Source organism: Sulfitobacter sp. TCYB15 (assembly GCF_040435955.1).
Taxonomy (GTDB): Bacteria; Pseudomonadota; Alphaproteobacteria; order Rhodobacterales; family Rhodobacteraceae; genus Sulfitobacter; species Sulfitobacter pontiacus.
This window is the reverse complement of record NZ_CP159193.1, coordinates 1,645,774-1,702,685: the sequence shown is the minus strand read 5'-3', so window position 1 is coordinate 1,702,685 and position 56,912 is coordinate 1,645,774. Positions and strand designations below refer to the sequence as shown.

The following is a 56,912-nucleotide window of genomic DNA, read 5'->3' as shown; positions in this document are numbered from 1 at the left end:
CACCCGCGCCTGCCCCTCGACCAACACCTTCACGGTGCCGTCGGGCAGCTTCAGCAGTTGCAACACATTCGCCAAGACGCCGGTGTTGAAAATACCATCGGAATCGGGGTCATCCACGCCGGGGTCAATCTGGCTCGACAGCAGGATCTGCTTGTCATCGGCCATGACTTCTTCGAGGGCGCGAACAGATTTATCGCGGCCCACGAAAAGCGGTACAATCATGTGGGGGAACACCACAATATCGCGCAAAGGCAATACCGGGTAGGACGCGTTCAGAGGCTCTAACATGCTCTTTTCCTTATACTGCAAGATGACACTGGCCCCTATCTTAGGCGACCGTTCGTTCATCTCCTGTTCTGAGTAGGATATCTGGGGACCCTACCCGCCTGTTTCAATCCCCATGATGCTGTGATCCGTTCGTATGCGGGCCATCTGGCGTAAGGGTCGCCCTAGAATGAACCGCCACCGGCGGACAGACAAGCGCGGATCGTATGATTATCCGCGAAAACCGCCAAGAACCATGGTTAACCGGCCCGAATGACAAAAAACGGGCCGGAAATGTGCTTTTTCGCGTTTAACGAGCTTACTCTGCAGCGACCTCTTCGAGGAAGGGATAATCGGTATAGCCCTCTTCGCCACCGGCATAGAAGGTTTTCGTATCCCCCTCGTTCAGCGGTGCGTTAAGTTCGAGCCGTTTTGCCAGATCAGGGTTGGCAATATAGGGCCGGCCAAAGGCCACCAGATCAGCCTTGCCGCTGGCCACGGCATCGATCGCCATGTCGCGGTCATAAAGGTTATTTGCCATGTAGACGCCGTTGAACAGCGACCGCAGCTTGCCAAGGTCTTCGCCGCTGTCCAAATCGCGCGACTGGCCGGTCGACCCTTCGACCATGTGCAGATAGGCCAGATTGTACTTGTTCAGCGCATCCACGACGTAGGTGAACGTCTCTTGCGGGTCATCATCCGCGATGCCGTTCGCAGGCGAGAAAGGCGACAGGCGCAGGCCGACGTGATCGCCATCCCATGCGTTTACAACACCGTCCAGCACTTCGAACAGCAGCCGCGCGCGGTTCTCGACCGACCCGCCATAGGCGTCGTCGCGTTTGTTGCTTGAGGTCTTGAGGAATTGGTCCAGCAGATAGCCGTTCGCCCCGTGGACCTCGACCCCGTCAAAGCCTGCCTTGCGCGCCATTTTGGTTGCGTGGACATAATCGGCGACAATGCGCGGCATCTCGTCCAACTCCAAGGCGCGCGGTTCAGATGTCGGGGTCATACCGTCTTTGGTAAAGGTCTTCACCTCTGCCGCGATGGCCGAGGGGGCGACGGGCTTTTGTCCGTCAGGCTGGATGTCCACATGGCTGATCCGGCCCACGTGCCACAGCTGGATCACGATCTTGCCGCCCTTGGCGTGCACCGCGTCCGTCACCTTTTTCCAGGCAGCAACCTGCCCTTCGGTGTAGATGCCGGGGGTCTTGATGTAGCCTTTGCCTTCGCCGCTAATCTGGGACGCTTCGGTGATGATGATCCCGGCGCCGGCGCGCTGCGCGTAGTATTCGACGTGCATGTCGCCGACTTCGCCACTGTCGTCATTGGCGCGGCTGCGGGTCAGCGGGGCCATCACAATGCGGTTCGCGGCCTCGATGCCACCGACCTTCAGGGGGGTGAATAATGCCTCGGTCATGGAAAACTCCTTTGCGGTGTTGTTTCTTGTCTACAGCACCTAACCTTCCGCCCCGTCATCGCAAGGACGGGGCGGAAGGTTTATTCCATTCACCGCAGGGTTTTTCTAAAGCGGGTCGATGTCGCCTTGGGCACGCTGGCTATGAAAATCAGCCTGCCAGGCGTCAAATGTCCCCGCCGCAATCGCGTCGCGCATACCCGCCATGATTTCCTGGAAATAATGCAGGTTATGCCATGTCAGCAGCATCCCCGAGATCATTTCCTGACTACGGAACACATGGTGCAGATAGGCGCGGCTGTAGTTCGAGCACGCAGGGCATGTGCAGGCTTCGTCCAGCGGACGCGGGTCATCGGCGTGGCGTGCGTTCTTGATGTTCACAACGCCGTGACGCGTGAACACCTGCCCCGTCCGGCCAGAGCGTGAGGGCAAAACGCAGTCCATCATATCGATCCCGCGGGCCACGGCCCCGACGATATCATCCGGCTTGCCCACCCCCATCAGATAGCGCGGCCGATCCACGGGCAGCATATCGGTGGCGAAGTCGAGACAGCCGAACATCGCCTCTTGCCCCTCGCCCACGGCAAGGCCGCCCACAGCGTAGCCGTCAAAGCCCACGTCGATCAGCGCTTTGGCGCTTTCCTCGCGGAAGTCACGTTCCAGCCCGCCCTGCTGGATACCAAAGAGCGCATGGCCCGGACGGTCGCCAAAGGCTTCGCGGCTGCGCTTGGCCCACCGCATCGACATCCGCATCGAGTCCGCGATCCGCGCGCGATCCGCAGGCAGCGCGGGACATTCGTCAAAGCACATGACGATATCGGAGCCGAGCAGCTTTTGAATCTCCATCGACCGTTCGGGGGTCAGTTCGTGTTTCGACCCGTCCACATGGCTTTTGAAGGTCACGCCCTTTTCCGTCAGCTTGCGCAGCCCCGACAGGCTCATCACCTGAAACCCGCCGGAATCGGTGAGGATCGGCTTGTCCCAGTTCATGAACTTGTGCAGCCCGCCCAAACGGTCGATCCGTTCGGCAGTGGGGCGCAGCATCAGGTGATAGGTATTGCCCAGCAGGATGTCCGCACCGGTCGCGGCGACGCTTTCGGGCATCATCGCCTTGACCGTGGCAGCCGTGCCCACAGGCATGAAGGCCGGCGTGCGAATATCGCCCCGCGGGGTAGAGATGACACCGGTACGCGCCGCACCATCGCGGGCCTGAAGATCGAACGAGAATTTTTTCATGACTGCGGCTATAAGATGTCCCCCGCATAGGCGCAATCGCGCAGTTTAGCCGCCCGTTCCACAAGGCTGTCATGGAAGCACCGTAAATCTGCGCTATGTCCAGCCGGAACCGCCGGGGCGCTGCCCCGGACCCCGGGATTTATGCCATTTGGAAGCCCGTGTCGTGGCTTGAGTAGACGCAGGCGACCTGCTAGGCGGCGGGATGATTTAGCTGTGCCGGAGTGCGTGACATGCAAGAATTGACGTTTGGCTGGGAAGAATGGGTCGCCCTTCCCGAATTGGGGCTTCCCGCGATCAAGGCAAAGATCGACACCGGCGCGCGCACATCGGCGCTGCATGCCCATGACATCGAAGTCTTTGGCCCCGCGTCCAAGCCCAAGGTCCGGTTCAACGTGCATCCTGTGGCTGGCAACGAAGACATCACCATCACCTGCTCCGCGCCCATCATTGACCGGCGCGAGGTCACCTCGTCGAATGGCGAGGCAGAGCTGCGCTATGTCATCTCGACCAAGATGGATGTCGCAGGCCAAAGCTGGCCGATTGACGTGACCCTGACCAACCGTGCGGGCATGACCAGCCGCATGTTGCTGGGCCGCCAGGCGCTGACAGATCACATCACCATCTCGCCCACCGAGAAACGGTTGCAACCGGATCTGAGCTATGACGTCTACCATACCGCCGCTGTGCGCCACCGCGCGCCCAAACGCGCGTTGCGGGTCGCCGTGCTGAGCCGTGAAGCCAGCAACTATTCCACCTCGCGTCTGGTCGAAGTCGGCGAGGCCCGTGGCCATACTGTCGAAGTGATCGACACCACCCGCTGCTATATGGCGATCAACGCCATGGCTCCCGAAGTGCATTACGATGGCAAACGTCTGCCGCGCTATGACGCGGTGATCCCGCGGATCGGTGCCTCGGTCACGCCCTATGGCTGTGCGGTGATCCGGCAGTTCGAAACCATCGGGACCTACTGCGTCAACGGCTCTGCCGGTATCCTGTCGAGCCGCGACAAGCTGCATGCGCATCAGGTCTTGGCGTCGAAGAAAATCGGCATGCCGACCACCGCTTTTGCCGCCTCGCCCAAGGACACGTCGAACCTCATGGCGCTGGTGGGCACCGCGCCGCTGATTGTAAAACTGCTGGAATCCACCCAAGGCAAAGGTGTGGTGCTGGCCGAGACCAAGAAGGCGGCGGAATCCGTGATTGATGCCTTCCGCGGGCTCAAGGCAAACTTTCTTGTGCAGGATTTCGTTAAGGAAGCCGCGGGCGAGGATCTGCGCTGTCTTGTGGTCGATGGCAAGGTCGTGGCCGCGATGAAGCGCACCGGCGCGGAGGGTGATTTCCGCTCCAACCTGCACCGTGGCGGCACCGCTCAGGTCGTGCGCATCACCAAGGTTGAACGCGACACCGCCCTGCGTGCGGCACGGGCCTTTGGCCTGGGCACTGCCGGTGTGGATCTGCTGCGGTCGGACAGCGGGCCAAAGGTGCTTGAGGTCAACAGCTCTCCCGGGTTCGAAGGAATCGAGAAAGCCACCGGCAAGGATATCGTCGGCATGGTCTATGATATGATCGAAGCGCGGGTAAAGCCGCAGCCGGTGCGCAAGCGCAAAGCGTAGCTTCCGCATTGGTTCGCGGGTCCGCCCTCTGGACGGTGCCCGCTGCAATCCCTATATAAACGATAAGAAAAAGGAGCGAGGCCCTGATGACTGACAGCACACAACCTCTTGAAGGCACCCCTCTGATTGCGCCCTCGTCAACGGATCATCCGCTGTACGAGCAGATCACCGAAGCCTGCCGCACTGTCTATGACCCTGAGATTCCAGTGAATATCTATGAGCTGGGGTTGATCTACACGATCGACATCAACGCGGAAAACGAGGTCAACATCAAGATGTCCCTCACCGCGCCCGGCTGCCCCGTCGCAGGCGAGATGCCCGGCTGGGTCGCCGATGCGGTTGAACCCCTGCCCGGCGTGAAAACCGTCGACGTGGAACTGGTCTGGGAGCCACCATGGGGCATGGATATGATGTCTGACGAAGCCCGTCTTGAACTGGGCTTCATGTAAGCCGATAGGCTGAAACCGGGGCGCGTTTCACGTCCCGGTTGATTTTACATGAGTTTCACGCAATGGTCGCATCATTGTAACATAGGGTAGCCACACCGCTGCCAGATGATTTTATTTGGAGCGATCATGCGACTAACTACTGCCCTTACAGCTTTGGCTTTGGCCCCCACCGCGCTGCTGGCCGACGCCCACAGCACCCCCGTCCCTGTCGAATACGGTGCCCGTCCTGCCTATCTGGTGGACAAGCTTCCCGATGGCGACCTCAAGGACAAGCTGGCGTCCTGCATGGGCCAGACCGCGTCCAAATCCGATTTCTCCATCGGGCACCGCGGTGCGCCGCTGATGTTCCCTGAGCATACCGTACAGTCCAACGTTGCCGCCGCCCGTCAGGGTGCAGGCATTCTGGAATGCGACGTGACCTTTACCGCCGATCACGAACTGGTCTGCCGTCACGCGCAGAACGATCTGCACACCACCACCAATATCCTCGTCTCCGATCTGGCCGAGAAATGCACCACCGGCTTCACCGCCGCTGCGGGCGAAGAAGGTGCCAGTGCGGAATGCCGCACCTCGGACATCACCTTGGCAGAGTTCCGCACCCTGACGCCCAAGATGGACAGCGCCGACGCCACTGCCACCACCGCCGAAGACTATCAGGGCGGCGTGGCCAGCTTCCGCACCGAGCTGTACAGTGACGGTGCCGATCTGATGACCCACGCGGAATCGATCGAGCTGTTCAAATCCCTCGGCGCGAAATTCACCCCCGAGCTCAAGTCCCCTTCGGTCGAGATGCCCCATGACGGCTTCAGCCAGGAAGACTATGCGCAGAAGATGATCGACGAATACAAAGCCGCGGGCATCCCTGCCTCTGACGTTTGGGCGCAGTCGTTCAACCTGGATGACGTGCTGTACTGGATCAAGGCAGAGCCCGAGTTCGGCAAACAGGCCGTCTATCTCGTGGAATGGAGCGAAGGTTTCGACGAACAGGACGCCAGCACCTGGACACAGGATTTCGCCCAGCTGAAAGAGCAAGGCGTGCAGTATCTGGCCCCGTCGCTGAACATGCTGCTGACCAACAAAGACGGCGCTCTGGCCGCCTCTGACTATGCCAAGAAAGCCAGCGAAGCCGGTTTGAACCTGATCGCCTGGACGCTCGAACGCTCCGGTCCGCTGTCCACGGGCGGTGGCTGGTATTTCCAATCCGTTGGCGACATCATCACCGACGACAGCGACTATCTGGTCGCGCTGGACGTGCTGGCACAGGACGCTGGCGTCAAGGGGGTCTTCTCTGACTGGCCCGCGACCGTCACCTACTATGCCAACTGCATGGGTCTGTAACCTACGAGGTTTGATCCGGCGCAATCGCGCGTGATGACATGGGCCGTCCCTTCGGGGGCGGCCTTTTGCTATTGTGCATCCCCCCGCTTGAGAAACCCTGCCAAAGCCCTTATCTTGTCGGTAACAGGAGTATTCAGCATGTTCGCAATCCCAGGCAAGCAAGCCGTCACCATCACCCCCAAAGCCGCCACTCAGATCACCAAGCTGATGACGTCCGCCGGCCACGCCGGTCTGCGCATCGGCATCAAGAAGGGTGGCTGCGCCGGCATGGAATATACGATGGAGTATGTGAACGAGGCCGACGCCAATGACGAGGTCGTCGAACAGGACGGCGCGCGCGTGATGATCGCGCCGATGGCGCAGATGTTCCTTTTCGGCACCGAGATCGACTATGAAACCTCGCTGCTGGAATCCGGCTTCAAGTTCCGCAATCCCAATGTGACCGAAGCCTGCGGCTGCGGCGAATCCATCAAATTCGGCTAACGGTATCGCGCCGCGCTGGCGGGGCGTGACCCCAGCTTGCCGTTGCCCTGTCGGGGTGGCGCTGGTATCCCTTTGAAAAACCACATGAAGGATTTGCATATGCGCCGCAAGCTTGCCGCTGGAAACTGGAAGATGAACGGCACGCTGGCCGGTCTCGACATGCTGGCCGATGTGGCCGCCGCGATGGACAGCACCGTTGCAGAGGCGGTGATCTGCCCGCCTGCCCCCTACCTCCTACCCGCCGTGACCAAGGCCCAAGGCACCCCCGTCGGCATCGGCGCGCAGGATTGCCACGCAGAGCCGAAAGGTGCCTTCACTGGCGATATCTCTGCCTCGATGATCAAGGAGGTCGGCGCGACCTATGTGATCCTCGGCCATTCCGAGCGCCGCGATGCCTATGGCGAAACGGATGCTGATGTCTCGGCCAAGGCGCAGGCCGCTTGGGGCGCGGGGCTGACGGCCATCATCTGCATCGGCGAAAGCGAGGCGGATCGCAGCTCCGGTACCACCCTGGATGTCATCGCCGAACAGCTTACAGGCTCCCTGCCCGACGTCTGCACCGGCGAGAATACCGTCGTCGCGTATGAACCCATCTGGGCGATTGGCACCGGCAAAATCCCGACGCTTGACCAGATCGTCGAGGTGCATGACTTCATCCGCGCAACACTGGCCGAACGCTTTGGCACGGATGTCAGCGACGCGCTGCGGCTGCTGTATGGCGGCTCGGTCAAACCGGACAACGCAGCAGAGATCTTCAAGGTCGATAACGTGGACGGTGCCCTGATCGGCGGGGCGAGCCTTACACCCGCTGATTTCATCCCGATCCTTCAGGCGCTCTCTGCCGCGTGATCTTCATTTTGCCAAATAAACTCATGGCATGACATACATAAAAGGCGGCGCATCCGATGGGGTGCGCCGCCTTTTTCGTTTCTCTCGTAATGTCTCGCCCTAGCGGGTGATGATCTCCGGCCCCATCATCAGGGTCGGCAGCCAGGTCGAGATGACCGGGATATAGGTCACCATCAGCAGGAAGATGAACAGCACCACGGTGAAGGGCAGCGCGGCCTTGACCACATTCATCATCGGCATATTCGCCACGCCCGAGGTCACAAAGAGGTTCAGACCCACCGGCGGGGTGATCATCCCGATTTCCATGTTCACCACCATGATGATCCCCAGATGGATCGGGTCGATGCCCAGTTCAATCGCGATCGGGAAGACCAGCGGGGCGACGATGATCAACAGGCCCGACGGCTCCATGAACTGCCCGCCAATCAGCAAGATCACGTTGACGATGACCAGGAACATGATCGGCCCGAAACCGGCGCTCAGCATCGCGGCAGAGATCTGCTGCGGGATCTGCTCGTCAGTCAGCACGTGCTTGAGGATCAACGCGTTGGCGATGATGAACATCAGGGTGACGGTCAGCTTGCCGGCCTCGAACAGCGTATCGCGGGTATCGCGGTGGAAGAAGACAGTGACCAAGGCCATCGGCTTGCGCATCAGCGACAGGTTGCGCCCCTCGCCTTCGACGTGCAGCGGGCCCATATCGCGATAGACAAAGGCCGCAATGAAGAAGGCATAGACAGCAGCCACCGCGGCGGCTTCGGTCGGGGTAAAGATACCGCCATAGATACCGCCAAGGATGATCACGATCAGCATCAGCCCCCAGCCCGCTTCACGCCCCGAGGCAAAGACCTCGCCCCAGCCGCGCCATTCGCCCTGTGGCAGCTTCTTGACCCGTGCCATAATGTAGATGGTCAGCATCAGCATGGTGCCCGCCATCAGACCGGGGATAACGCCCGCAAGGAACATCCGGCCCACAGAGACATCCGTGGCAGAGGCATAGACAACCATCACGATGGACGGCGGGATCAGGATGCCCAGGGTGCCCGCGTTGGCGATGACACCGGCGGCGAATTCCTTGGTGTAGCCGGTTTCCCGCATCCCCGCGATCACGATGGACCCGATGGCAACCACTGTCGCAGGCGATGATCCCGACAGGGCGGCGAACAGCATACAGGCAAAGACACCCGCAATCGCCAGACCACCCGGAAAATGCCCGACCAGCGCGATAGAGAAACGGATGATCCGCTTGGCCACACCGCCCGTCGACATGAAGGACGACGCCAGAACAAAGAACGGGATCGCCAGCAGCGTATAGTGCCCCGCCATCGCCTGAAAGAAGGTCTGCGCGATGGACGCAAGCGAGCTGTCGGACAGCACCAGCAGAAAGACGATCGACGAGAAGCCAAGGCTGACGGCAATCGGAACGCCCAGCAACATCAGCCCGACGATCATGGTAAATAGGATAAGGACTTCCATGCGCTCAGGACTCCGCGTTCATGTGTTTGACGGCTTCGATATCATCTTCGGCCTCGTGACTGACGATCAGCGCTGTGGCCTGTCCGGTAAAGACACGCACACCGGCTTGGATGAAACGGAACAACAGCAGCGCCATGCCGAAGGGCAGCATGAAATACGGGATGAACCGTGGCAGTTTGCCGTAGGTTTCGCCCTCGTTCATGATCGGCTCGATAAAGCGCAGCCAATCCGGCATGGGGATATCGACGGTTTCATACCACGCCTGATCGCGGCTATCGGCAAAACCTGTGGGGAACCAGCGGCCCGTTGTGGCGTCCAGCCCCGCGAAGGGGGCCCAGTAATCCCACGCGCCTTTCATCAGCAAGGCCCCGTAGACCACGCAGATCGCTGCCGCAACCAGCGCGAGCACCCGGCGTTTGGGCAGCGAAAAAAGGTTCACGACCGCGTCCACCCCCAGATGCGCCGTGACCTTGACCGCATAGCTCATGCCAAACAGCACCAGCCAGGCGAAAAGGAAGGTCACCGCTTCGAGCCCCCAGATGATGCCGGTGTTGAAACCATAGCGCAGGACGACGTTGATAAAGGTGATAAGCGTCATCAGACCAAGGATGATGGCAATCGCCGTTTCCTCAAGCTCGTTGACAATGCGCCCGAGCGCAGAATGAGATTGAACACCATGTGACATGGGAATGCTCCGCTGTGAGAGGAGAGTGGATCAGGCCCGCACGCCGCGGGGCATGTCGGGGCCTGACGCAAGTGATATGCCCCGTCCGTCGCCAGACGGGGCAGAACAGGGTTTAGTGCTTGGCGTTGATTGCTTGGGCTTCGTCGATGTTTTCCTGACCGACGTCTGCGGTGAACTCTTCCCAGACGGGCTTCATCGCGGTGACCCAGGCTTCGCGCTGCGCGTCGTCCAGTTCACGGACCACACCACCGGCATCGATGATGGCCTGTTTGGCTTCGGCGTTCACTTTGGACGATTCCGCGTTGCGGGTGTCGGTCACTTCTTGAACGATGGTCGCCAGCTGGTCACGCACATCGGCATCCAGGCTGTCCCACCAGTCGGTGGAGGTCACAAGCATGTAGTCCAGAACACCGTGGTTGGTTTCGGTTGTCCCGTCCTGCACCTCAAAGAACTTCTGGCCATAGATGTTGGACCAGGTGTTTTCCTGACCGTCGACAACGCCGGTTTGCAGCGCGCCATAAACTTCCGAGAAGGCCATTGGCTGGGGCGATGCGCCCATTGCCGCCATCTGGGCCTTCAGCACGTCAGAGTTCTGGACGCGGAATTTCAGACCATTGGCATCCGACGGCACGTTCAGCGGCTTGTTCGCCGACATCTGCTTCATGCCATTGTGCCAGAACGCCAGACCCAGCAGGCCACGGCGCGTCATGGATTCTTTCATCGCAACACCGGTTTCGGAGTTCTGGAACTCGTCTACAGCGTTGATGTCCTTGAACATGAAGGGCAGATCGAAAATGCGGAATTGCTTGGTAAACTGCTCGAACTTCGACAGCGACGGCGCGGCCATCTGAACGTCGCCTTGCAGCAGCGCCTCAAGAACCTGGTCATCGTTGTACAGCGTGGAGTTCGGGAACACTTCCATGCAGGCTTTGCCGTTCATCTCGTCATTGACGCGCTGTTCCAGCAAGGACGCGGCGATGCCTTTGGGGTGACGGTCAGTGTTGGTCACGTGGCTCAGCTTGATGACGACTTCGCCATCGTCACACGCCGCGGCAACAGCACCGGCACTTACGGAAAGGGTCATAGCCACCAGAGTGGTTGTCAGGAATTTCATGTGATGTCTCCTCCCAGAGAACTGTTTTTCAAGTCTCGGCATCCGGTCGTTCCAAATGCGGTGGCGTTACTAGAGCGTTATTTCGCCGACCTCACAAGGAAGAGAGGTTGAAAGATGCGGATCGCGTTAAACATATTACTTATCAAAGCGTTGGTGAATTTAGTTAAGGTTACGAACCAACGCGATGCACGCTACCTGTGCGGATAACCGCACAGCACGCAGCGCAGTTGTGCGAAAATCCGCACAGACTAGCTGCGAAAGTCCTCGGGCCGAATCCCGTAGCGGGCCAGCTTGTCATAAAAGGTCTTGCGCGGCAGTTTCAGCGCCTGCGCCGCCGCACTCGCCTGCCCCTCGGCACGGCGCAAGGCCGCGCGCAGCAGGGATTGTTCCACCTGCGCCATCTGGTCCGCCAACCCAAGATTCGCATCCGGCGTCACCTCGTCCGAGACCCCCATGACAAAGCGCATCGCCTCTGACATCAGCGCGCGCGCGTTGCCGGGCCAGTCCCGCGCCATCAGCCCCGCGATCATTTGCGGCGTCACTTCGGGCGGCTGCACGCCCGACTGCTCTGCCGCCTGATCGACGTAGCGGCGGAACATCGTAGCGATATCCTCTGGGCGTTCAGCCAGCGACGGGATGCGCACGGTCATGACCTCGAGCCGGTAATAGAGATCCGCGTGGAACTGCCCCTCGGCCACCAAAGACTGCAGCTCCCGCGCACTGCCCGCAATGAGACGCACATCGGGCACCTGCTCAAGCGCTTCGATCAGGCTCAGCTGGGTCTGCGCGGGAAGCTGCGCGACCTCGTCCAGAAACAGGCACCCGCCCGAGGCGGCGTGCAGCGCATCGCTCACATCATCGGGACTAAGCCCCGCGGCAGCACGTTTGACGAAGGGCCCTTTGGAGCGGCGCGAGGATAGGTGGATCACCTCTGCCACCTTCGAAATACCAGAGCCCGACGGGCCGGTGACCAGCACCTCGGCATTGGCCTGCGCCACGCGCCGCACCTTGTCGCGCAGCCGTTCCGACAGATCCGACGACCCGAAAATCATCCGCGCCGCCGGATCGCCAGTTTCCACGATATGCAGCAGACGACGGTTTTCCAGCACCAGCGCGCGGGTTTTCAGTGCGCGTTCGATCACAGTGACCAGCGCGGCGGGGGCGCAGGGTTTTTCAAGAAAATCAAAGGCCCCGGCCTCCATCGCGCGCACGGCCATGGGGATGTCGCCTTCGCCTGTCAGCAGGATCACCGGCAGATCGGGGTCCTGCTCATGGGCATAGGCCAGCAGGTGAAACCCGTCGCGCCCGGGCATGCGCATGTCCGACAGGATGATGCCATCGAACCGCTCGGTGATCCTATCCTTGGCAGCCACGAACGACCCCGCGGCGACAACATCAATATCGGCAAGCTCCAGCGTCTGCGCCAGCGCCTCGCGGACAGAGGCATCGTCATCGACCAAAAGAACGGTTCTGCTCATGCCTGCCCCTCCTCGTCCGTATCGGCGCGTTCCAGCGTGACAGAGAACATCGCACCGCCCGCGTCAAGGTTGGTGCCACGGATCCCCCCGCCAAAGCTTTGCACAATCCCATAGCTGATCGACAGCCCCAGCCCCATGCCCCCCATCGCACCCTCGGCACCGCCGCCCACGGTTTTGCCCACGGATTTGGTCGTGTAGAACGGGTCGAACACCTTGTCCGGCATCTCGATCCCCGGTCCGGTGTCGCGGAACTGCACCCGCACGGGGTCGGCGGGATCGATTGTGATGCTCAGCCGTTTGGTGTCGCTGCTGCTCATGGCATCGACGGCGTTGGTGATGAGGTTGACAAAGACCTGCCCCAAGCGCACCTCGCCGCCGCGCACCCAGACGGGGGCATTGGCGGGCTGGTAGTCAAGGGTCACGCCCGCGTCGCGCAGATAGCTTTGGGTCAGCTCCACGGCGCTGGCGACCACGCGGGTCACATCAACGCGGGTCTGCGGCACGCTTTCCTGCCGCGCAAAGGCCCGCAGGTTCTGGATGATCCGCGCCATCCGGTCGGCCATCTGCGAGATGCGGGTCAGGTTTTCAGCCGTCCTGTCGGGGCGGTCACGTTCAAGGAACTGCACCGCGTTTTCCGCAAAGGACCGGATCGCCATCAGCGGCTGGTTCAGCTCGTGGCTGATGCCCGCCGACATCTGGCCAAGCGCCGACAACTTGCCCGCCTGCACCAGATCCGCCTGCGCGCGGCGCAGTGCGGCCTGCGCCTCCTCGCGCTCGGTCGCTTCGCGGCGCAATTCGGTGTTGCTGGCGTTCAGTGCGGCGGTGCGTTTGGCGACCTGCCGCTCAAGCGCCGCGTTCGCCTCTGAAAGGGCGCGGCGGCGCTCGGTCGCGAGAAACAGCAGCGCGCCAAAGGCAAGGCAAAGCGCTGCCACCGCCGCCGCCTGTGCCCGTGCCAAACGTTGCGCGCCCTCGATATCCAGCAGCACCTCGCCCGTCATCCCCACCACCGGCAAGGCGCGGGTCAGATGCAAGGCGGCGTCCGGCAGATACGGCCCCCAGCCCATATGCCAGATCTCGTGGCCGCGCACGTCAGACACCGCGAAATCCAACGCCGCACCATCCGGCGGCACCAGCCCCTGCGCCGCACGGGGACGCGCCCAGAACAGCAGCTCTGACCGGTTGGCGATCTGGACGACCCCGTCGGTGTCGGTAAAGAACGCCGCCGGATTGCTGCCGCGCCAGTCATAATCGATGCCGTTCAGATCAGTCGACACGACAACGGCACCGCGCACCTGCCCGTCGGGCGCGAAGACAGGGGCGGCGTGGAAATAGGCGCGGTCGGTCAAGGGCGCGGCGGGGCCATGCCCCCAGCCAAGCGCACCGCGCAAGGCCCGCTGGACAAAGCGTTGATCCGCGCGTGGCACCCGCACCGCTTCCGCGCCAAGTGCCGCGACGATCACATCGCCGGATCGGTCAAGCACCTGTACATCCAGCGCCGTGGTCTTATCCGCGACCTCTTGCAAAAACGCCTGCGCCTCGACCGCCGGACGCCGGTCCAGCACCTGCGCCACCTGCGGGTGATCCGCCAGAAACACCGCCAGATCACGGTACCGCTGCAACTGCCCGACCAGACGGTCGCTGACCAGCGACAGATCCGCCTGCCCCCGCGCGCGCAGTTGGTCCAGTCCTTGCAGATAGGCATAGCGCCAGACCCCGCCGGAGAGGACCGACACGGTGATCAGAAACAGCACAAAGGTCGCGACGCGGCGGCGCATTCCGGAGGTCATGGCGTTATTTGGCACAGACCCGCTTGCAAAGACCAGAGCCGCAGCTATTGCTAGGCCCCATGAAAACACTGAACCTTTCCCCGCTTGATCCCGACTTCGTCCAAAACCCCTATGCCGCCTACACGCGCGCGCGTGCGCAGGGCCCCGTGCTGTTCTGGCAAGACTACGGGATGATGGCCGCTTTTGATGCGGCGACGGTGCAGGCCTTGCTACGTGACCGCCGTTTGGGCCGCGAGACCCCTGCCGACCAGCGCAAGCCCACGCCCGATCACATGCGCGACTTCTATGCGGTGGAAGACCAGTCGATGCTCGAGCTAGAGCCGCCAACCCACACCCGTCTGCGCGGGTTGGTGCTGCGTGCCTTTACCTCGCGCCGGATTGCCGGCCTCGCCCCCGAGATCGAAGAGATTGCCCAAGCCCTGCTGGCCGACCTGCCCAAGGGCGAAGCCTTTGACCTGATCCCCGCTTTTTGCACCCAACTGCCCGTGCGCATCATCGCGCGGCTGCTTGGCGTGCCAGAGGATATGTGGCCCGACCTGCTGCGCTGGTCCAATGATATGGTCGCCGTCTACCAGATCGGCCGTACCCGCGCGACCGAAGAGGCCGCCGATACCGCCGCCGCAGATTTCACCGCCTTCCTGCGCCGCTATGTCAATGAGCGTCGCCAAGACCCGCGTGACGACCTGATCACCCAGTTGATCGCTGCCGAAGAAGACGGCGAAAAACTGAGCACGGATGCGCTGATCGGCACGTGTATCCTGCTGCTGAACGCAGGGCACGAGGCGACGGTACACGCGCTTGGCAACGGGATCGCCTGCTTGCTCGAAAATAACACGCCCGCCAGCGCCCTCGCCCCCGATGCGATCAACGCCACGGTTGAAGAGATCCTGCGCTACGACCCGCCCCTGCATGTCTTTGAACGTTTCGCCTACGAGGATATCGAACTGGGCGATGTCATGCTGGAAAAGGGCCGCAAAATTGCACTGGTGCTAGGGGCCGCGGGCCGCGATCCCGCGCTTTACGACCAGCCCGATGTGTTCGACCCGACCCGTCCGGCCAAGGCCCACGCGGCCTTTGGCGGTGGTTTGCATTTCTGCGTCGGCGCGCCGCTGGCTCGGCTGGAAATGCAGATCGCGTTGCGTGCGCTTTTTGACCATGCGCCGAACCTGCAACTGGCCGAAGCACCGCGCTTTGCCAATACCTACCATTTCCACAAGCTGGAACGGTTGATGGTGACGATCTAAGTCGCGCCTCCCCGCGCCACGGCGTTACAGCGGCAGCATCGTGGTCGATTTGATCTCTTCCATCGACAGCAACGCTGTGACGTTGTGCACGCGGACCTCTGAAATCAGCGCCTGATAAAAGGCGTCATAGGCGCGGGCGTTCTTGACGCGGACCTTCAGGATATAGTCGATGTCCCCCGCCAGCCGGTGCGCTTCTTGCACTTCGGGACGGTTCTTCAACGCCTTGAGGAACGCCGCCTGCCAGTCGGCCTCGTGGGACGACGTACGGATCAAGACGAAGAAACACGCCTCGAAGCCAAGCGCCTCTGCATCCAGCACAACCGTATGCTGCCCGATCACCCCTGCCTCGCGCAGTTTACGAATCCGGTTCCACACAGGGGTCTTGGAACTGCCGACCTCGCGCGCGATATCGTCCAAGGACTGGCTGGCATCGCGTTGTAACTGCGCTAGAATTTTCCGGTCCACGTCATCGATCCGAACGTCCATTCTGCTTTTCCTTCACTCTGTGGTCTGTTGTTCTGTTTGCGCGGCTGAATGGAACGTACGTCCTTATATCCCCAGACACCTAGCGCCTTATTGGAATTATTTCCTATATAGAGCTCAAGCTAAGCGCAAGGACCGAACCACATGGATCATTTCCCAATCTACCTGTCCACCAAGGGCCAGCGCATCGTCTTGTCAGGCGGTGGCGAAGCGGCTTTGGCCAAGCTGCGCCTGCTGCTCAAGACCGAAGCCAAGATCAGCGTCTTCGCCCCGACCCCCGCGCCCGAGATCACGGCATGGGCCGATGCGGGCCGCCTGACGCTGCACACCCGCGCCCTGCGCCACGGCGATGTGCTGTGTGCGAAACTCTTCTACGCTGCCGATGAAGACGAGACCGAAGACGCCCGCACCGCCGCGATTGCGCGTGCCGAAGGGGCCTTGGTCAATATCGTCGACAATCTGCACGACAGCGCCTTTATCACCCCCGCCATCGTGGACCGTGACCCCGTGACCATCGCCATCGGCACCGAAGGCGCCGCCCCCGTGCTGGCCCGTGCGATCAAGGCCGATCTGGAAGAGCGCCTGCCCACAACGCTGGGAACACTGGCGCGGATCGGCAAGGGGTTCCGCAAGATGGCCGACGCCCTGCCCTTTGGCCGCCCGCGCCGCGACTTCTGGCGCGACTATTACTTTGCCGCCGGCCCCCGCGCCGTAGCGGATGGCAAGGCCGCCGTCGAAAACGCGCTGAACACGCTGCTGTCCGACCACCAGTCCCGCGCCGCGCGTGCCGGTCACATCGCTTTTGTCGGTGGCGGCCCCGGTGACCCCGAACTGCTGACCCTCAAGGCGCGCCGCGCATTGGACGAGGCCGATGTGGTGATTTACGACCGGCTGATCAGCCCCGAAATCCTCGAACTCGCCCGCCGCGAGGCGCTGATGATCGACGTGGGCAAGGAAGGCTTCGGCCCCTCCACCGCGCAGGAAACCATCAACGATCTGCTGGTCGAACACGCGCAGGCGGGGGCCCAGGTGGTCCGTCTGAAATCCGGCGACGCCACCATCTTTGGTCGCCTGGACGAAGAGATCGACGCCGTGGATGCCCATGGCATCGGCTGGCATATCGTGCCGGGGATCACCTCTGCCTCTGCCGCCGTCGCGACCATCGGGCAGAGCCTGACGAAACGCGGGCGCAACGCCTCTGTCCGGTTCCTGACCGGCCATGACATGAAAGGGTTCGCCGATCATGACTGGGCCGCTTTGGCCCGCCCGGGCGAGGTCGCCGCGATCTATATGGGCAAGAAATCCGCGCGGTTCATCCAAGGCCGCCTGCTGATGCACGGGGCCGATCGCAGCACGCCTGTCACGCTGGTCGAAAACGCCTCGCGCGCGGATCAGCGGATTGTCGAGACCACGCTGGGCCGTCTGCCCACCGACCTTGGCGCGGCCAATCTGACCGGCCCCGCCCTGACTTTCTATGGGCTGGCACCCCGTGCCGCCGCCCGCGCCACCACCGAATTGTTTCAAGAGGAGATGGCATAATGGCCAAGCCCTTCACCCCCAAAGTCGTCACCGCCAATGCCTTGCTGGAAGGCGACGTGATCTACCAGACCGCCACCGGCTGGACCCGCAAACTGGAAGAGGCCGAAGTCCTGACCGACGAGGCCGTCGCCGATGTGCGTCTGATCGATGCGATCCAGCAAGCAGACCTGACCGTCGGGGCCTATCTGGCCGATGTCGACACCAGCACAGACACACCCAAGCCATCGCATTTCCGCGAAGCATTCCGCGCCAAGGGTCCAAGCAACTACACCCACGGCAAGCAGGAGGTTCAATAATGTACAGCTACACCGAATTTGACGATGCCTTCATCGCCGAACGCAATGCACAGTTCCGCGCACAGGTCGAACGCCGCATCGACGGCTCCCTGACCGAGGATGAATTCAAGCCCCTGCGCCTGATGAACGGGCTCTATCTGCAGCTGCACGCCTATATGCTGCGGGTCGCGATCCCCTATGGCACGCTCAGCAGCCGCCAGATGCACAAGCTGGCCGATATTGCTGCCAAATGGGATAAGGGCTACGGCCATTTTACCACGCGCCAGAACATCCAGTACAACTGGCCCCAGCTGCGTGATGTCCCCGATATGCTGGACGCGCTGGCCGAAGTGAACATGCATGCCATTCAGACCAGCGGCAACACCATCCGCAACGTGACCGCCGACCATTTCGCCGGTGCCGCCGCGGATGAAATCGCCGATCCGCGCCCCGTGGCCGAACTGATCCGGCAGTGGTCCACCGACCACCCCGAATTCCAGTTCCTGCCGCGCAAGTTCAAGGTCGCTGTCTCTGGCGCGCCCCATGACCGTGCGGTGATCAAGGCCCATGATATCGGCCTGCAAATCGTCGAGAAAGACGGCGAGATCGGCTATCAAGTCATCGTCGGCGGTGGCCTTGGCCGGACCCCGATGATCGGCAAGGTGCTTTATGACTTCGTCAGCTCCGAAGACCTGCTGCCCACGCTCGAGGCCATTGTCTCGGTCTATAACCTGTTGGGCCGCCGCGATAATAAGTACAAAGCGCGTATCAAGATCACCGTGCATGAGAACGGCATCGACGACATCCGCGCACGGGTGGACGCCCGCTATGCGTTGATCCGTCCGCAGTTCACCGGCGTCGACCAGCAGATGCTGTCGCGGATCGAGGCGGATTTCGCCAGCCCGACGTTCAAGACCGCCCCGACGGACGCTTATACTGCTGCCTATGACAGCGATCCCGTGTTCAAAAGTTGGGCCGACACCAACCTGACCGACCACCGCGATCCGTCCTACGCGATCGTGTCGATCAGCCTCAAGGCCCACGGCAAGACCCCGGGCGACGCCACTGCCGAACAGATGCACCGTATGGCTGAACTGGCGGCCGAGTACGGCCATGACGAACTGCGCATCAGCCACGAGCAGAATGTGATCCTGCCCCATGTGCACCGCGGCGACCTGCCTGCGCTGCACGCGGCGTTGAAAGAGGTCGGCCTTGCCACGGCCAATATCGGCCTGATCAGCGATATCATCGCCTGCCCCGGCATGGACTACTGCGCGCTGGCCACAGCCCGCTCGATCCCGATTGCCCAGGAAATCGCGACCCGCTTTGACGAGCTGAAGCTGGAACACGATGTCGGTCCGCTCAAGATCAAGATCTCGGGCTGCATCAATGCCTGCGGCCACCACCACGTGGGCCACATCGGGATTCTCGGGCTCGACCGCGCCGGTGTCGAAAACTACCAGATCACTCTGGGCGGTGACGGCACCGAAAACGCCGCCATCGGAGAGCGCGCCGGTCCGGGTTTTTCCGCCGACGACATTATTCCGGCGATTGAACGGTTGGTAAAAGGCTACCTCGACCTGCGCAGCGACGCGGGCGAGACCTTCTTGCAAACCTATCGTCGCCTCGGTCTTGCCCCGTTCAAGGCCGTCCTCTACCCGGAAGCACAAGCCAATGCCGCGTGATCAACTGACACTTCCAAATGGGGAAAAAATCCTCCCCGAAGGGCCGGACCGCGTCGCAGCGCTGACCCGTCAGGTGGAAAAGCTGAACGATGGCCTGCGCCATCACAGCGCCACCGACGTGCTGCGTGCCGCGATCGATAACGTGCCCAATCTGGCGCTTGTCTCAAGCTTCGGGGCGGAATCCGTCGCCCTGTTGCACCTTGCCTCTATGGTGAAACGCGATCTGCCGGTGTTGTTCATCGACACAGAGATGCTCTTTGCTGAAACGCTGGTCTATCAGCAAGAGCTGAGCGAACGGTTGGGGCTGCGCAATGTGCAGACGATCCGGGCGCAGGACGTGGCAGAGAAAGACCCCGACGGGACGCTGCATCTGCGCGACCCGGACGCCTGCTGTGCCTTCCGCAAGACCGTGCCCCTGCAGCACGCGCTAGAGGGGTTCGACGGTTGGATCACGGGGCGCAAGCGGTTCCAGTCCGGCACCCGCGCCAGCCTGCCGTTCTTCGAGGTCGAAACCCCCGCCGATGCGCCTGCGCGGATCAAGGTGAACCCGCTGGCCCATTGGCAGGCCTCCGACGTGTCGGATTATATCGACGAGAACCGCCTGCCCCGTCACCCGCTGGTGGCTCAAGGCTACCCCAGCATCGGTTGCGCCCCCTGCACCACCAAGGTGAAACCGGGCGAAGACCCCCGCGCCGGCCGCTGGAGAAACATTGAAAAAGAAGAATGCGGCATCCATTTTGTCGATGGCAAGATGGTCCGCACAGGAGCAAAGACATGACACAGTTGATCAATGATCAGGGGTTTGTGGCGGATGATTTCGCCACGCCCTACGCCCCCTTCGATGCTGCTGAAGGCGTAGAAGCCGGTGCGACCGCCCTTGACGTGCCCTCTGACGTGCAGCCGGAAACGATCCCTGTTGATGGTGCGATCTCGATGATCCGCGTGGCCTTCCCCAGCTCGGCCGACGGGCGCGGCTTTACCATCGCGCGCCAGCTGCGCTTGCGCGGCTACACCGGACGGCTGCGCGCACATGGGCATGTGATTGCGGACCAATACGCCATGGCGCGCCGGTCGGGCTTTGACGAGGTCGAGATCCCCGATGATCTGGCCGCGCGTCAACCGCAGGACCAATGGCTGGCCCGTGCAAACTGGCAAGAGCATAATTATCAGGCGCGTCTGCGCGGCTGATCGGGGTTTTCGCCCCAAGATGCTTTCCCTGCCCCCTCCCTTCCCCTAGAGAAAGGCTGCGTGCCGCGATCCGCGCGTAGATGAAATTATGACCGAGCAGAATGTAGTGACCCAAACCGACGCCAAACCCGTACCCACGTTGCCTGACGCGCAGACCGTGACTTCTGTCAAACACTGGACGGACCGGCTGTTTTCCTTCCGCGTGACCCGCCCTGCGTCCTTGCGCTTTCGCTCGGGCGAGTTTGTGATGATCGGCCTGATGGGCGATCCGCACCCCGAGACCGGCAAGCAAAAGCCGCTGCTGCGCGCCTATTCCATCGCCTCGCCCTCCTGGGACGAAGAGCTGGAGTTCTATTCGATCAAGGTGCAGGACGGCCCGCTGACCTCGAAGCTGCAACACATCCAGCCCGGCGACCAGATCATCCTGCGGCCTAAGCCCGTCGGCACGCTGGTGCATGACGCGCTGCTGCCCGGCAAACGTCTGTGGCTTTTCGCCACCGGCACAGGCTTTGCACCCTTTGCCTCGCTGCTGCGCGAACCGGAGACCTACGAGAAATTCGACCAGATCATCATGACCCACACCACCCGCGATGTGGCCGAGCTTGACTATGGCCGCACGCTGGTCGAGAGCCTTGCCGATGATCCGCTGATCGGCGAGATGATCGGCGACAAGCTGGTCTATTACCCCACCACCACCCGTGAACAAAGCCCCAAGATGGGCCGCATCACCAATCTGCTGCAGGACGGCACGGTGTTCAAAGACCTCGGCATCGACGGGATCAGCGCCGACACCGATCGCGGCATGGTCTGCGGGAGCCTTGAATTCAACAAGGATATCAAGGACGTGCTTGAAGGTTTCGGGCTAGAGGAAGGGGCGAACTCCGACCCCAAACACTACGTCGTTGAAAAGGCCTTTGTCGGCTGATCCGACGCAGCGGTGCCCTTGCATGGGGCACCACAGATAAAACAAAAGCCGCGCTCTCTTTCGAGGCGCGGCTTTTTCATGTCTGGCGGATCGGTATTGCGTGGGCCGCGCTTAAAGCGCCAGCGCCTCGCGGATCCGTGCGAGGATCGCGCGCAGGGCATCGGGGTTTTCACCGGCGGTGACCAGCCCTTGCTTCAGCAGCGCTTTTTGCGTGGCGGGCAGATCAGAAGTGTCGATCATGGTTTGCACCTTCTCCAGATCAAAGCCATCGACGGTGGTCAACTGCTCTGGCGTATTGGCATCGGCGGTGACGTCGGCCTGAACTTCTGTATCGGCTGCAGCCCCTGCATCTGTGCTCGCCTGTGCATCTGTCGCGGCGACGGCGGCGGCTTCTTCCTCTTGAACCGCTGCGGCGTCTGCTTCGGCTTGCGGGTCAGCGGCGGGTGCCGTGCCCGCTTGTGTGGTGCTGGCGGCATCGCTTGCCTCTGCATCGCTGGCAGCCATGGCATCGGCCTCTGCGCTGGTGGAAACCTCCGCGTTTCCTTCTGCGGTATCATTCGCCGCTTGCGTTGCATCCTCGGCGATCTGCTTGCCCGCGTTCATGGCATCCTCGCCCGCCTCTGCCGCGGCGTCGGCAACATCCTCGGCTGCTTCCGACAGCGCGTCGGCTGCGGTATTCGCGGCCTCCGTGGTGGCTTCTACCGCCTCGGTCACTGCGCCCTCTGTCGCCTCGACAGCGTCGCCCACAGCTTCGGTCGCACTTTCCAGCGCGGCGGGAGCATTGACGGCATCCGACGCATCGGTCGCAATCTCCTGGACCGAACGGCCCGAATACAACATGTACGCGCCAAGCGCGATCACCCCTGCGATGACAATCCAGATGAGGTTTTTCATGATGCTGTGGTTCCTTTGAACTTTGTTAATCCCCTGCTGCACATACTATATGCCAACACATAGCGTCAAATGCGCGATACGCTGCTTCCCCTTGGGTAAATCCCCCAAAAATACGCGGTTTTACCCTGTATATGCGCCATTTTGCGACTTGAAGAAGACCATGAGCAGGTTTACCTTCCGTGCTCGACATCAGTACAACAATCAAAGGACGACCATCATCGCTCGCAGACCGCATAACGCGCCGCCGCAAAGAGACACCGGCCCGCGCATCAACGAAAATATCCGCGCCAACGAAATCCGCCTGATCGGTGCGGATGGGGAAAACGTCGGCGTCGTGACACCGGATCGCGCCATGGAAATGGCTGTTGATGCCGGACTTGATCTGGTCGAGATTTCGCCCAATGCCAACCCGCCCGTGTGCAAGATCATGGACTTTGGCAAATTCAAGTATGAGACGCAAAAGCGTGAAGCCGAAGCGCGCAAGAAGCAAAAGATCATCGAGATCAAAGAGGTCAAGTTCCGCCCGAACACCGATACCAATGACTATGACGTCAAGATGCGTAACGTGTTCAAGTTCCTCGACAATGGGGACAAGGTAAAGATCACGCTGCGGTTCCGCGGCCGTGAGATGGCCCACCAGAACCTCGGCCGCGAGCTGCTTGAACGCGTTGCCGAAGACACCAAAGAGGTTGGCCGCGTTGAAAACTTCCCGAAGATGGAAGGCCGCCAGATGGTCATGCTCATCGGGCCGCTGCCAAGCAAATAATTCCGGGTCTTTCAGTCCCGAGACGCAAAAAGCCCCCGCAGTTTCCTGCGGGGGCTTTTCTATGTCTTGACGGTCGCGGTTACTGACGCAGCAGACCTGTGATGTTGCGTACAACCGCACGACGGTTGGCGGGTTCGGCGGTCTCGGTCGGTACTTTCAACGCGCTTTCACCGTAGCCTTGGGTGATCAGGTTGGCTGGCGGCACGTCAAAATACTCGGTCAGGGCCAATGCAACGGTTTCGGCACGACGGTCAGACAGCGCGAGGTTGTAGCCCGCATTGCCAACCGCATCGGTGTGCCCTTCCACAAGGATCACAGTGCGTGGATCATCCTTGATGGCATTGCTGATCGCGGTCCCGATCTTGGACAGCGCACGGGCCTGTTCAGGCTGGATTGCAGCCGACCCTGTGGCGAAACGCACAGCGTCCAGCTCGATCTCCGGGGCTAGGGCACGGACCTGACGGACATCACGCACCTGACGCAGCGAATACCGCTGGGCCTGATCGCCACGCAACTGTGTTTGCAACGCAGCACGCAGCGCTTCCTCGTTTTGCTGGCTGGCCAGCGTATTGGCTTGCGGACGGACCTGAGGCAGCTCGTTCACCACGATACGCTCTTCGGCTTGGGTGTCATCGAACAGCACATATTCATTGCCCTGTGGATCGACGTTGATCCGGCGCAATACGGTGCCGTCCCGACCCAGAATGGTCACGATCTTGCTGCCGTTAGGCTTGATCACAGTGGTACGCGAAGAACCGTCGTTGAACGTCTCGCGGCGGACTTCGTCACCGGCCTGACGCACAAGCGCATCATCGTCTTTCAAAACGCGCAGATCCCCATTCGGATCTTCAACAACCAGACGGTCACCCGAGTTGCTCACGACCTTCGAGCCGTTGTTCAGGATCGACCCGACAGCCACGGCACCGATGCCGACAAGCAGGGCTTTCTCGAACTTGCTCAGCCCGTCGTCGTCATCCTTTTTGGCTTGCGTATTGGCTTCGGCAGAGGTGTCACCGGTGACGGCCGTCGAAAATTCTTCGCTCGAGGCGCGCGTGTCTTCTTCGGTGATCTCTTCTACCACAACGTCGGCCTTGGCTTCACCGCTGTCAGCAGCGGCGGCGGCTTCGGCAGCAGCGGCTGCATCAGCGGCGCGCTGTTCCTGACGGGCTTCTTCCGCAGCCTGTTCGGCGGCAAGATCAGCGGCGATCTGCTCTTCCGTTTGCTGCTGGGTTTCGGCCTCGGCCTGCGTTTCAGTGTCGGAAGAGCTGTCTGCCGGCACGTCGGTCTCGGCTTGGGTTTCTTCGGTCGACTCAGTCTCTGCCGGCTCTGCCTGAGCTTGCGCCTCTGCCTCTACGCCAGCATCGCTTTCAGCGGCAGGGGTATCTGCCTGTGTCTCGGCAGACTGCGCTTCAGGGCTTTCCGAGGTTTCGGCAGCCGCAGCGGCGTCTTGCTCTGCCTCCGCTTCGGCTGCGGCCTTGGCTTCAGCGTCTGCGGCGATCTGTGCCGCGACCGCATCCTCACGCTCTGCTTCGGCCTGCGCTTCGGCGGCAGCAGCTTCCTCTGCCTCGGCGGCTTGCGCGTCTGCAGCGGCCTGAGCTTCGGCGGCCTCTTGTTCAGCGGCCTGCGCGGCGGCGGCGGCTTCTGCATCGGCTGCAGCTTGCGCCTCAGCAGCTTCTGCTTCAGCGGCAGCGGCGGCGGCCTCTGCGTCGGCAGCGGCTTGCTCTTCCGCGGCGGCTTGGGCTTCTGCGGTGGCAGCGGCTTCGGCCTCGGCGGCGGCGGCAGCCTGCTCTTCCGCGGCGTCTACAGTTTCAGCGGCGGCTTCTGCATCGGGCTCGGCTTGCGCTTCGGTCTGGGCTTCCGCCTCAAGACCAAGGGCCTGCGCCAAATCGCCGTCGGCACGCAATGTCATCATCTGATCCGCATCCGCCACGACACTGCCGTCAGGCAGCACGCATGGGAACACAGTTTGCTCCCCTTCGGCCACGCAGCTTTCTGTTGTCTGGGCAAAACCACCTGTGGGCAAAGCCAGCGCCACACACATGGTCAAAGAGGTCGTCGATTTCAAAAGTTTATACATTCCTAATCCTCACGGGGTTATGGACGCCGTTCGGGCAGCGTTACGGCACAACACCGGTGCTGCAAAATCGTTCCCAACACTGCGCAAGTGATAATCATCCAGACAGCAAAAAACCGCCCCAAGGCTTCCCAAGGGGCGGTTTTCATTGAAGTATCCAGCCGCTTAGGTCAGCGCGGCAACTGCCCGTTTTGTCATCACAGCAACCAGATGCGCACGGTAGTCACCACTGCCGTGTAGATCGCTGATCATGCCGTCCCCGGGCAGGCTCAACCCCGACAGGGCATCCACGGCAAAGTTCCCGCTCAGCGCGGCTTCTGCGTCGCTCCACCGGAAGACGCCATCCTCCGACGCCCCCGTCACAGCGACCCGCACACCATCAGCGAATTTTGCCACAAACACGGCCACCAGCGGGAAGCGCGAGGCAGGTTGGATGAATTTCTCGTAATGCGCCTTCTCGGGGATCGGGAAACGCACTTCGGTGATGATCTCGCCCTCGTCCAGAGCAGTGGCGAACATCCCCTCAAAGAAATCATCCGCCGCGATCTCGCGCGCGTTGGTCACGATCGTCGCACCGCTGGCAAGCACCCCTGCCGGATAACAGGCCGAGGGGTCGTTATTCGCGACCGATCCGCCGATGGTGCCACGGTTGCGCACGGCCGGATCTCCGATCCGCGCGGCCAGACTGGCCAGTCCGGGGTAATGCGCCTCTGCCTCTTTGGCGACGGTCGCATGTACGGTACCCCCACCGATGCACAGGCGACCGTCATCGCCCATACGCACGCCGCGCATGTCCTCGATCCCGCTCAGCGACACCAGAACCGACGGCATCGCCAAGCGCGCCTTCAGCGTGGGGATCAGCGTTTGCCCGCCACTTAGCGGTTGCGCCTCGTCCTGCCCCAATGCCGAGACCGCCTCGGCCACTGTCGCGGGTTTCACTACATCAAAATCATACATCTTGCGTCCTTCCAGTCTCAGAGCGGGCCTTGGCCTCTGCGCTGCTCTTCATTTTGCCAATAAACTCCGGGGGCGCGGGGGCTGGCCCCCGCTGCACCTATTTTTTTCGCGCCACGGCGCGAAGATGCAGCCCCCCGCCTTGTCTCATCCTCTTAACCGTTCATCGCCGCCCAAACCCGCGCCGGTGTGACAGGCATGTCGATATGCCCGACATCCTTACCGCCCGATCGCATGGCGTCCAACACCGCATTCACCACCGCAGGCGGCGACCCGATGGCCCCTGCCTCACCGCAGCCTTTCACGCCCAGGGGGTTGTGCGTACAGGGCGTCTGGCACGAATGGTCAACGGTATAGAACGGCAGATCGCTGGCCCGTGGCATCGCGTAATCCATGTAGGACGCGCTAAGCAACTGACCGTCGCTGTCATAGGCGCAATTCTCCATCAGCGCTTGCCCGATGCCTTGCGCGATCCCGCCGTGGACCTGACCGCTGACGATCATCGGGTTGACGATATTGCCAAAGTCATCCGCCGCCGCAAAACGGTCAATGGTGACATGGCCGGTTTCTGGGTCCAACTCGACCTCGCAGGCATAGGCACCGGACGGATAGGTAAAGTTCGACGGATCGTAGAAAGCCGTCTCCTCCAGACCGGGCTCGATATCCTCCAGCGGGTAGTTATGCGGCACATAGGCAGCCAGCGTCACATCCCCCCAAGCAACGGATTTATCCGTCCCCGCCACGGTAAAGGCCCCGTCTTTCAGCTCGATATCCCCTTCCGAGGCTTCCAGCAGGTGCGACGCGATCTTGGTGGCCTTGGCGATGATCTTCTCTGTCGCGCGGACCATGGCCGACCCGCCAACCGCAAGGGAGCGCGAGCCGTAGGTGCCCATCCCCATCGGGGTGTTGGCCGTGTCGCCATGCACGATCTCGACCATCTCTTCGGGGATACCGATCATCTCGGCGATCACCTGCGGGAAGGCGGTTTCATGCCCCTGCCCGTGGCTGTGGCTGCCGGTCATCACGACCAGACCGCCCGTGGCATTGACCCGCACGGTGGCGGATTCATACAGACCCGCCCGCGCGCCAAGCTGCCCCACAAGGTTCGAGGGCGCGATGCCGCACGCCTCGATATAACAGTTCACGCCGAACCCACGCAGCTTGCCCTTGGCCTCGCTTTCCTTGCGGCGCGCGTCGAAACCGGCGAAATCGGCGATCTCTTCAAGCTTGTCCATCGTGGCCACATAATTGCCCGTGTCATATTCCACCGCGACCGGCGTGGCATAGGGGAATTCGGTGATGAAATTCTGTCGCCGCAAGGCAATCGGGTCGACCCCAAGCTCATGGGCGCATTTATCCACCAGCCGTTCCAGCTGATAAGTCGCTTCTGGCCGGCCCGCGCCGCGATAGGCATCGACGGGCACGGTATTGGTAAACACGGCCTTTACGTTCACATAGATGAGCGGCGTCTTGTAGTTGCCCGCCATCAAGGTGCCGTGCAGCCATGTGGGCACCGACGGCGCGAAGGTCGACAGGTAAGCCCCCATATTCGCGTAAGTGTCCGTGCGCAGCGCGGTAAAGTTATTGTCCGCGTCCAGCGCCATCTGGATCTTGGTCACATGGTCGCGCCCGTGGGCGTCGGACATGAAGGCCTCGGACCGGCTGGAGGTCCATTTCACCGGACGGTTACAGGCTTTGGCGGCAAAGGTGCAGAACGCCTCTTCCTGATAGTGGAAAATCTTGGTGCCGAAACCGCCGCCCACATCGGGGGCCACGACGCGCAGCTTGTGTTCGGGGATGCCCAGAACAAAGGCCCCCATCAGCAGGCGGATCACATGGGGGTTCTGGCTGGTGGTGTAAAGCGTATGATCGCCTGTCCCGCGTGCATAGTCGCCGACGGCGACGCGCGGCTCCATCGGGTTGGCGACCAGACGGTTGTTGACCAGTTCCAGCGTGGTGACATGGGCCGCGTCGTCAAAGGCCTTGTCCACGGCGGCCTTGTTCTCTTCGACAAAGCCCCAATCGTAGCAAAGGTTCGAGGTAAGATCGTCATGAACCTTGGGCGCGCCTTCCTGCACGGCCTGCTTCATATCGACGACGGCGGGCAGATCGGTGATATCGACGACGATCGCCTCTGCCGCATCGCGGGCCTGCGACAGGGTTTCCGCCACGACGGCCGCAATCGGTTCGCCTACGTGTCGGACCTTGCCTTCGGCCAGCACGGGGTGGCGCGGCTCTTGCATGGGCTCGCCATGCTTGTCCGTGACCTGCCAGCCGCAGGGGATCGACCCGACCTCGGCGAAATCAGCACCGGTAAAGATCTTCACGACCCCCGGCATCCCCTCTGCCGCGGATGTATCGACCGAATTCAGCACCCCATGGGCGATATCCGAGCGCAGAAAGAACACATGCGCCTGTCCGTGCAGGTTGATATCGTCGGTATAATTCCCCTCACCGGTCAAAAACCGGATATCCTCGCGCCGCTTGCTGCTGGCACCAATTCCGCCGTCCTTTGGCATGGTCAATTCCTCCCTATGGGGCACGGATCGGGTCCGCACCGTCGTATGTGGCTTTTGCGTTTGGCTTTATTCTTATGTCGTCAATCTATGGGTTGCTGCGGTTCCCCGTTTGCGTGGGAAAGCGCGGTTTTCAGAATGGGTGCGCCGTGTCCTCCCGCCCCTGCATCAACAGGGCCGCACGTCGCACGGTGGTTATTCGGCAGCCAGCGCGCTGACGTCCTGACCGGATGCGGCCATGATCGCCTTGACGATGTTATGGTAACCGGTGCAGCGGCAGATATTGCCGTCCAGATAGTGCCGGACCTCTGCCTCGGTCGGCTTGGGGTTGTCTTTCAGCAGCGCCGAGGCCGACATGATCATGCCCGGTGTACAAAAGCCGCATTGCAGCCCGTGGTGGTCCTGAAACGCCTGTTGGATCACTGTCAGCGATCCATCGGGGTTGGCCATGGATTCGATCGTCTTGACCTCGGCCCCGTCCGCTTCGACCGCGAGCATGGTGCAGGCCTTGACCGCCTCGCCGTTGACATGAACCACGCAGGCCCCGCACTGGCTGGTGTCGCAGCCGATATGCGTGCCGGTCAGGCTCAGGTTTTCGCGCAGGAATGACGCCAGCAACGTGCGCCCTTCGACGGCACCGGATGCAGGTTTGCCGTTCACGGTCATTTTGACCTCGGTCATGATGTTCCTCCCGTTTTATGTCATGTGTTGGGTCGAGTTAAGCACGCCAAAGGGGCGTTGAGAACAGAAATTTTTCGCATGGGTTGAACTTCGCGGGCGCGGCGCGGCGACGGGCCTTGCGTCGGGGTCGGTCAGCCGCGTCTTGGTTGCGGACGGGTGGCGATCTCTTTCAGCAGGCCACCCACCCCCATGCGGGCGATATCGCGCGGGGATACCTCTATGCCGCAGATCACCCGCGACAGCACCCAATCCGCCCCATTCAACGCAGGAGAGCGCGCGCAGCCCGGCAGGCCGATCACCGGCGTATCGCCCATCTGCCCCAGAAACAGCAGATTGCCCGGATCAACCGGCATGCCAAAGCGCGAGACCTCTCCGCCCGCGGCGCGCAGGGCCTGCGGAGCCACGTCATCAATGTCAGAGGTGGCAGAGCCGGTGAGGATCAGCGTCAGCGCCGTATCCGCCGCGGCAATGGCATCGCGCAGAGCGGTGACCTCATGCGGGACCATAACGACTTTTTTCAGATCCACATCCAGCGCAGAAAGCCGGTCTGCGATGGCCTTTTTCCCCTTGTCGCCCGCGCCGCCGTCAATCTCGGTGATGATCAGCGTCGCGTCCTTGATTTGCGGTGGCACCAGCCGGATCGCGCCGCGTCCGGCATCACAGGCGGCGGCAAGATCGCTTTGCGCAACGGCGTAAGAGATAATCTTGATCGTCGCCACCATGCCCCCCGCTGCCATCTGCTGGAACGGCGGGACCGTGGCCAGCGTGATCATCGGGTGCACGGCGTTCAACGCTTCAAGCGCGCCGACATCCAGCTGCGCCACCCCCGGCCCATCGGCCAGTAGGTTCACGCGGCCGGTAAAGGCGCGTGTCATTGTCAGATGGGGATGCGCCGCCAGAACGGCCTGCGCCACCTGTGCCGCGGCGGTGTTTTCATCCACATCCCCTGACGCGAGCTGCGCCACAATGATGCTGTCGATGCCCTCTGCCCGAAGCGCGGCCAGATGGGCGGGCTCTAGCCGTAACCCCTTGCGCAAACGGCCCGAGGGCAATGCGATGGAATGAGCCAGCACGGCACCCTCGGCCTGCGCCGTGTCGATGGGGCCGAACTTCACGGTTTTCTCAGGGCTTGGATCATCTGCGACAGGATCGACACCGCGATCTCGGGCGGGCTGGCGGCTCCGATGTCCAGCCCGACGGGGCCGTTGATGCGCGCGATGTCGGCGGCGGTAAAGCCCGCCTCTTCCAGCCGTGCCACGCGGGAGGCATGGGTGCGTTTCGACCCGAGCGCCCCGATATAGAAGGCGTCGGACCGGAGTGCGATATGCAGCGCGGGGTCGTCCAGTTTGGGGTCGTGGGTCAGCAGCACAATTGCGCTGCGGGTATCGACGCCGAGGGTATCCATCGCCGCGTCCGGCCAGTCGTTGATCACCTGTGCATCTGGGAAACGCGCTTGCGATCCGAAGGCCTCGCGCGGGTCGATGACCACGGCGTCAAAGCCCGCGACCTGCGCCATGGGCACCAAGGCTTGCGCGATGTGGACCGCCCCGACGATAACCAGCCGCAGCGGCGGGTTGTGAATCGCGACAAATGTATCGCCATCCTCTTCAACGCCGGAACGGTCCATGCGAAAGCGGTCAGCATAGCCGCCCGTGACCAAGCGCCCCACGCCGCCCGACAGGGGCACCTGGTAGGCCACGGGCTGGCGCGCGGCGCGGGCGCGGACGAGGTCGCCCAGAACGTCAAACGGCATCGCCTTTGCGCCCACAGGTTCGACCAACACGCGAATCTTTCCGCCGCAGGCCAGCCCCACTGCAAAGGCGTCGCCATCGCTGACGCCATATTCCAGCAAGCGCGGCGTGCCGTCCTCGATCGCCTCAAGCGCTTCGACGACCACGGCCCCCTCGACACAACCGCCCGAGACAGAGCCCTGCATCTCGCCGTCTGCGGCGATGGCCAGCTGCGCGCCAACCCGTCGCGGGGCAGAGCCCCATGTCTCCACCACCGTGGCCAGCGCGGCCCCTCGGCCCGCTTGCGCCCATGCATAGGCGCGTTCCGGTGCGTTCTCGAAAATCTCCATGGCGGGTGGTCTCCTTACCTTGTCGCGGCGGCGACTGTTCTTATGTAGGGCGTCCCATGCGCCCGCTCAATGAGATAACGGGGAGATAACTTGCACGCCGCCCTGCACACTACTACATCTTGGGCAATGACATGCCAGACGGAGCGCCCCACACATGCCCATGCAAGCCCGCGAAATCGAAGACCTGCTGCGCGAGACCTTTCCAAACGCCAAGATCACCGTCGAAGGCAATGACGGCGTGCATATGGCCGCGATGATCATCGACGAAAGTTTCCGTGGCCAGAACCGCGTGCAACAGCAACGTGCCGTCTATGCCGCGCTCAAGGGCCGGATGGATGGATCGAACGGCGATTTGCACGCGCTGGCGCTGACAACCAAAGCGCCGGATTGATCCGGTGGACCCGATCCTGGTCCTGATCCTCAGCGTCTTGGTGCTGATCGTGGCGGTTCTGCGCGGCCTACAGGCGCTGAAACACACACGCGACACCGAACGCGGGTCAAAGCCGGGCAAGGGCTATCACGAAATTGACGCGACCTATCATTCGGGTGGCGGCGGCGGCGGACATCAGACCAACTACCGCATCCCCCGCGACCCTCAAGAATACGCGAAACGCTTTATACCAAAGGACAAATCGAAATGACCGACGCAAAGACGCAAATTCAGGAAACCATCACCGCCAATAATGTTGTGCTGTTCATGAAGGGCAACAAGACGATGCCGCAGTGCGGGTTCTCGTCCCGTGTCGCGGGCGTGTTGAACTATATGAATGTCGACTACACCGACGTAAACGTATTGGCCGACGAAGAGCTGCGTCAGGGGATCAAGGATTTCTCTGACTGGCCCACCATCCCGCAGCTTTACGTCAAAGGCGAGTTCGTCGGCGGCTGTGACATCATCACCGAAATGATGCTGTCTGGCGAGCTGGACACGCTGCTGGAAGACAACGGCGTCGCCTTTGACAAAGAAGCCGCTGACAAGATCCGCGAAGCTAACGGCTAACGGTCGGCTGACAAAAAACGGGTGCGCCTTGGATCAAGGGGCACCCGAACCGCGCCACGCAAACCGGCGCGCGCCCTGCATAGAACGCGTCACCGCGCCTGACACGCCGCATAGAGCGTGACATCTTCTTCCGCCGCCGCATCATGCCAGAATAGCGTCGCGGCGTCCCCCTTGGTCCACCAGACATAGCCAGAACCGTCCGAGGGCCATGCATAGCGCGCCCCTGATGCCGCGCGGGTCCGGACCAGCGTGACCATGCGGTTTTCCACATAAAGCACAGCCGTCGCCTCCCCCTGTTCGGGAGTGGTATAGGAAACCGGCACCTCGACCCCGCGCTCGCAGAAATAGGTGGCAGTGACCGGCATGGCCTGCGCCAAAGCGCTACCCCCTACCCCAAGCCACCACGCCGCCGCGGCCCCGAATGCGATGGCGCGCGGCAGGGTCACTGGGCCCCGTCTTGGGCCTTATCTTCGATCTCGCTCGCCAAGGCTTCGGCGCGGGCGGCCATTTCGGCAAGGCTGTCGGTGACGTTTTGCGGGATGACAGGCACCTCGATCCGCTCGGGCTCCACCACGACATTGCGCAGGCTTGCAAGTTCTGCGTCACGCTCTGCCAGTTCGGCGCGGGCTTCCTTGATCTTATCCTCGACGCTGGCGGTTTTATCGGCAAGCAGCAGGCCCGCCATCAACAACATCCGCGCTTCGGGCATCCGGCCCACCTGATCCGACAACACCTGCGCTTCATCGTCGAGCATCTTGGCAGCGGCGTGCAGGTAGTCTTCCTCGCCCTCCTGGCAGGAAACTTCGAATTGGCGACCGCCGATAGAGATGGAAACTTCGGGCATCAGGCAGACTCCTCGGCAGTGGGAACAAGCGGGGTAAGAACAGAGAGGATCGCGTCCGCCTCTGCCACATCGGCGCGACGGGCGGCATGCAGCGCGTCAAGCTCTGCCTGCAAGGCGGCATTGATCAGATCGGCGTCCCCCACCCCTTCGGCATTGGCTTCGCGCAGCGCAGCGCAGGCATCGGCCAGCTGCGCATTGGCGCGGCGCACCCGCTGGATTTCCAGATCAAGCTTTTCGGTCTGGGCCTGTGCCGCGGACGCACTGTTGTTGCGCGCCTGTGCTGTGGCCAGTTCAGCCCGCAGATGGGCGGTTTCATCCTCCAGCCGCTTTTTCAGGGCAGTGACCTGTTCAGAAAGCTCTGCGTTGACGGCGCGTTCCTGCGCCAGTTCTTCCGAAAGATCGGGGACCTCCGCCTTGGCGACGGCCAGTTTGTCAGCTCCGCGCGATGCCCTTTCAAGCGCCGCCAGAATACGGCCTTGCAAGTGTTCTATGTCGCTCATCGCAGGGTTCCTCGTAAAACGTCGTATGTCAGTCGTAAAATGCAGTTTGCCAACCATCGAATCGCTGGTCAACGTGGTTTCCGCTGATCCTACCGAAACCAAAGGCGGAATACTGCCCCTTTAAGAACAATGCCTTGGCCCGGCGGAAAAGCTCTGCTGCGGGCGATGCCCTCTGGGCCTTGATCTTTGCGGGGTGGCTGGTATTGATCCGCGCAATCCCTTTTCCCCCTTATAAGGAAGCTTGCACCGTGGATCTGAACGCCCTCGCCAAAGCCCATCCCGCCCATTGGTCCAAAGCGACCGCCATTCGCGCCCTGACGCTGGACGCTGTCGCCGCCGCCAATTCCGGCCACTCGGGCATGCCGATGGGCATGGCGGATGTCGCCACTGTCTTGTTTGAAAAGCACCTGAAGTTCGACGCGTCCAACCCGCTGTGGCCTGACCGCGACCGTTTTATCCTTTCGGCGGGCCACGGGTCCATGCTGATCTATTCGCTGCTGCACCTGACCGGCTACGAGCAATTCCCCCTCGAAGAGATCAAGAACTTCCGCCAGATGGGCGCACGCACCGCGGGCCACCCTGAAAACTTCCTGGCCGATGCGATTGAAACCACCACCGGCCCGCTGGGTCAGGGGATCGCGAACTCTGTCGGGTTTGCCATGGCCGAGGAAATCCAGCGCGCGCAATACGGCAAGAAGATCGTCGACCACTTCACCTATGTGATCGCGGGTGACGGCTGCCTGATGGAAGGCATCAGCCACGAGGCGATTGCCCTTGCCGGCCGCCACAAGCTGAGCAAGCTGATCGTGATGTGGGACAACAACGACATCACCATCGACGGGCCGGTATCGCTCTCGGACAAAGTGGATCAGGTCGCGCGGTTCAAGGCGGCTGACTGGCACGTCATCGAAATCGACGGCCACAACCCCGACGAGATCGACGCTGCCCTGACCGAGGCGCGCAAATCCGATCTGCCCACGATGATCGCTTGCAAAACGCATATCGCGCTTGGTCACGCCGCGCAGGATACCTCGAAAGGTCACGGCGCGCTGACCGACGCCGACCAGATGGCCGCCGCCAAAGCCGCCTATGGCTGGACAACCGGCCCGTTCGAAGTCCCCGCCGATGTGAAATCCGCCTGGGAAGAGATCGGCAAACGCGGCGCAGACGACCGCCGCGCCTGGGAAGAGCGTTTCGACGCCATGTCGCGCACAAAGCGTGAAGAGTTCAACCGCGCGCTGGCCGGTGACGCCCCCAAGAAGCTGAGCGCGACGATCAAGGCGTTCAAAAAGCAGACGTCGGAAAACGCACCGAAACTGGCCACCCGCGCCAGCAGCGAAAAGACGCTCGAGGTGTTGAACCCGCTCTATACCGAAACCGTGGGCGGCTCGGCTGACCTGACCGGTTCGAACAACACCAAGACCGCTGATCTGGGCGTGTTTGATGTGGACAACCGTGGTGGGCGCTACGTCTACTGGGGGATCCGCGAACACGGTATGGCCGCCGCGATGAACGGCATGGCGCTGCACGGCGGTATCCGCCCCTACGGCGGCACCTTCATGTGTTTCACCGACTACGCCCGCCCCGCCATGCGCCTTGCCGCGCTGATGCAGGTGCCAAGCGTGTTTGTCATGACCCACGACAGCATCGGTCTGGGCGAAGACGGCCCGACGCACCAACCCGTCGAACATCTGGCCATCAGCCGCGCGACACCCAACACCTATGTGTTCCGCCCCGCTGACACGGTTGAAACCGCAGAGGCCTGGGAAATTGCGCTGAGCAGCAAAAAGACGCCGTCGGTGCTGTCCCTGACCCGTCAGGGCCTGCCCACCGTGCGGCTTGAGCACAAGAACAAGAACCTCACCGAACAGGGGGCCTATGTTCTGGCTGACGCCGAAGGCAAACGTCAGGTCATCCTGATCGCCACCGGCTCTGAAGTCGAGATCGCGCTGAAAGCCCGTGACCTGCTGCAAGCCGAAGGCATCGGCACCCGCGTCGTGTCCATGCCCTGCATGGAGCTGTTCGCCGCGCAAGACGAAGCTTACCGCCGCCGCGTCCTGCCCGCCGGCCCCGTCCGCGTCGGCGTCGAAGCCGCCGTACGCCAAGGCTGGGACCGCTGGCTCACCGGCGAGCGTGGCAAGTGGAACAAGGCCGATTTCGTCGGCATGGACCGCTTCGGCGCCTCCGCCCCCGCAGAAGAGCTGTTCGAAAAGTTCGACATCACCCCGCAGAACGTCGCCGACAAGGCCAAAGCGCTGCTGTGATCTGAACTGTTTAGCGAGACGAGAATGGGGGGAGCATTTTGCTCCCCCTTTTTTGGTTTGTGGGGCGCAGGAAACGTTCGATCCGACGACCATAGCAGTCGACACAGTCTATCTGATCGACGCATTTTGCAGATCTGCGGTGGCTCAGGGGCAGACACACTAGGTGGAAATCACGGCATTTGCTGTGATCGGTTCCACCAAAAGCCAGCCATCAACAAATCTTGGTAGCGGCGGGATTTCAGGGCGGCCTCAGCCATTTGTTCCACCCCTAACCGTTCAAGTCTTTGGTCTTCGACAAGCGCCCCAATTCTAGACAGCATACTGTAGGCGCGAACCGCGTGCTCCCCAGTCAGCGTGTCGGATTTCGCTAGCTCTGTCGCTTTCGCTTGCGCCCAAACACGTTGCCCTTCGCCCGTGTCACTTAGCAACAACTGTTGCGCATGCTGCAGCGTTGCATAGGCGAGCTCTTCATCGGAAAGGGCACCACGCGCCGCTAGCAAAAGCAGATCCACGTCCTGAACCGGAATCTCCGAGGTCAGCATGCTCATCCAAGAAAACAATGGTTTTTCCAACCCAGCCATATAGGCGATGGCTGTTTCAGTTTCTCCGAGCCGCGCCTTTAGCGTCGCCATTTCACGCCGTGCCTGCGCATCCAGCCGACGAGTGCCCCACCGAATACTCCCGATCTCGGAAGCGTCACTTGCAGTTTTCCCATCCTTCGTGTGGAACGTGCTAAGCGCCACGTCAAGCCGCGCCTTAACTTCCCCCTCGTCGGCACCAGCAAGTAACAAAACACGCGCAGCTTCGATATGTGCAAAGACGGGAAAGATCGCGGGTTCGATGTCAGCTCGATCCTCGAAGGCGCGTGCCAACTCAAGGGCAAGTGGCTGCAAGCCAAGGTCGACGGCGCGTTCAATAATGCGCTCCATCCAGACATATTCCGGAAAGGGCTTTTTCGTCGAGAACGCGGTAAAGGCCTCTTCCAGATACGTGGCTGCGAGGGTCATATCCGGCTCTGCCGCCGCGGCGGTCAAAAGTATGGAAAGATGCGTACCGCCTGCCTCGCGATAGAGCTGCAGAAATGTTGACGGCCCAATGAGCCGCATAAGGTTTTCACTTGGGTTGATGGAGGCGTTGTCCGTTCGCGGCAAAGATTGAAGCACCTTTAACGCTTCGTCTCGGTTCCCTAAAGCTGCGTGCAACTCAGCCGCTTCCACTAGGTGGCTAATGCGCGGCGTGACGGGTTCATTTTGTGCAATATCGACGATGCGCTGCGCGATCTCTGATACTATGTCACGCGGGATTGTGTCCGCGGTGCTTCCGTCGCGCGCAGACAGCCCGTAGGGCCTGCGGCCAAGGAAATCCAGCGCAGTGATCCAAAGGGTGCCAGCACCCACGCCCGGTGTCATTTCCATCGCTTCCTGCAGGCTCTTGCCCTCGCGAAGCGCCCCTGTAAGACGGTGGCTAGCAAGCATCCTGTCGACGGTCGCCTCAACGTCCTCTGGCAGCGGCTCATTTTCGCTTTCAGCACGTAGCGCCAAGGCAAAAGCGTCGTCGATGCGCCCCATTTGGGCCAACATGCTCACTTCAGGCATGTGTGGCGGAACGAAGCGGGCATCCATCGCCTGCTCTACGCCCAAGCTGGAGAGGCATTGAGACGAAGTATCGTTTTTGCACGCCGCGAAGCGTTCGTTTTCCGCGCGGATCGACGGGTCCAGGGTCAAGCCCAAGTAGACCAGCATCGCAGCCGACGTCGCTGTGAGAAAATATCTAAACGAGGTGTGAAACAAAAAGGGGTTCCCTGTGCCGTCTCGAATACCGCTAGCTTGCAATTTAGGCGTAATGTAGACGACGAAGCGGTAAATCGTGCCCCGCGGTCTTTAGGCAAGCTGAGCGCGCCCCCACAAAAAAGGGGCGCAACCTGCGCCCCTTCCTCTCCCATATACCCGCCCCGTTTACGCGTGTGCGCCGGCGTCCTTGCGGTTGAAGACCGCGCGCCACAGCGGGGTGATGATCTTTTCGCCGACGGGGATCAGCACCAGCCCAAGGGCCAGACCAAGGACACCGTCCATCGCGGCTTTGGCGATCCATTCGGCGGCACCTTCATACGCGACCGGAACCATATGGCCGAAAGCGACGGCGTAGTCGTGGATCAGGTGGCCAAGCGCGCCGAAGCCGAGCTCTTCCATACCGTGCACGATGATCGATCCGCCGACCCAGAGCATGGCCGCCGTCCCGATAATGGTCAGCGCCTTGAGGAACCACGGCATGCCGCGCACGATCCCGCGACCCAGACCACGGGTCAGGCCGAGATTACCGTTCTTGGCCATATAAAGCCCCACATCATCCATCTTTACGATCAGCGCGACAGAGCCATAGACCGCGACCGTAATGATTACGGCGGCGGCGGCCAAAGCGCCTGCCTCCATCCAGAAATTTGACACCTCGAGGTTTGACAGCACGATGGTCATGATCTCGGCCGAGAGGATAAAGTCGGTCTTGATCGCACCTTTGGCCTTTTGCTCTTCCAGCTTGGCGGGGTCCTTGATCACCTTTTCATCGGCACCGGGGGGATGATCCTCGTGTCCTTTTCCCCCTACCCCAAGCGCATGTGCGATCTTCTCAGCGCCTTCAAAACACAGATAGGCCCCACCCAACATCAACAAGGGCGCGATCAACCATGGCGCAAAATTCGACAGGAGCAAACCGGCGGGCAACAAGAAGACCAGCTTGTTCTTCAGCGACCCTTTGGTGATGCGCCAGATGATCGGCAGTTCGCGGTTGGCCTCGAAGCCGCTGACGTATTTCGGGGTCACGGCGGCGTCGTCAATTACAGCGCCCGCGGCTTTGGCACTGGCCTTGGCAGCCTGGCCGAACACATCATCCACGCTGGCCGCGGCCACTTTTGCAATCGCTGCTACATCATCCAACAGGGCTAATAGGCCGCTCATTCAGTCTCTCCATATTTGTTGGCGTAAGGGTAGCGCAGCGCAGGCAGAAGGCAAAGCCGATCTGAGGGTTATCGCTAACACGAATATTTATCGCTAACATACGGAAATTAGGGGGTTTTAGCCCTTTCCCATGTTCACGACCACCAGATATAGAACCGGCAAAGTTCCAGATCTTTGCCAAAGGACGCCCCCATGACCATCAAAGTCGGTATCAACGGATTTGGCCGCATCGGCCGCTGCACCCTGTCACATATCGCGGCATCGGGCCGGGATGACATCGAGGTGGTGCGCATCAACGCGACCGGCCCGCTGGAGACTGCGGCACATCTGATCAAATACGATTCCGTCCACGGGCGTTTTCCCAATGAAGTCAAAGTCGGCAACGGCACGCTGGATCTGGGGCGCGGCGAGATGGAGGTCATGTCGACCTACCAGATGAACGAGCTGAACTGGGAAGGGTGCGACGTCGTGCTGGAATGCACGGGCAAGTTCAACGACGGGCTGCTGGCAAAGGTGCATCTGGATCAGGGCGCGAAACGCGTGTTGCTGTCGGCACCGGGCAAGAACGTCGACCGCACGGTGGTCTACGGCGTGAACGACGGTGAATTGCAGGCCTCGGACACGATGGTATCGAACGGGTCTTGCACCACCAACTGTCTGGCCCCAATGGCCAAGGCGCTGCATGATGCGTTCGGCATCGAAAGCGGCATCATGACCACCGTGCACAGCTATACCGGCGACCAGCCGACGCTGGACCGCCGCCACGAAGACCTGTACCGCGCGCGCGCCGCTGCGATGGCGATCATCCCGACCTCTACCGGTGCGGCGAAAGCCTTGGGCGAAGTGCTGCCCGCGCTCAAAGGCAAGCTGGATGGCACGGCTATGCGGGTTCCAACGCCAAACGTCAGCGCGGTTGACCTGACCTTTATGGCAGGCCGTGATGTCACGGTAGAAGAGGTCAACGAGGCCATGCGCGCCGCTGCAAACGGCCCGATGTCGCGGGTCTTTGCCTATGATGCGGAACAGAAAGTGTCGGTCGACTTCAACCACACCGAACATTCGTCGATCTTCGCGCCCGACCAGACCAAGGTCGTGGGCAACCGTCTGGTGCGTGTCCTGGCGTGGTATGACAACGAATGGGCCTTCTCTGTCCGTATGGCCGATGTCGCCGTTGCCATGGGCAAACTGGGCTAAGACTTGCGACGCGCGGGTTGCCCTGTCATATCTGGGCCACCCGCATGCAAGGACCACCGCCCCCATGGACACCCCCATCGCTGTCTCTCTCGCTGCTGTACTGCTGACCGCACTGGGGATTGATGCGTTGATCTATGGCAGCGAACATCTGATTTTCCTGACCAAGAAATTTGTCGACCTGATCGAATGGGTGGCGTTCTGGCGCTGATCCGACAGTCGGCCCCTTCCCTCCGATCGCTTCCGGCGCAATATTGCCCTGCACAGGTTGACTCTTTGTCATAAATGTCGATGTTAGCGCTATCAAATTCAGGAGGACGCCCCATGGCTACCAAATTGGCAATCAATGGCTTTGGCCGTATCGGTCGTAACGTTTTGCGCGCGCTGATGGAGCGTGGCGACGATGATTTGCAGGTGGTGGCGATCAACGATCTCGCCCCGCTGGAAACCAACGCACATCTGTTCGAATTCGACTCGGTCCACGGGCGCTTTGGCCGTCCGGTCACCCTGGGCGACAACACGATGGATGTGGGCCAAGGCCCGATCCGCGTGACAGCAGAACGCGACCCCGCTGCCCTGCCTTGGGGCGATGTGGACATCGTGCTGGAATGCACCGGCATCTTCACCACGCGCGAGGCGGCGGCCAAACATCTGGCGAATGGATCGAAACGGGTCGTCATCTCTGCCCCCGGTAAAGACGCCATGAAAACAATCGTCTACGGTGTGAACCACGATCTGATCACCGCCGAAGACACGGTGCTGAGCAACGCCTCCTGCACCACCAACTGCATGGCACCGCTGGCCAAGACCCTGCACGACGCCTTCGGCATCAAGCACGGCCATATGACCACAATCCACAGCTATACCGGCGACCAGCCGGTGCATGACACGGCGCACAGCGACCTGTACCGTGCCCGCGCCGCGGCGCTGTCGATGATCCCCACCACCACCGGTGCGGCCAAGACACTGGGTAAAGTACTGCCCGAGCTTGACGGGCTGATCGGCGGCACCGCGATCCGCGTGCCCACACCGAATGTATCCTGTGTCGATCTGGTGGTCGAACTGTCGAAAGACACCACGGTGGAGGAGGTCAACGCCACCCTACGCACGGCCGCCGAAGGCCCGCTGAAAGGCATCCTTGGTCTGGTTGAACGTCCTCTGGTGTCGATCGACCTGAACCACGATTCATATTCCTGTGTCGTGGCCCTTGATCAGACCTCTGTCCAAAGCGGGACACAGCTGCGGGTTCTGGGCTGGTATGACAACGAATGGGGGTTCTCGAACCGTATGCTCGACACCTCGCGCGAGGTTGCGAAAACCCTCTGATCGTTACTGCGAGAAACGCTTTAACAGCTCGGCATTGACGGCGGGCGTCACAAATTTGCTGACGTCCCCGCCAAGCCGGGCGATTTCCTTGACCAAACGGCTGGCAATCGCCTGATGCTCGGCCTCTGCCATCAAAAAGACCGTTTCGACGCTGTCATCCAGCTTACGGTTCATCCCCACCATCTGATACTCGTACTCGAAATCCGCCACGGCCCGCAGCCCGCGGATGATCATCTGTGCCCCCACATCATGGGCGCAATCGATCAGCAGGTTCTCGAAAGGATGCACCACGATCTCTGTCCCGGTCTCCTGGTTCAGCTTGCGGCATTCCTCTTCGATCTGGGCGACACGCTCTTCCAGCTCGAACAATGGCCCCTTGTCGCGGTTGATCGCGACACCGATCACCAGTTTATCAACAAGCGTCGCCGCCCGCCGGATGATGTCGATGTGACCCAAAGTAATAGGGTCGAAGGTGCCGGGGTAAAGGCCTACGCGCATGGGAGAGTCCAGTCATTTCAAGTCGTTATTCGAAGTGCAAGCAAGCATTTACACCGCGAAGATGCAACGCCAATTTCGGTGGGCTAGTGGCCCCTGATCATCCCCTCCAGGGCGTCTTTCTCCATCGAAAGCTCCATCAGGCGGGCCTTGACCACATCCCCCAAAGAGATCAGGCCGATCAGAACCCCATCCTCCAAAACAGGCATGTGGCGAAAGCGGCCTTGCGTCATCTTGGCAAGGATATCATCCGCGGTTTCATCCTTGGCGCAGGTGATCAAATCGCGCGTCATCAGCGCCTCTACGGTGTCGTCCAGACAGCCGCCGCCCTCGCGACCAAGGGTGCGTACGATGTCACGCTCCGACAGGATACCATCGGGCGTTTTGCCGTCCGCTGACACGACCAGGGTCCCGATCCGCTTTTCCGACAACATCGCCGCCGCCTGCGAGATACGCGTGCCCGGTTTTACCGTCGTAACACTGTCATCCGCTTTGGTTTTCAGGATTTGGGAAACTAGCATGGTCGACCCCTTCGCAAGAATATTACCTATAGGTCAGGTTCCCTTTAATACTGTTGCGTGTCAAGCAATTGCCTCCAGTTTCGCCACTTCGGCGCGGACGCCCTGCGCCAGAGCTTCCGCAAAGCGGCTCAGACGCAGATTGCGCCGGTCGTCTTCGTGGCGAATCAAATAAAAGGCGCGGCTCAGATGAACGTCACCGGTCAGGATGCGCGTCACCCCCGGCGTCGCAGGAAGCGAGAAATCATGCACAATCCCGACGCCGCCCCCTTGCCGGATCATATTCACCTGAACGGACACGGAATTAGAGGCCAGAGGCACCCGCGTCATGCCAAGCTCCGCCAGATAATCAAGCTCGCGATCAAAAATCATGTCGGGGATATACCCCACCAACCGGTGCCCCTGCAGGTCTGCAACGGTCCGGATCGCGGGACGCGCGGCAAGATAACTGTCAGCGGCGGCAAGATGCAGCTGGTAGTCGGCGATTTTCTGCACAACCAGCCGCCCCGCCGTGGGCGCGCTGACCCCGATCGCCATATCCGCCTCGCGCCGCGACAGGTTGAACACCCGCGGCAGGGCGACAATCTGGATATCAAGCCCCGGATTATCCGCCACCAAACGGGCGCAGACCTGTGGCAGCAGATAATTGGCGCAGCCGTCCGGTGCCCCGATCCTGATCTGCCCTGCCAATTGATCCGACGGCACGACCACATCCGCCGTGGCCTGCCGCATCGCCTGCTCTGCGGCTTCGGCGCGCGACAGCAACTGCACGCCCGCCTCGGTCAGCGCGTAGCCCGAGGGCGATTTCACGAATAATACCGCCTGCATGGTCTTTTCCAGCCGCGCCATGCGTCGCCCCAAGGTCGCGGGGTCCAATCGCAACAGCTTCCCCGCGCCCGATAGGCTCTGCTCGCGCGCGACCGCCAGAAACAGCCGCAGGTCGTCCCAGTTTTCCATCATCGGCCACGGCTCCTTTCACGCTTCGTTTTCTGCACAGACTTCATTTTGCCCGTAAACTCCGGGGACGTCCGAAGGACGGGGGCAGCGCCCCACCCTACCCTTTCAGCCCGCGCAAGGCTTTGCAATAATGCAAAACGATTTTGACGCCATGCCTCTTTTGCTTTGTTTTTTGCAAGCCTAACCTGCCGCCAAACGCACAGAAGGAGCATTCCATGCAAGAGTTGACCCATTACCTGAACGGTGCCCACGTCAAAGGCACGTCAGGCCGCTTTGCCGACGTGTACAACCCCGCAACCGGCGAAGTGCAGGCCAAGGTGCCGCTGGCTGGCGAGGCAGAGCTGGATCAGGCCGTGAAATACGCCATGGCGGCTCAGCCCGCATGGGCCGCGGTGAACCCCCAGCGTCGGGCGCGGGTGATGATGAAGTTCGTGGATCTGCTGAACCGCGATATGGACAAGCTCGCCGAAGCGCTGAGCCGCGAACACGGCAAGACCCTGCCCGATGCCGCCGGTGACGTGCAGCGCGGTCTGGAAGTGGTGGAATACTGCATCGGCGCGCCCGAGCTGCTGAAAGGCGACTTCACCGACAGCGCGGGCCCCGGCATCGACATGTACTCCATGCGCCAGCCCCTTGGCGTCTCCGCAGGCATCACGCCGTTCAACTTCCCCGCCATGATCCCCATGTGGATGTTCGCCCCCGCCATCGTCTGCGGCAACGCCTTTATCCTCAAACCGTCCGAGCGCGATCCATCCGTGCCCCTGATGCTGGCCGAACTGCTGGAAGAAGCGGGCCTGCCCAAAGGTATCATTCAGGTCGTCAATGGCGACAAGGAAGCGGTTGACGCGATCCTGCATCACCCTGTCATTCAATCGGTGGGCTTTGTCGGCTCAACCCCCATTGCCGAATATATCTACGGCACGGGCTGCGCGAATGGCAAACGCGTCCAATGCTTTGGCGGTGCCAAGAACCACATGATCATCATGCCGGACGCCGATCTGGACCAGGCCGCGGACGCGCTGATCGGCGCGGGCTATGGCGCGGCGGGCGAACGCTGCATGGCGATCTCGGTCGCTGTGCCTGTGGGCGAGGAAACCGCCGACCGTCTGATCGAAAAGCTGGTGCCGCGCATCGAGAAGCTGAAAGTCGGGCCGTATACCTCGGGCAATGACGTCGATTACGGCCCCGTGGTCACCGCAGCCGCAAAGGCAAACATCGAACGGCTGGTACAGACCGGCGTCGATCAGGGGGCCACACTGGTTGTCGACGGGCGCGACTTTAAGCTGCAAGGCTACGAGGAAGGCTTCTTTGTCGGCCCGCACCTCTTTGACAACGTCACCCCCGATATGGACATCTACAAGCACGAGATCTTCGGGCCGGTTCTGTCCACCGTCCGCGCCAAAACCTATGAAGAGGCACTTGGCCTTGCGATGGATCACGAAATGGGCAACGGCACGGCGATCTTTACCCGTGACGGCGACGCGGCGCGTGACTTTGCGGCGCGCGTCAACGTCGGCATGATCGGAATCAACGTGCCGATCCCCGTGCCGCTCGCCTATCACACCTTTGGCGGCTGGAAGAAATCGGTCTTTGGCGACCTGAACCAGCACGGGCCGGATGCGTTCAAATTCTACACACGCACCAAAACCGTGACCTCGCGCTGGCCCTCGGGCATCAAAGAAGGCGGCGAGTTCAACTTCAAGCCGATGGAATAAGCCCCATCCTCGCCCTTCGGCGGCTCCCCCGCCGGAGGGTGCTTGCGCGACGCCCACGTGCATGCTTACAATTAAACACACGTTCAATTCGACCGGTCTTGGGAGGGATCACCGTTTATGGATTTCGCACTTTCAGAAGAGCAAACCGCGATTTTCGACATGGCCTATGGCTTTGGCCAGGAACATATCGCCCCTTTCGCCCAGAAGTGGGAGAAAGACGAAACAATCCCCAAAGACCTTTGGCCCAAGATTGCAGAGCTGGGCTTTGGCGGGCTTTACGTGTCCGAGGATGCGGGCGGATCTGGCCTGACGCGGCTTGATGCGACGCTGGTGTTCGAAGCGCTCAGCATGGCTTGCCCGTCGGTCGCGGCCTTTCTGTCGATCCATAACATGTGCGCCAAGATGCTGGACAGCTTTGCCAATGACGACCTCAAGTCGCGGATCATGCCCGACATCCTGAGCATGAACACGGTGCTCAGCTATTGCCTGACGGAACCCGGATCGGGCTCTGACGCGGCGGCGCTCAAGACGAAATGCACCCGCACGAACGAAGGCTATACCCTGAACGGCACCAAAGCGTTCATCTCGGGCGGCGGCTATTCCGACGCCTATGTCGCGATGGTGCGCACCTCGGATGAGGGGGCCGCGGGCGTGTCCACTGTCTATGTCGAAGACGGGACGGCAGGGCTTTCCTTTGGCGGGCTAGAGGATAAAATGGGATGGCGCAGCCAACCCACGTCCCAAGTGCAGTTTGACGATTGCAACATTCCTGCCGGAAATCTGGTGGGGGAAGAGGGAAAAGGTTTCAAATATGCAATGATGGGGCTGGATGGCGGCCGTTTGAATATCGCCGCCTGTTCCTTGGGTGCCGCACAGACCGCCCTGAACGCCACGCTCACCTATATGGGCGAGCGTAAAGCATTCGGCAAACCCATCGACCAGTTTCAGGGTCTGCAATTCCGCCTCGCCGAGATGGAGATCGAACTGCAAGCCGCCCGCGTTTTCCTGCGCCAAGCCGCGTGGAAGCTGGACACGGGCGCGCCGGATGCCACCAAGTTCTGCGCCATGGCCAAGAAGTTCGTGACAGAGGCAGGCAGCAAGGTCGTCGATCAATGTCTGCAACTGCACGGCGGCTATGGCTATCTGGCGGATTACGGCATCGAAAAGCTGGTGCGTGACCTGCGTGTCCACCAGATCCTTGAAGGCACCAATGAAATCATGCGCGTCATCGTGGCGCGGGATATGCTGAAGAACCGATGACCGATATCTCCATCCGTATTTCAGGGCGCGCGGGTCGGATCACCCTCACCCGCCCGCAAGCGCTGAACGCCATGACCTACGACATGTGTCTGGCCATCGAAGACGCCTTTGACGCTTGGCAGCATGACCCGAACGTTGACCTGATCATCCTTGACGCCGAAGGGGATCGTGCCTTTTGCTCGGGTGGTGACATCGCCGAACTTTACGCCACGGGCACCAAGGGCAACTACGCCTACGGGCGCAAGTTCTGGGCGGATGAATACCGGCTGAACGCCAAGATATTCGCCTATACCAAGCCCGTCGTCTCCTTCTTGCAGGGGTTCACAATGGGCGGCGGCGTGGGGATCGGCTGTCACGGCTCGCACCGCGTGGTGGGGGAAAGCAGCCAGATCGCGATGCCGGAATGTGGGATCGGTCTGGTGCCCGATGTGGGCGGCAGCCTGATGCTGGCGCTGGCCCCCGGACGGGTGGGCGAATATCTGGGCACAACCGCGTCACGCATGAAGGGTGAAGATGCGATTTACGCTGGTTTCGCAGACACTTACATCGCAGAGCTAAACTGGCCCGACGTGATAGCCGCGCTTGAGAATTCAGGCGATGTGGCCATTCTGGAAACCGCAAGCACCACGCCGCCCGCCTCTGCACTAGAGGCGCAGGCGGCCGAGATCGACAGCTTCTTTGGCGGCGAAACGCTGGCGGATATCCTCAACGCCCTGCGCGCATCCGACAGCGAATTCGCTGCAGACACGCTCAAGAAGATGCAGCGCAGCAGCCCATTGGCGATGGCCTGCACGATCGAGATCATCCACCGTCTGCGCGGCCCCTCGCTGAGCATCGAGAAGGCGTTGGATATGGAATACCGCTTTACCTTCCGCGCGATGGAGCATGGCGACTTCCTTGAAGGGATCCGCGCGGCGATCATCGACAAGGACCGCAGCCCCAACTGGCAATATGCCGATATGAACGTCCCCCTTGCCGCGACAGCCAAGATGCTGCGCCCGCTGGCCGAGGACGCCCTGACACTGGAGAGAACCACATGAGCATGAAGATCGGATTTATCGGACTGGGCAACATGGGCGCGCCTATGGCGACCAACCTCGCCAAAGCGGGCCACGAGGTGGCGGGCTTTGACGTCGCGGGCACCACGGCAGAGGGCGTGCGCGTTGCAGACAGCCTTGAAGCCGCTGTGGCGGGCATGGACGCGGTGATCACAATGCTGCCCAACGGGTCGATCCTGCGGCAAGTGGCGGCGCAGGCAATCCCACATATGACGCAGGGCATGTTGTTCATCGACTGTTCCACCGTGGATGTGGAAAGCGCGAAGAACACCGCGCAAGCCGCTGAAGACGCAGGAATAATGTCCGTTGACGCCCCCGTGTCGGGCGGTATCGGCGGGGCATCTGGCGGCACGCTGACCTTTATGGCCGGCGGGTCGACGCAAGCCTTTGCCAAGGCCAAGCCCCTGTTCGACATCATGGGGCAAAAGGCGGTGCATTGCGGCGATGCCGGTGCGGGGCAAGCGGCGAAGATTTGCAACAACATGATCCTCGGCGTCACCATGATCGCCACCTGCGAGGCCTTTGCACTGGCCGATAAACTGGGGCTGGACCGGCAGAAGATGTTCGACGTGGTCAGCACCTCGTCGGGCTACAGCTGGTCGATGAACGCCTATTGCCCTGCCCCCGGTGTTGGCCCCACCTCGCCCGCAGACAATGGCTATACGCCGGGCTTCGCGGCGGAGCTGATGCTCAAGGATCTTGGGCTGTCGCAGCAGGCAGCAGAGATGGCAGATGCAGACACCCCGATGGGAGAGCTCGCCCGCGCGCTCTATGCGCAATTCGTCGAGAACGAAGACGGAAACGGCAAGGATTTCTCCGCCATGCTGCCCCGTTTCGAAACCCGCGGCCGCAACGGCTGACAGGAAAAGCAAGCGGGTTCCCGCCGTCTCGTCCCAGCGACGGAAACCCGCGCGCCGTTCGTTTGTTACTGTATCGACACTGTAACGGAGAACGAGCATGAAAACCCTTACCCTCGCCGCAAGCGCCTTCGCCGTGCTGGCCTTCAGCCCGGCCGTACAGGCGGCCTCTGCCTCCTATGGCGCGTCGGGGCATTACGATGTCGCGGCACCACAGGTGATCTTGGCCAAGCATGATAAGCACGATGACAAAAAGCATCAAAAGCAGCACAAGAAAGCTGTTAAAGAATACAAAAAGGCGATCAAGAAACACGAGAAGCAGCACAGCGACAACGGGCGTCATCTTTCCAAAGGGCATGACAAGCACCACCACGCCAAAGGCGACAAGCTGACGCGCTACGTCGTGATCGAACAGCCCCACCGGCATGGGCTGACCCGCTACAACCGCTATGTTCAGGACGACGGCTATGTCTATGCCGTGGACCCGCAAACCAATGACGTACTGGCGCTGATCGGTCTGGCATCGCGCCTTCTAAACTAAACTGCGCCGCAAAACCCTAAGATTTCATGAAAAATGCCCCGCCTGAGTAGGACGGGGCATTTTTATGTCTACCGCATTGTTTGGCAATGCTATTCGGCAGCAACCTTACGCGGGGCGAGCATCGGCTTGAGGTAATGGCCGGTATAGCTCCCCTCGACCTCGGCAACCTGTTCGGGCGTGCCGGTCGCGACAACCTGCCCGCCGCCATCGCCGCCTTCTGGTCCAATGTCGATGATATGGTCCGCGGTCTTGATGACATCGAGGTTGTGTTCAATGACGACCACAGTATTACCCTGATCCACCAGCTCGTGCAGCACCTCTAGCAGTTTGCGCACGTCTTCAAAGTGCAAACCCGTGGTCGGTTCATCCAGAATATACAACGTCCGGCCCGTAGAGCGTTTGCTGAGCTCTTTCGACAGTTTGACGCGCTGCGCCTCCCCGCCCGACAGCGTCGTCGCCTGCTGACCCACCTTGATGTAGCCCAAGCCCACACGCATCAGTGCATCCATTTTTTCGCGGATGCTGGGGACCGCCTGGAAGAAGCTCTGCGCGTCCTCGACAGTCATATCCAGCACGTCAGCGATGGACTTGCCCTTGAACTTCACCTCAAGCGTTTCGCGGTTATAGCGCTGGCCTTTGCAGGTTTCACATTCGACATAGACATCCGGCAGGAAGTGCATCTCGATCTTGATCACACCGTCGCCCTGACAGGCCTCGCAGCGTCCGCCCTTGACGTTAAAGCTGAAACGCCCGGGCTTGTACCCGCGCGCCTTGGCTTCGGGCAGACCGGCGAACCAGTCGCGGATCGGGGTGAAGGCACCGGTATAGGTCGCCGGGTTCGACCGCGGCGTGCGCCCGATGGCGCGCTGGTCAATGTCGATCACCTTGTCCAGATGCTCCAGCCCCTTGATGGTCTCGCAGGGCGCGGGCGTCTGGCGCGCCCCGTTCAGGTTCATCGACGCGGTCTTGAACAAGGTCTCGATCGTCAGGGTCGATTTGCCACCGCCTGACACACCCGTCACGCAGACGAATTTGCCCAGTGGATAGTCGACCGTGACATTCTGGAGGTTGTTCCCCGTCGCCTTGACCACGCGGATTTTCTTTTTGTTGCCCTTGCGCCGTTTGGCGGGCACCGCGATCTCGCGTTTGCCGGTAAGGTATTGCCCTGTCAGCGAATTCGGATCATTGGCGACCTCTTGCGATGTCCCGTGGCTGACCACCTGCCCGCCGTGCACACCGGCCCCCGGCCCGATATCAAAGACATAATCCGCCTCGCGGATCGCTTCTTCGTCGTGTTCAACGACGATGACCGTATTGCCCTGATCCCGCAGGTTTTTCAGCGTTTGGAGCAAGCGGTCATTGTCGCGCTGGTGCAACCCGATCGAGGGTTCGTCAAGCACGTAAAGCACCCCCGTCAGCCCCGACCCGATCTGCGACGCAAGCCGAATACGTTGGCTTTCCCCCCCGCTGAGCGTCCCGCTAGAGCGTGCCAGCGTCAGATACTCCAACCCGACATTGTTCAGGAATCCCAGACGTTCGCGAATTTCCTTGAGGATCGCGCGCGCGATTTCGTTCTTCTGAACGGTCAGATAATCGGGCACTTTGGTGCACCAGTCAAAAGCTTCGCGGATCGACATTTCAACGACTTGTCCCGCATGCAGCAGCGTGTCGCTGTCGCCATCCGACGGGCCGATCTTGACAGCAAGCGCTTCGGGCCGCAGGCGGTAGCCGTTGCAGGTGCCACAGGGGCGGTTGTTCTGGTAGCGTTCGAATTCTTCGCGGATCCAATTGCTATCCGTCTCGCGGTAGCGGCGCTCCATATTGGGGATCACCCCTTCGAAAACGCGGCTGACCTCGTACACACGACCGCCTTCGTCATAGCGGAACTTGATCTCCTCCTTGCCGGAGCCATGCAGAAACACCTGCTGCACCTTCTCGGGCAGGTCTTTCCACCGCGTATTTTCACTAAATTGATAGTGTTTTGCGATGGCTTCAATCGTTTGCTTGAAATACGGGGACTTACCTTTGCGCCACGGGGCCAGCGCACCGTCATAGACCTTGAGGTTCTGATCGGGCACCACAAGGCGTTCATCAAAAAACAACTCCTTGCCCAGACCATCACAGGACGGACAGGCACCGAAAGGAGCGTTGAATGAAAACAGACGCGGCTCGATCTCGGGGATCGTGAAGCCGCTGACAGGACAGGCGAATTTTTCGCTGAAGGTATGACGCTCGGGCTCGCCCTCGGTCGGGGCGGTTTCCAGCACGGCGATCCCATCGGCCAGATCAAGCGCTGTGCGCAGGGAATCCGCCAAGCGCGTCTCTAGCCCCTCGCGGACCACGATACGGTCGACAACCACGTCGATGTCATGGCGGAACTTCTTGTCCAACGTGGGCGGCTCGTCCAATTCGTAGAAGTCGCCGTTCACTTTTACCCGCTGAAAGCCCTGCTTGCGCAGCTCAAGGAACTCTTTGCGGTACTCGCCCTTCCGGTCCCGAATGATCGGGGCCAACAGGTAGGCGCGCGTGCCTTCGGGCATGGTCATCACGCGATCAACCATATCCTGCACCTGCTGCGCCTCGATCGGCTTGCCGGTCGCGGGGGAATAGGGCGTGCCGACGCGCGCAAAAAGCAGGCGCATATAGTCATAAATCTCGGTGACCGTCCCCACGGTCGAGCGGGGGTTTTTCGACGTGGTCTTCTGTTCAATCGAAATCGCTGGCGACAGGCCGCTGATGTGATCCACGTCGGGTTTCTGCATCATATCAAGAAATTGCCGCGCATAGGCGCTGAGCGATTCCACATATCTCCGTTGCCCTTCGGCATAGATCGTATCGAACGCGAGGCTCGATTTACCCGACCCGGAAAGCCCGGTAATCACAACCAGCTTGTCGCGCGGAATATCCACGTCGATGTTCTTTAGATTGTGTTCGCGCGCGCCGCGCACTTCGATGTTCTTTAGCTCAGCCATATCGGACCCCCGTTAACGCTTAGTACATAGGTGCGTGCTACGGATTCTCCAACGAAAAAATAAGAACACAAGGGGAACGACATTATCGCGGCGCATTTTGGGCTGTCATTACGGCGGCAAACGCCCGGCAACATTGAATATGTCACCGGGCGTTGCAAAGATTAGGACCCCGCTATGCGCGGGCAAAGGCTACATATGGATAACGCGTCCGTAAGCATCCAGCACGGATTCATGCATCATTTCTGACAAGGTCGGGTGCGGGAAGACGGTGTTCATCAGGTCTTCTTCGGTGGTCTCAAGCTGACGCCCCACGACATAGCCCTGGATCAGCTCGGTCACCTCGGCTCCCACCATATGCGCGCCAAGCAATTCGCCTGTTTTAGCGTCAAAGACGGTTTTGATCATCCCCTCGGGCTCGCCAAGGGCAATCGCCTTGCCATTCCCGATGAAGGGGAAGCGACCCACCTTGACGTCAAAGCCAAGCTCTTTCGCCTTGGCTTCCGTATACCCGACGGATGCGACCTGCGGGTGACAATAGGTGCAGCCGGCGATTGATTCCGGTTTGACCGGGTGCGCGTGTTGACCCGCGATCAATTCGGCGACCATCACCCCCTCGTGCGAGGCTTTATGCGCCAACCAAGGGGCACCTGCGATGTCACCGATGGCATACAGCCCCTCGACGCCAGTCCGGCAATATTCATCGGTCACGACATGGGTCCGATCAACTTTCACGCCCAGATCTTCCAGCCCAAGATCCTCGACATTGCCAACGATACCCACGGCGGAGATCACCGTGTCAAACTCATGCTTGGTCACCTTGCCGCCCGTTTCGATATGGGCAGTCACCTTGTCATCAGCACGGTCCAGTTGTTTGACAACGGCCTTCTGCATGATCTTCATGCCCTGTTTTTCGAACTGCTTTTTCGCGAATTTGCTGATCTCTTCATCCTCGACAGGAAGGATACGATCCATCACCTCGACAACAGTCGTGTCTGCGCCCAAGGTATTGTAAAAGCTTGCGAATTCGATACCGATCGCGCCAGACCCGATCACCAGCAGCTTTTTCGGCATATGGGGCGGCTGCAAGGCATCCTTGTACATCCACACGCGTTTTCCGTCTGCTTCCAGCCCGGGCAGGTTGCGTGCCCGCGCACCGGTCGCCAGTACGATATTCTTGGCGGTCAGCGTCTCTTCCCCGTCTTTCGACTTAACCGACACTTTACCTTTGCCCGCTAAGGTCGCCGCGCCCATAAAGACCGAGACTTTGTTCTTTTTCATCAAATGCCCGATACCGCCGGACAACTGCCCCGCAACTTTGCGCGACCGTTTGACAACTGCCTCCAGATCATAGCCGATATTGTCTGCCTTCAGGCCAAACTCGCTTGCGCGCTGCATCAGGTGGAAGACTTCCGACGACCGCAAAAGCGCTTTGGTCGGGATACAGCCCCAGTTAAGACAAATGCCGCCTAGATGCTCACGCTCTACAATGGCGACCGAAAGCCCCAGTTGCGCGCCCCGGATGGCCGCAACATAGCCCCCCGGCCCCGCACCAATCACGATCAGATCAAAGGATTTCGCAGCCATTATGCAACCTCGCAGCACGTATTGAAATTTAGTTTAGTGGTAAACTATCTCGCGAGCGTCAGCAACTCGGAGAATTCCGATCCAGGATCAAACTGCCTGACCCGCATTTACGTGAGTGTCCGCAGGGTATAGGCATACCCCCCGTCGTCAAGATATTCGGTTTCAGCGGCGGTGCTTCGCCGACCCAAGGCGTTGTTGCGATAGGGAAATCTGCCGAATTGCCGGATCACCTTTCGATGCGCGCGCGCATGCCGCAGCGTATCCTCGGCGTCGGGCATACGGTCAACGACCAGCCGAACGCAGTGATCCTGATCGGTCAGACTTTCTGAATGCATGAACGGAAGGTAAAAAAATTGCCGTTCAGGCGACGCAATGAGCCTATCCCATTCGTTGCGCACAGCGGTTTGAGCCGCCCGCAAGGCCCGCAAATCGGTCGAAAACGCCTTCCCCTGCCCGCGAAACATATTGCGCGGAAACTGATCCGCTAGAATGAGATAGGCCAAAGTGCCTTTCGCATCGGTCAGCCAATGGTCCAACCGATGGGTCCCGATAAGCGACCAGGTGTCCAGAAACTGTGACCGGATCGCGGAATCGAGCTCATCCTCCACCGCATACCATCCCGCAGGCCCAGTTTCATCCAGCCAGAACCGACGTACGTCCTCAGGCATTTTCATAGCCTTGCCTCCTTTGACCACAGAAAAGATCAAACTTTTCTAATTTCATTAGACACAAGATGTAACGAATTAGCAAAACGTCTAGGTCAGCTCCCCTTCCGCGGTTTGTTCGCTCTCGATCGCATATTCCTGCGCCAGTTCGACCGCGACGGTCGTCGCAGCGGGGTAAATCGGGATGTAGTTACCCGTTTCATCCGCAGGAATGGCCGGGCGTACCGTCGCGCGGTAAGACGCATAGACCGCCAAAGCAAAGAACAGAACCGCCGTGAACAGGTAGAACCCGCCCGGCCCGAGCGCGGTGCCCATCATCCAGCCCGTGATCACCGGACCCAGAATAGCGCCCAACCCGTTAATAAAGATCATCCCGCCGGAGGCCGCGGCCATATCCTCGGGTTCAAGGAAGTCGTTCGTGTGCGCAATAAGAAGCGAATACAACGGGTTAGACATGCCACCTACGACAAAGGCGGTCAGCAGCAACACGCTAAAGTTATGCCCCAGCAGCATGCCGATGACAGACCCGATACCCCCAATGATGGAGGTGATAACGATCAAAAGGCGACGGTCCATCCGGTCCGAAACCCAGCCGATCGGATATTGCAAAACCACCGAACCCACGAAAAATGTCGCAACGAAGATCGAAATCTGCGCCACGGTCAGCCCGGCTTCGGCTCCGTAAACCGAGGCCATCCCGAACTGCGCCGAAAAGACCCCGCCCAACAAGAACATGCCGACACACCCCAAGGGCGAGAAGCCGGCCAATTCGCGCAAGCTCATCGGTTTGGTGGTGTCAAACGCGGGCGTCGGGCTGATCGACAGCAAAATCGGCGTCACTGCCACGCTGACCAGCACTGACGGAATAACGAACAGGACAAAGCCTGAAGGGTCCGCGGTGAGCAAAAGCGCTTGCGCAATAACGATGCCAAAGGTTTGCACGATCATATACAACGACAGCGCCTGCCCCCGGTTTTCGTTCGTCGCAGCGTTGTTGAGCCAGCTTTCCGCTGTCACGTAAACCGCAGAAAAACAAAAGCCGATCAACACGCGGCCCACCGACCAGACAGCGACGTTCGGGAAGGTGGGATACAGGATCATGACAGCCGAGATCATCGACGCCAACGCCGCAAAGACCCGCACGTGACCGACGCGCCGGATCATACCCGGTGCCATACGCGAGCCGCCCAAAAAGCCCACGAAATATGCCGACATCACGATCGACATTTCGAAGGTCGAAAATGCCTCGATCCCGCCGCGAATCCCCAAGAGCGTACCTTGCATGCCGTTGCCCACCATCAGCAAACACATGCCCAACAAAAGCGCCCATGCGCTGCTCAGTACCTGAAACATCTTACGAATCCTTTAACGCGATCAGCCCCCTCCCTGACGGCGATCCCAAGAGGTGTCACCCCCCCGAACGACATTCAGGCGTTTATTTGCGTCTTTGGAAAGAGCAGCGACGCATCGCCATAGGAGAAAAACCGATAATTCGATTCAATCGCGTGATTGTAAATCTTTTGTATAGTTTTCTGCCCCATCAATGCCGAAACCAGCATCATGAGGGTCGACTTCGGAAGATGGAAATTCGTCATCAACGCGTCTGCGACATTGAATTCAAAACCAGGGGTAATGAAAATATCGGTATCCCCTTCCCAGGGTTGGATATTCCCGGACCGCGCAGCGGTCTCGACCAGCCGCAAGGCAGTGGTCCCAACGGGAATGACCCGCCCGCCAGCAGCTTTGGTGGCGGAGATTTCGGCAGCTGCCTGCGCGCTCACCTGCCCCCACTCGCTGTGCATTTTATGGTCAGCAATGTCATCGACCTTCACAGGCAGAAACGTTCCCGCGCCCACATGCAAGGTGACGTGGCTAAAGCGCACCCCCATCTCGGCGAGCTGATCCAGCAGCGGCTGATCAAAGTGGAGCGACGCCGTAGGCGCGGCCACTGCGCCCGCATTCTTGGCGAAAACGGTTTGATAATCCGTCATGTCCTGCGCGTCTGCCGGACGCTTGCCGGCAATATAGGGCGGCAATGGCATCGCACCGGCATCATTCAGCGCGGCGTCAAAATCGTCGCCGCTGCAGTTGAACCGCAGTCGACCCTGCCCATCCTCGACGCCAACCAAACGGGCAGAAAGATCGGCGCTGAAGACGACAGTCTCGTCAATCTTGAGCTTTTTCAAAGGCTTGATCAGCGCAGTCCAATCCGCATCGCCCCGTGGCTCCAGCAAGGTTACTTCGATACGCGCCTGTACCGGCCCCTGTGCGCTGTCCCGGCGGCGAAGCCCCGACAACCGCGCTGGAATGACCCTTGTGTCATTCAGCACCAGCCGATCCCCTGGACGCAACCAATCGCTGATATTGGCGACAGTCGTGTCAGTAATATGATCCCCCTGCGCAACCAGCATCTTGGCCGACGTACGGGGGACGGCAGGGCGCGTCGCGATCAAACGCTCGGGCAGTTCAAAATCAAAGTCACTGAGTTTCATACGCGCCCGTTAGCGCCCCTCAAAGCGTTGAGCAACAGGTTTTTGCGGCGCGGGGGTGGCAGCCCCCCCGTCCTGCGTGGGCGTCGTGCGTGGGGTGCTGCGAAAAATATCCCGCATCGCACCGGGCACAAACCCCGACAGCGGGTTCACCGAGACAGACGGGCTCTGCACCGTCCCGCCGATAGAGTAGTTGAAGCCCAAAAGCCCCTCGCCCTTGCGGGTCAGAAAACTG

General features: G+C 60.9%; 55 protein-coding genes (2 of these 55 only partly in view). 25 read left to right on the top strand and 30 right to left on the bottom strand.

Translation table 11 applies throughout. The features are described 5' to 3' along the window. The 3 genes from lon to tgt form a co-directional block, all read right to left on the bottom strand. Positions 1-288, bottom strand: the beginning of a protein-coding gene (gene lon / locus ABM428_RS08215; protein ID WP_005853049.1) for an endopeptidase La. Its footprint begins 2,124 nt before the window's first position; only the first 288 of its 2,412 coding nucleotides appear in the window; the start codon lies at positions 286-288; its stop codon lies off the left edge, out of view. A gap of 295 nt (positions 289-583) precedes the next feature. Beyond that, entirely contained in the window at positions 584-1,681 is a 1,098-nt protein-coding gene (locus tag ABM428_RS08210) for an alkene reductase (protein WP_132996725.1), read from the bottom strand. A gap of 105 nt (positions 1,682-1,786) precedes the next feature. After that, positions 1,787-2,914 carry a tRNA guanosine(34) transglycosylase Tgt gene (gene tgt / locus ABM428_RS08205; protein ID WP_037944062.1) on the bottom strand — a complete coding sequence of 376 codons (1,128 nt, stop codon included), beginning with the start codon at positions 2,912-2,914 and terminating at the stop codon, positions 1,787-1,789. A gap of 230 nt (positions 2,915-3,144) precedes the next feature. Between tgt and rimK the strand changes: the two genes are divergently transcribed. From rimK to tpiA, 5 genes are all read left to right on the top strand, one after another. Further along, complete coding sequence (rimK, locus tag ABM428_RS08200) at positions 3,145-4,527, top strand: 30S ribosomal protein S6--L-glutamate ligase (RefSeq protein ID WP_037944061.1); 1,383 nt, start codon at positions 3,145-3,147, stop codon at positions 4,525-4,527. An 86-nt stretch (positions 4,528-4,613) separates the two neighbouring features. Continuing rightward, complete coding sequence (locus tag ABM428_RS08195) at positions 4,614-4,976, top strand: SUF system Fe-S cluster assembly protein (RefSeq protein WP_005853043.1); 363 nt, start codon at positions 4,614-4,616, stop codon at positions 4,974-4,976. Between the two features lie 126 nt (positions 4,977-5,102). Beyond that, positions 5,103-6,314 carry a glycerophosphodiester phosphodiesterase family protein gene (locus tag ABM428_RS08190; RefSeq protein WP_206338387.1) on the top strand — a complete coding sequence of 404 codons (1,212 nt, stop codon included), beginning with the start codon at positions 5,103-5,105 and terminating at the stop codon, positions 6,312-6,314. Between the two features lie 138 nt (positions 6,315-6,452). Beyond that, the gene (locus ABM428_RS08185) at positions 6,453-6,797 is read left to right on the top strand and encodes an iron-sulfur cluster assembly accessory protein (RefSeq protein ID WP_132996726.1); all 345 of its coding nucleotides are present in this window, start codon (positions 6,453-6,455) and stop codon (positions 6,795-6,797) included. 99 nt (positions 6,798-6,896) lie between these two features. Further along, positions 6,897-7,646, top strand: coding sequence for a triose-phosphate isomerase (gene tpiA, locus ABM428_RS08180; protein WP_132996727.1), 750 nt, complete (start codon positions 6,897-6,899; stop codon positions 7,644-7,646). A 99-nt stretch (positions 7,647-7,745) separates the two neighbouring features. Here tpiA and ABM428_RS08175 read toward each other — a convergent pair whose 3' ends face one another. The 5 genes from ABM428_RS08175 to ABM428_RS08155 all read right to left on the bottom strand — a co-directional run bounded on the left by ABM428_RS08175 (position 7,746) and on the right by ABM428_RS08155 (position 14,174). Then, positions 7,746-9,122 (bottom strand): TRAP transporter large permease, encoded by a 1,377-nt coding sequence (locus ABM428_RS08175; protein WP_037944059.1) that lies wholly within the window; start codon positions 9,120-9,122, stop codon positions 7,746-7,748. A gap of 4 nt (positions 9,123-9,126) precedes the next feature. Further along, positions 9,127-9,807 carry a TRAP transporter small permease gene (locus tag ABM428_RS08170; protein WP_005853035.1) on the bottom strand — a complete coding sequence of 227 codons (681 nt, stop codon included), beginning with the start codon at positions 9,805-9,807 and terminating at the stop codon, positions 9,127-9,129. Positions 9,808-9,919: 112 nt separating this feature from the next. Continuing rightward, positions 9,920-10,921, bottom strand: a complete 1,002-nt coding sequence (locus ABM428_RS08165) for a DctP family TRAP transporter solute-binding subunit (RefSeq protein ID WP_005853033.1) — start codon at positions 10,919-10,921, stop codon at positions 9,920-9,922. A gap of 248 nt (positions 10,922-11,169) precedes the next feature. Then, positions 11,170-12,399: a sigma-54 dependent transcriptional regulator gene (locus tag ABM428_RS08160; protein WP_132996728.1), complete on the bottom strand. Its 1,230-nt coding sequence runs from the start codon at positions 12,397-12,399 to the stop codon at positions 11,170-11,172. After that, a complete protein-coding gene (locus ABM428_RS08155) occupies positions 12,396-14,174 on the bottom strand; it encodes an ATP-binding protein (RefSeq protein ID WP_132997186.1) in 1,779 nt (592 codons plus the stop codon). Before ABM428_RS08155 ends, ABM428_RS08160 begins: the two co-directional genes overlap by 4 nt. A 71-nt stretch (positions 14,175-14,245) precedes the next feature. Here ABM428_RS08155 and ABM428_RS08150 point away from each other — a divergent pair, with 71 nt between their 5' ends. Next, positions 14,246-15,430 carry a cytochrome P450 gene (locus tag ABM428_RS08150; protein ID WP_132996729.1) on the top strand — a complete coding sequence of 395 codons (1,185 nt, stop codon included), beginning with the start codon at positions 14,246-14,248 and terminating at the stop codon, positions 15,428-15,430. Between the two features lie 24 nt (positions 15,431-15,454). Here ABM428_RS08150 and ABM428_RS08145 read toward each other — a convergent pair whose 3' ends face one another. After that, positions 15,455-15,916: an Lrp/AsnC family transcriptional regulator gene (locus ABM428_RS08145; RefSeq protein ID WP_005853026.1), complete on the bottom strand. Its 462-nt coding sequence runs from the start codon at positions 15,914-15,916 to the stop codon at positions 15,455-15,457. A gap of 141 nt (positions 15,917-16,057) precedes the next feature. Here ABM428_RS08145 and cysG point away from each other — a divergent pair, with 141 nt between their 5' ends. From cysG to ABM428_RS08115, 6 genes are all read left to right on the top strand, one after another. Beyond that, entirely contained in the window at positions 16,058-17,452 is a 1,395-nt protein-coding gene (gene cysG / locus ABM428_RS08140; RefSeq protein ID WP_353627816.1) for a siroheme synthase CysG, read from the top strand. Continuing rightward, entirely contained in the window at positions 17,452-17,748 is a 297-nt protein-coding gene (locus ABM428_RS08135; protein WP_005853022.1) for a DUF2849 domain-containing protein, read from the top strand. Before cysG ends, ABM428_RS08135 begins: the two co-directional genes overlap by 1 nt. Then, on the top strand, positions 17,748-19,412 hold the full coding sequence (locus ABM428_RS08130; protein WP_037944050.1) for a nitrite/sulfite reductase: 1,665 nt from the start codon (positions 17,748-17,750) through the stop codon (positions 19,410-19,412). The genes ABM428_RS08135 and ABM428_RS08130 overlap by 1 nt, the downstream gene beginning before the upstream one ends. After that, a complete protein-coding gene (locus ABM428_RS08125) occupies positions 19,402-20,190 on the top strand; it encodes a phosphoadenylyl-sulfate reductase (protein WP_005853020.1) in 789 nt (262 codons plus the stop codon). Before ABM428_RS08130 ends, ABM428_RS08125 begins: the two co-directional genes overlap by 11 nt. Continuing rightward, positions 20,187-20,600, top strand: coding sequence for a DUF934 domain-containing protein (locus tag ABM428_RS08120; protein ID WP_005853018.1), 414 nt, complete (start codon positions 20,187-20,189; stop codon positions 20,598-20,600). Before ABM428_RS08125 ends, ABM428_RS08120 begins: the two co-directional genes overlap by 4 nt. A gap of 88 nt (positions 20,601-20,688) precedes the next feature. Continuing rightward, positions 20,689-21,525, top strand: a complete 837-nt coding sequence (locus ABM428_RS08115) for a ferredoxin--NADP reductase (RefSeq protein ID WP_005853016.1) — start codon at positions 20,689-20,691, stop codon at positions 21,523-21,525. 111 nt (positions 21,526-21,636) lie between these two features. Here the strand turns inward: ABM428_RS08115 and ABM428_RS08110 are convergent, their stop codons facing one another. Beyond that, a complete protein-coding gene (locus ABM428_RS08110) occupies positions 21,637-22,419 on the bottom strand; it encodes a hypothetical protein (protein WP_353627815.1) in 783 nt (260 codons plus the stop codon). A 217-nt stretch (positions 22,420-22,636) separates the two neighbouring features. On the opposite strand from ABM428_RS08110, the gene infC reads away from it, so the two are divergent. Beyond that, on the top strand, positions 22,637-23,185 hold the full coding sequence (gene infC, locus ABM428_RS08105; RefSeq protein ID WP_037944998.1) for a translation initiation factor IF-3: 549 nt from the start codon (positions 22,637-22,639) through the stop codon (positions 23,183-23,185). Positions 23,186-23,264: 79 nt separating this feature from the next. Here the strand turns inward: infC and ABM428_RS08100 are convergent, their stop codons facing one another. The 6 genes from ABM428_RS08100 to ABM428_RS08075 form a co-directional block, all read right to left on the bottom strand. Next, a complete protein-coding gene (locus ABM428_RS08100; protein ID WP_353627814.1) occupies positions 23,265-25,262 on the bottom strand; it encodes an OmpA family protein in 1,998 nt (665 codons plus the stop codon). 162 nt (positions 25,263-25,424) lie between these two features. Then, positions 25,425-26,216, bottom strand: a complete 792-nt coding sequence (locus tag ABM428_RS08095; RefSeq protein ID WP_074635066.1) for a xanthine dehydrogenase family protein subunit M — start codon at positions 26,214-26,216, stop codon at positions 25,425-25,427. A 152-nt stretch (positions 26,217-26,368) separates the two neighbouring features. Continuing rightward, the gene (locus tag ABM428_RS08090) at positions 26,369-28,732 is read right to left on the bottom strand and encodes a xanthine dehydrogenase family protein molybdopterin-binding subunit (RefSeq protein ID WP_353627813.1); all 2,364 of its coding nucleotides are present in this window, start codon (positions 28,730-28,732) and stop codon (positions 26,369-26,371) included. A gap of 192 nt (positions 28,733-28,924) precedes the next feature. After that, positions 28,925-29,410, bottom strand: a complete 486-nt coding sequence (locus ABM428_RS08085; protein WP_005853005.1) for a (2Fe-2S)-binding protein — start codon at positions 29,408-29,410, stop codon at positions 28,925-28,927. Positions 29,411-29,541: 131 nt separating this feature from the next. Continuing rightward, on the bottom strand, positions 29,542-30,525 hold the full coding sequence (locus ABM428_RS08080) for a molybdopterin-binding protein (RefSeq protein ID WP_037962626.1): 984 nt from the start codon (positions 30,523-30,525) through the stop codon (positions 29,542-29,544). After that, positions 30,522-31,490, bottom strand: coding sequence for an XdhC family protein (locus tag ABM428_RS08075; RefSeq protein WP_132996734.1), 969 nt, complete (start codon positions 31,488-31,490; stop codon positions 30,522-30,524). The genes ABM428_RS08080 and ABM428_RS08075 overlap by 4 nt, the downstream gene beginning before the upstream one ends. A 154-nt stretch (positions 31,491-31,644) precedes the next feature. On the opposite strand from ABM428_RS08075, the gene ABM428_RS08070 reads away from it, so the two are divergent. From ABM428_RS08070 to grxD, 3 genes are read left to right on the top strand one after another with little or no spacing between them, the layout of a single operon-like run. Then, a complete protein-coding gene (locus ABM428_RS08070; RefSeq protein WP_005853000.1) occupies positions 31,645-31,881 on the top strand; it encodes a BolA/IbaG family iron-sulfur metabolism protein in 237 nt (78 codons plus the stop codon). Positions 31,882-31,885: 4 nt separating this feature from the next. Continuing rightward, entirely contained in the window at positions 31,886-32,131 is a 246-nt protein-coding gene (locus tag ABM428_RS08065) for a hypothetical protein (protein ID WP_009826787.1), read from the top strand. Further along, positions 32,128-32,490, top strand: a complete 363-nt coding sequence (gene grxD, locus ABM428_RS08060) for a Grx4 family monothiol glutaredoxin (protein ID WP_037944040.1) — start codon at positions 32,128-32,130, stop codon at positions 32,488-32,490. The genes ABM428_RS08065 and grxD overlap by 4 nt, the downstream gene beginning before the upstream one ends. Positions 32,491-32,579: 89 nt before the next feature. Here grxD and ABM428_RS08055 read toward each other — a convergent pair whose 3' ends face one another. Genes ABM428_RS08055 through ABM428_RS08045 form a run of 3 tightly spaced genes read right to left on the bottom strand, consistent with a single transcriptional unit; the run spans position 32,580 to position 33,834 of the window. Continuing rightward, a complete protein-coding gene (locus ABM428_RS08055) occupies positions 32,580-32,936 on the bottom strand; it encodes an MliC family protein (protein ID WP_132996735.1) in 357 nt (118 codons plus the stop codon). After that, positions 32,933-33,334: a cell division protein ZapA gene (locus ABM428_RS08050; RefSeq protein WP_353627812.1), complete on the bottom strand. Its 402-nt coding sequence runs from the start codon at positions 33,332-33,334 to the stop codon at positions 32,933-32,935. The genes ABM428_RS08055 and ABM428_RS08050 overlap by 4 nt, the downstream gene beginning before the upstream one ends. Continuing rightward, entirely contained in the window at positions 33,334-33,834 is a 501-nt protein-coding gene (locus ABM428_RS08045; protein WP_132996737.1) for a hypothetical protein, read from the bottom strand. The genes ABM428_RS08050 and ABM428_RS08045 overlap by 1 nt, the downstream gene beginning before the upstream one ends. A 248-nt stretch (positions 33,835-34,082) precedes the next feature. Between ABM428_RS08045 and tkt the strand changes: the two genes are divergently transcribed. Next, positions 34,083-36,098: a transketolase gene (gene tkt / locus ABM428_RS08040; RefSeq protein ID WP_037944997.1), complete on the top strand. Its 2,016-nt coding sequence runs from the start codon at positions 34,083-34,085 to the stop codon at positions 36,096-36,098. A 170-nt stretch (positions 36,099-36,268) separates the two neighbouring features. Here tkt and ABM428_RS08035 read toward each other — a convergent pair whose 3' ends face one another. Beyond that, the gene (locus ABM428_RS08035; protein ID WP_132996738.1) at positions 36,269-37,888 is read right to left on the bottom strand and encodes a hypothetical protein; all 1,620 of its coding nucleotides are present in this window, start codon (positions 37,886-37,888) and stop codon (positions 36,269-36,271) included. Positions 37,889-38,053: 165 nt separating this feature from the next. Then, positions 38,054-39,049, bottom strand: coding sequence for a DUF808 domain-containing protein (locus ABM428_RS08030; RefSeq protein WP_132996739.1), 996 nt, complete (start codon positions 39,047-39,049; stop codon positions 38,054-38,056). A gap of 192 nt (positions 39,050-39,241) precedes the next feature. Between ABM428_RS08030 and gap (ABM428_RS08025) the strand changes: the two genes are divergently transcribed. The 3 genes from gap (ABM428_RS08025) (at position 39,242) to gap (ABM428_RS08015) (ending at position 41,566) form a co-directional block, all read left to right on the top strand. Then, on the top strand, positions 39,242-40,243 hold the full coding sequence (gene gap / locus ABM428_RS08025; protein ID WP_009826779.1) for a type I glyceraldehyde-3-phosphate dehydrogenase: 1,002 nt from the start codon (positions 39,242-39,244) through the stop codon (positions 40,241-40,243). A gap of 64 nt (positions 40,244-40,307) precedes the next feature. Next, complete coding sequence (locus tag ABM428_RS08020; protein ID WP_005852981.1) at positions 40,308-40,451, top strand: hypothetical protein; 144 nt, start codon at positions 40,308-40,310, stop codon at positions 40,449-40,451. Between the two features lie 113 nt (positions 40,452-40,564). Continuing rightward, complete coding sequence (gene gap / locus ABM428_RS08015; protein ID WP_132996740.1) at positions 40,565-41,566, top strand: type I glyceraldehyde-3-phosphate dehydrogenase; 1,002 nt, start codon at positions 40,565-40,567, stop codon at positions 41,564-41,566. Positions 41,567-41,569: 3 nt separating this feature from the next. Here the strand turns inward: gap (ABM428_RS08015) and coaD are convergent, their stop codons facing one another. From coaD to ABM428_RS08000, 3 genes are all read right to left on the bottom strand, one after another. After that, positions 41,570-42,064: a pantetheine-phosphate adenylyltransferase gene (gene coaD, locus ABM428_RS08010; RefSeq protein WP_005852979.1), complete on the bottom strand. Its 495-nt coding sequence runs from the start codon at positions 42,062-42,064 to the stop codon at positions 41,570-41,572. Between the two features lie 83 nt (positions 42,065-42,147). Next, positions 42,148-42,582 (bottom strand): CBS domain-containing protein, encoded by a 435-nt coding sequence (locus ABM428_RS08005; RefSeq protein ID WP_005852978.1) that lies wholly within the window; start codon positions 42,580-42,582, stop codon positions 42,148-42,150. Positions 42,583-42,642: 60 nt separating this feature from the next. Further along, positions 42,643-43,539, bottom strand: a complete 897-nt coding sequence (locus tag ABM428_RS08000; RefSeq protein WP_132996741.1) for a LysR family transcriptional regulator — start codon at positions 43,537-43,539, stop codon at positions 42,643-42,645. Between the two features lie 212 nt (positions 43,540-43,751). Here ABM428_RS08000 and ABM428_RS07995 point away from each other — a divergent pair, with 212 nt between their 5' ends. The 5 genes from ABM428_RS07995 to ABM428_RS07975 all read left to right on the top strand — a co-directional run bounded on the left by ABM428_RS07995 (position 43,752) and on the right by ABM428_RS07975 (position 48,967). Next, positions 43,752-45,251, top strand: coding sequence for a CoA-acylating methylmalonate-semialdehyde dehydrogenase (locus ABM428_RS07995; RefSeq protein WP_132996742.1), 1,500 nt, complete (start codon positions 43,752-43,754; stop codon positions 45,249-45,251). A 117-nt stretch (positions 45,252-45,368) separates the two neighbouring features. Then, positions 45,369-46,511, top strand: a complete 1,143-nt coding sequence (locus ABM428_RS07990) for an acyl-CoA dehydrogenase family protein (protein ID WP_132996743.1) — start codon at positions 45,369-45,371, stop codon at positions 46,509-46,511. Continuing rightward, entirely contained in the window at positions 46,508-47,551 is a 1,044-nt protein-coding gene (locus tag ABM428_RS07985; protein WP_132996744.1) for an enoyl-CoA hydratase/isomerase family protein, read from the top strand. Before ABM428_RS07990 ends, ABM428_RS07985 begins: the two co-directional genes overlap by 4 nt. A gap of 2 nt (positions 47,552-47,553) precedes the next feature. Beyond that, a complete protein-coding gene (gene mmsB, locus ABM428_RS07980) occupies positions 47,554-48,429 on the top strand; it encodes a 3-hydroxyisobutyrate dehydrogenase (protein WP_132997187.1) in 876 nt (291 codons plus the stop codon). Between the two features lie 97 nt (positions 48,430-48,526). After that, a complete protein-coding gene (locus ABM428_RS07975) occupies positions 48,527-48,967 on the top strand; it encodes a hypothetical protein (RefSeq protein WP_132996745.1) in 441 nt (146 codons plus the stop codon). An 89-nt stretch (positions 48,968-49,056) separates the two neighbouring features. On the opposite strand, the gene uvrA is transcribed toward ABM428_RS07975, so the two are convergent. The 6 genes from uvrA to ABM428_RS07945 all read right to left on the bottom strand — a co-directional run. Next, a complete protein-coding gene (uvrA, locus tag ABM428_RS07970) occupies positions 49,057-51,939 on the bottom strand; it encodes an excinuclease ABC subunit UvrA (RefSeq protein ID WP_037944026.1) in 2,883 nt (960 codons plus the stop codon). Positions 51,940-52,128: 189 nt separating this feature from the next. Then, a complete protein-coding gene (gene lpdA, locus ABM428_RS07965; RefSeq protein WP_037962664.1) occupies positions 52,129-53,523 on the bottom strand; it encodes a dihydrolipoyl dehydrogenase in 1,395 nt (464 codons plus the stop codon). A 107-nt stretch (positions 53,524-53,630) separates the two neighbouring features. Next, positions 53,631-54,197, bottom strand: a complete 567-nt coding sequence (locus ABM428_RS07960; RefSeq protein WP_353627811.1) for a DUF924 family protein — start codon at positions 54,195-54,197, stop codon at positions 53,631-53,633. Between the two features lie 81 nt (positions 54,198-54,278). Then, positions 54,279-55,541, bottom strand: coding sequence for an MFS transporter (locus ABM428_RS07955; RefSeq protein WP_353627810.1), 1,263 nt, complete (start codon positions 55,539-55,541; stop codon positions 54,279-54,281). Positions 55,542-55,615: 74 nt separating this feature from the next. Beyond that, positions 55,616-56,680 carry a tRNA preQ1(34) S-adenosylmethionine ribosyltransferase-isomerase QueA gene (gene queA / locus ABM428_RS07950; RefSeq protein WP_353627809.1) on the bottom strand — a complete coding sequence of 355 codons (1,065 nt, stop codon included), beginning with the start codon at positions 56,678-56,680 and terminating at the stop codon, positions 55,616-55,618. A 9-nt stretch (positions 56,681-56,689) separates the two neighbouring features. Continuing rightward, positions 56,690-56,912 carry the 3' end of a DUF3971 domain-containing protein gene (locus tag ABM428_RS07945; protein ID WP_353627808.1) on the bottom strand. 3,122 nt of this gene lie beyond the right edge of the window, so 223 of the gene's 3,345 nt are visible here — the last part of the coding sequence; its start codon lies beyond the right edge, outside the window; the stop codon is at positions 56,690-56,692.

What these genes read in the sequence shown, in the direction of transcription:
- ABM428_RS08210 (WP_132996725.1), bottom strand. Translation starts at nt 1,681, where the DNA reads ATGACCGAGGCATTATTCACCCCCCTGAAGGTCGGTGGCATCGAGGCC.
- tgt (WP_037944062.1), bottom strand. Translation starts at nt 2,914, where the DNA reads ATGAAAAAATTCTCGTTCGATCTTCAGGCCCGCGATGGTGCGGCGCGT.
- rimK (WP_037944061.1), top strand. Translation starts at nt 3,145, where the DNA reads ATGCAAGAATTGACGTTTGGCTGGGAAGAATGGGTCGCCCTTCCCGAA.
- ABM428_RS08195 (WP_005853043.1), top strand. Translation starts at nt 4,614, where the DNA reads ATGACTGACAGCACACAACCTCTTGAAGGCACCCCTCTGATTGCGCCC.
- ABM428_RS08190 (WP_206338387.1), top strand. Translation starts at nt 5,103, where the DNA reads ATGCGACTAACTACTGCCCTTACAGCTTTGGCTTTGGCCCCCACCGCG.
- ABM428_RS08185 (WP_132996726.1), top strand. Translation starts at nt 6,453, where the DNA reads ATGTTCGCAATCCCAGGCAAGCAAGCCGTCACCATCACCCCCAAAGCC.
- tpiA (WP_132996727.1), top strand. Translation starts at nt 6,897, where the DNA reads ATGCGCCGCAAGCTTGCCGCTGGAAACTGGAAGATGAACGGCACGCTG.
- ABM428_RS08175 (WP_037944059.1), bottom strand. Translation starts at nt 9,122, where the DNA reads ATGGAAGTCCTTATCCTATTTACCATGATCGTCGGGCTGATGTTGCTG.
- ABM428_RS08170 (WP_005853035.1), bottom strand. Translation starts at nt 9,807, where the DNA reads ATGTCACATGGTGTTCAATCTCATTCTGCGCTCGGGCGCATTGTCAAC.
- ABM428_RS08165 (WP_005853033.1), bottom strand. Translation starts at nt 10,921, where the DNA reads ATGAAATTCCTGACAACCACTCTGGTGGCTATGACCCTTTCCGTAAGT.
- ABM428_RS08160 (WP_132996728.1), bottom strand. Translation starts at nt 12,399, where the DNA reads ATGAGCAGAACCGTTCTTTTGGTCGATGACGATGCCTCTGTCCGCGAG.
- ABM428_RS08155 (WP_132997186.1), bottom strand. Translation starts at nt 14,174, where the DNA reads ATGCGCCGCCGCGTCGCGACCTTTGTGCTGTTTCTGATCACCGTGTCG.
- ABM428_RS08150 (WP_132996729.1), top strand. Translation starts at nt 14,246, where the DNA reads ATGAAAACACTGAACCTTTCCCCGCTTGATCCCGACTTCGTCCAAAAC.
- ABM428_RS08145 (WP_005853026.1), bottom strand. Translation starts at nt 15,916, where the DNA reads ATGGACGTTCGGATCGATGACGTGGACCGGAAAATTCTAGCGCAGTTA.
- cysG (WP_353627816.1), top strand. Translation starts at nt 16,058, where the DNA reads ATGGATCATTTCCCAATCTACCTGTCCACCAAGGGCCAGCGCATCGTC.
- ABM428_RS08135 (WP_005853022.1), top strand. Translation starts at nt 17,452, where the DNA reads ATGGCCAAGCCCTTCACCCCCAAAGTCGTCACCGCCAATGCCTTGCTG.
- ABM428_RS08130 (WP_037944050.1), top strand. Translation starts at nt 17,748, where the DNA reads ATGTACAGCTACACCGAATTTGACGATGCCTTCATCGCCGAACGCAAT.
- ABM428_RS08125 (WP_005853020.1), top strand. Translation starts at nt 19,402, where the DNA reads ATGCCGCGTGATCAACTGACACTTCCAAATGGGGAAAAAATCCTCCCC.
- ABM428_RS08120 (WP_005853018.1), top strand. Translation starts at nt 20,187, where the DNA reads ATGACACAGTTGATCAATGATCAGGGGTTTGTGGCGGATGATTTCGCC.
- ABM428_RS08115 (WP_005853016.1), top strand. Translation starts at nt 20,689, where the DNA reads ATGACCGAGCAGAATGTAGTGACCCAAACCGACGCCAAACCCGTACCC.
- ABM428_RS08110 (WP_353627815.1), bottom strand. Translation starts at nt 22,419, where the DNA reads ATGAAAAACCTCATCTGGATTGTCATCGCAGGGGTGATCGCGCTTGGC.
- ABM428_RS08100 (WP_353627814.1), bottom strand. Translation starts at nt 25,262, where the DNA reads ATGTATAAACTTTTGAAATCGACGACCTCTTTGACCATGTGTGTGGCG.
- ABM428_RS08095 (WP_074635066.1), bottom strand. Translation starts at nt 26,216, where the DNA reads ATGTATGATTTTGATGTAGTGAAACCCGCGACAGTGGCCGAGGCGGTC.
- ABM428_RS08090 (WP_353627813.1), bottom strand. Translation starts at nt 28,732, where the DNA reads ATGCCAAAGGACGGCGGAATTGGTGCCAGCAGCAAGCGGCGCGAGGAT.
- ABM428_RS08085 (WP_005853005.1), bottom strand. Translation starts at nt 29,410, where the DNA reads ATGACCGAGGTCAAAATGACCGTGAACGGCAAACCTGCATCCGGTGCC.
- ABM428_RS08075 (WP_132996734.1), bottom strand. Translation starts at nt 31,490, where the DNA reads ATGGAGATTTTCGAGAACGCACCGGAACGCGCCTATGCATGGGCGCAA.
- ABM428_RS08070 (WP_005853000.1), top strand. Translation starts at nt 31,645, where the DNA reads ATGCCCATGCAAGCCCGCGAAATCGAAGACCTGCTGCGCGAGACCTTT.
- grxD (WP_037944040.1), top strand. Translation starts at nt 32,128, where the DNA reads ATGACCGACGCAAAGACGCAAATTCAGGAAACCATCACCGCCAATAAT.
- ABM428_RS08050 (WP_353627812.1), bottom strand. Translation starts at nt 33,334, where the DNA reads ATGCCCGAAGTTTCCATCTCTATCGGCGGTCGCCAATTCGAAGTTTCC.
- ABM428_RS08045 (WP_132996737.1), bottom strand. Translation starts at nt 33,834, where the DNA reads ATGAGCGACATAGAACACTTGCAAGGCCGTATTCTGGCGGCGCTTGAA.
- ABM428_RS08030 (WP_132996739.1), bottom strand. Translation starts at nt 39,049, where the DNA reads ATGAGCGGCCTATTAGCCCTGTTGGATGATGTAGCAGCGATTGCAAAA.
- gap (WP_009826779.1), top strand. Translation starts at nt 39,242, where the DNA reads ATGACCATCAAAGTCGGTATCAACGGATTTGGCCGCATCGGCCGCTGC.
- ABM428_RS08020 (WP_005852981.1), top strand. Translation starts at nt 40,308, where the DNA reads ATGGACACCCCCATCGCTGTCTCTCTCGCTGCTGTACTGCTGACCGCA.
- gap (WP_132996740.1), top strand. Translation starts at nt 40,565, where the DNA reads ATGGCTACCAAATTGGCAATCAATGGCTTTGGCCGTATCGGTCGTAAC.
- coaD (WP_005852979.1), bottom strand. Translation starts at nt 42,064, where the DNA reads ATGCGCGTAGGCCTTTACCCCGGCACCTTCGACCCTATTACTTTGGGT.
- ABM428_RS08005 (WP_005852978.1), bottom strand. Translation starts at nt 42,582, where the DNA reads ATGCTAGTTTCCCAAATCCTGAAAACCAAAGCGGATGACAGTGTTACG.
- ABM428_RS08000 (WP_132996741.1), bottom strand. Translation starts at nt 43,539, where the DNA reads ATGATGGAAAACTGGGACGACCTGCGGCTGTTTCTGGCGGTCGCGCGC.
- ABM428_RS07995 (WP_132996742.1), top strand. Translation starts at nt 43,752, where the DNA reads ATGCAAGAGTTGACCCATTACCTGAACGGTGCCCACGTCAAAGGCACG.
- ABM428_RS07990 (WP_132996743.1), top strand. Translation starts at nt 45,369, where the DNA reads ATGGATTTCGCACTTTCAGAAGAGCAAACCGCGATTTTCGACATGGCC.
- ABM428_RS07985 (WP_132996744.1), top strand. Translation starts at nt 46,508, where the DNA reads ATGACCGATATCTCCATCCGTATTTCAGGGCGCGCGGGTCGGATCACC.
- mmsB (WP_132997187.1), top strand. Translation starts at nt 47,554, where the DNA reads ATGAAGATCGGATTTATCGGACTGGGCAACATGGGCGCGCCTATGGCG.
- ABM428_RS07975 (WP_132996745.1), top strand. Translation starts at nt 48,527, where the DNA reads ATGAAAACCCTTACCCTCGCCGCAAGCGCCTTCGCCGTGCTGGCCTTC.
- uvrA (WP_037944026.1), bottom strand. Translation starts at nt 51,939, where the DNA reads ATGGCTGAGCTAAAGAACATCGAAGTGCGCGGCGCGCGCGAACACAAT.
- lpdA (WP_037962664.1), bottom strand. Translation starts at nt 53,523, where the DNA reads ATGGCTGCGAAATCCTTTGATCTGATCGTGATTGGTGCGGGGCCGGGG.
- ABM428_RS07960 (WP_353627811.1), bottom strand. Translation starts at nt 54,197, where the DNA reads ATGAAAATGCCTGAGGACGTACGTCGGTTCTGGCTGGATGAAACTGGG.
- ABM428_RS07955 (WP_353627810.1), bottom strand. Translation starts at nt 55,541, where the DNA reads ATGTTTCAGGTACTGAGCAGCGCATGGGCGCTTTTGTTGGGCATGTGT.
- queA (WP_353627809.1), bottom strand. Translation starts at nt 56,680, where the DNA reads ATGAAACTCAGTGACTTTGATTTTGAACTGCCCGAGCGTTTGATCGCG.